The following is a 55707-nucleotide window of genomic DNA, read 5'->3' on the forward strand; positions in this document are numbered from 1 at the left end:
TATATCGTCGAAGACCCGGCCTACAACCTCTACATGGACCTGCAGCAGTCCATCAACCTGGGGCTGCTGCGCGAGTTCAAGGCCATGGGGGTGGAGTTCGCATTCCCCACCCGCACGGTGCACATTGCCAGCGCACCGCCGCAGGCCCCTGCTGCTGCGGTGTCCTGATTGCGCAGGCGGGTACTGCGTAGGCAAAAAAAAGCCGGCAGCCTTTGCAGGCCGCCGGCTTGAACAGGGTAGTTGCCTCTAGCGCTTTTTCAATTTCTCAAAGAACGCTTACTTGGCGACCACGCGCACCATTTCCAGGCACTTGTTCGAGTAGCCCCATTCGTTGTCGTACCAGCTCACGACCTTGACGAAGGTGCCGTCCAGCGCGATGCCGGCGTCCGCGTCAAAGATCGAAGTACGGGTGTCGCCACGGAAGTCGGTGGCCACCACCTTGTCTTCGGTGTAGCCCAGCACGCCCTTCAGCGCGCCTTCGGACTGGGCCTTCATCTCGGCCTTGATTTCTTCGTAGGTGGCGGCCTTTTCCAGCTCCACTGTCAGGTCCACCACCGACACGTCGGAGGTGGGCACGCGGAAGGACATGCCGGTCAGCTTCTTGTTGAGGGCTGGGATCACCACGCCCACGGCCTTGGCAGCGCCAGTGCTCGAAGGAATGATGTTTTCCAGAATGCCACGGCCACCGCGCCAGTCCTTGTTCGAAGGGCCGTCCACGGTCTTTTGCGTGGCGGTGGCAGCGTGCACGGTGGTCATCAGGCCGCGCTTGATGCCCCACTTGTCGTTCAGCACCTTGGCCACGGGGGCCAGGCAGTTGGTGGTGCACGATGCATTGGAGATGATGGCCTGGCCCGCGTAGGTGTCGTGGTTCACGCCGAACACGAACATGGGGGTGTCGTCCTTGGAGGGGGCCGACAGCACGACCTTCTTGGCGCCTGCGTCGATGTGCTTTTGTGCCGTGACCTTGTCCAGGAACAGGCCGGTGGATTCGATCACGATGTCGGCGCCGACTTCGTTCCACTTCAGGTTGGCAGGGTCGCGCTCTTGCGTCAGGCGGATTTTCTTGCCGTTGACGATCAGGGTGTTGCCTTCCACAGCCACGGTGCCGTCGAAGCGGCCGTGCACCGAGTCGTACTGCAGCATGTAGGCCAGGTAGTCGGGCTCCAGCAGGTCGTTGATGCCCACGACTTCGATGTCGCTGAAGTTCTGGATGGCCGAGCGCAGCACGTTGCGGCCGATGCGGCCGAAGCCGTTGATACCAATCTTGATCGTCATAGGGAGCCTCTTCAAAGTTGCAAAGTCGAAATCGGGAATCTGCCGCTGCGCGCCCGCTGGCAGCGGGGCACAGCGGGCAGAAGAAGTTTTAGCGGGCCTTTTTGGCGGGCTTCAGGCGCGCAGCACCGGTGGCCACCAGCACGGCATCGGCCACGTTCTCTTCGGTGAAGCCGAAGTGCTTGAACAGCACGGGCGCGGGGGCCGATTCGCCGTAGGTGTCGATACCCACCACGGCGGCGCAGCCGTACTTCCACCAGCCGTCGGTCACGCCCATTTCCACGGCCACGCGCGGCACGCCGGCGGGCAGCACGCTGCTCTTGTACTTGGCGTCTTCGCGGTCAAAGGTGGTGGTGCTGGGCATGGAGACCACGCGCACCGGCACCTTCTTGTCGGCCAGCAGGCGCTGGGCCTTCAGGGCCAGCTGAACTTCGGAGCCGGTGGCGATGATCACGGCCACAGGTTTCTTCTTGAGGCCCACATCGGCAGGCTCGCTCAGCACGTAGGCGCCGCGCGAGATGTCGCCCAGGTCGCGCTTGGGCGCGTACGGAAGGTTCTGGCGCGACAGGGCCAGCACGGTGGGCTTGTTGCGGTTGGACAGGGCCACGCTCCAGGCCACGGCGGTTTCGGCCGTGTCGGCAGGGCGCCACACATCCAGGTTGGGGATCAGGCGCAGGCTGGCCACGTGCTCGATGGACTGGTGCGTGGGGCCGTCTTCGCCCAGGCCGATGGAGTCGTGCGTGAACACGTGGATCACGCGCTGCTTCATCAGCGCGGCCATGCGGATGGCGTTGCGGCTGTAGTCGCTGAAGGTCAGGAAGGTGCCGCCGTAGGGGATGAAGCCGCCGTGCAGTGCCACGCCGTTCATGATGGCGGCCATGCCGAACTCGCGCACACCGTAGTTGATGTGGCGGCCACCGATCTTCTGGCCTTCGGCCACTTCGGTCTTGACCACATTGCCCTGCATGTCGAAGCGCAGGTTGGGCGTGCTCTTGGTGTTGGTGAGGTTGGAGCCCGTCAGGTCGGCGCTGCCGCCCAGGAGTTCGGGCAGTGCGGCGGTGAATGCTTCCAGCGCGAGCTGGCTGGCCTTGCGGCTGGCCACGGTTTCGCCCTTGGTGTGGGCGGCCACCACGGTGTCCACGGCCACCTGGGCAAAGTTGGCGGGCAGGTCGCCCTTCATGCGGCGGGTGAATTCTGCGGCCAGTTCTGGGAAGGCCTTGCTGTAGGCGGCAAAGCGGTCGTTCCAGGCGGCTTCGGCTTGTTGGCCGCTGGCCTTGGCGTCCCAGCCGGCGTACACGTCTTCGGGGATGGCGAAGGGCTCTGCGGTCCAGCCCAGGGCTTCGCGGGTGAGCTTGATTTCTTCAGCGCCCAGGGGCTCGCCGTGGGCCTTGGAGGTGTTGGCGCGGTTGGGGCTGCCCTTGCCGATGTGCGTCTTGCAGATGACCAGCGTGGGGCGCTCGGTCTGCTTCTTGGCTTCGGCAATCGCGTCCGCCACCTTGTCGGCATCGTGGCCGTCGATGGGGCCGATCACGTTCCAGCCGGCGGACACAAAACGCAGGGCGGTGTTGTCGGCAAACCAGGGCGTCACCTGGCCGTCGATGGAGATGCCGTTGTCGTCGTACAGGGCGATCAGCTTGTTCAGCTTCCAGGCGCCTGCCAGCGAAATCGCTTCCTGGCTGATGCCTTCCATCAGGCAGCCGTCACCCAGGAACACGTAGGTGTTGTGGTCCACCACGGCATGGCCTTCGCGGTTGAACTCGGCGGCCAGCAGCTTCTCGGCCAGCGCAAAGCCCACGGCGTTGGTGATGCCCTGGCCCAGCGGGCCGGTGGTGGTTTCCACGCCGGGGGTGATGCCCACTTCGGGATGGCCGGCGGTCTTGCTGTGCAGCTGGCGGAAGTTCTTCAGCTCGCTCATGGGCAGGTCGTAGCCCGTGAGGTGCAGCAGCGAATAGATCAGCATCGAGCCGTGGCCGTTGCTCAGCACGAAACGGTCGCGGTCAAACCACTGGGGGTTGGTGGGGTTGTGCTTGAGGTGGCGAGCCCACAGGCCCACGGCCATGTCGGCCATGCCCATGGGCGCGCCGGGGTGGCCGGAGTTGGCTTGTTGAACGGCGTCCATGGCCAATGCGCGGATCGCATTTGCCATCTGTTGGGATTGCTGGGTGTTGGCCATGGGGGAGTGGTTCAGGGTGGGAGGTTCAGGGGAAACCCGGCATTTTACCGGCGCGGCTTTCACCCGACTGAATCGGCCAGCCGTGCGCTGGGCGCAGGGCGGCAATGCACTACAGTGCGGGCCATGCAAGGACTGCACCTCACTGCCGATCTCCAGGGCTGCCGCTGCGCCAGTGCCTGGCTGCTGGACGCCACCGCCCTGGGCCGGGCCTGTACCGATGCGGTGCGCGCCGCCGGGCTGCAGGCCGTGGGGCAGTTGTTTCATGAATTTCCGGCCACAGCGCATGGCCCTGGTGGGGTGACAGCTACTGTTTTGCTAGCAGAGTCCCACCTGTGTGTGCACACCTGGCCTGAGCAGCGCGCGGTGACGCTGGATGTGTATGTGTGCAACTTCGGCGCCGACCATTCGGCCAAGGCGCACGCGCTGATGGACACGCTGCTGGCCTTGTTCCAGCCCACTGCCGTGGATCGCCACGCGCTGCAGCGGGGTGTGGTGAGCGGGGTGGCGGCATGAGTCCTGTTCACCACCAGGTGCCCGCCCTGTTGCTGGCCGCCGGCCGGGGCGAACGCATGCGCCCGCTGACCGACACCACCCCCAAACCCCTGCTGCAGGTGCAGGGTCAGCCGCTGCTGCAGTGGCACCTGCAGGCCTTGCTGGATGCGGGTGTCGAGAGGGCGGTGATCAACACCGCATGGCTGGGCGAACAGATCAGCGGGTATTTTTCCAGCGTTTTTACCTCCAAGCCCAGGAAGAATATGCCTGAGCAGCTATCAATTTCATACTCCCACGAAGGAATGGACTTTGGCGGCGCGCTGGAAACCGCTGGCGGTATCGCCCGTGCATTGCCGCAGCTCGGCCCGGTGTTCTGGCTGGCCGCAGGCGATGTGTTTGCGCCCGATTTCATGTTCGACAGCGCGGCGGTAGCGGCCTTCGAGGCCAGTGACTACCTGGCCCACTTGTGGCTGGTGCCCAACCCCGCCCACAACCCGCGTGGCGACTTCGGCCTGTCGGCCGACGGCCTCGCGCTGAACCTGCCCGCCGACGACCCCGCACCGCGCTACACCTACAGCACCATCGCCCTGCTGCGCGCCGAGCTGTTTGCGCTGCCCTGGTGCGACATTCCGCCGGGCAATCCCAGCGGCATCAAAGCCCCGCTGGCGCCACTGCTTCGCCGGGCGATGGACAATGGCCGCGTCAGTGCGCAGCTCTACACCGGCCGCTGGACCGATGTGGGCACGCCCGAGCGGCTGGCCGAACTCAACACTCTTTCTCTCGACGCGCCATGAACACCACCGTGCCTGCCTCCGTCTATGCCCAGCGCCGCGCGCACCTTGCTGCCCAGCTGGGCCCCGGGGGCATTGCCATCATTCCCACGGCGCTGGAGCGCCCACGCAACCGGGACAGCGACTTCCTGTTCCGCCACGACAGCTACTTTTATTACCTGACCGGCTTCACCGAGCCCGGCGCCTGCCTGGTGCTGGCGCACGACGGCCGCAGCACGCTGTTCTGCCAGCCCAAGGACCTGGAGCGCGAAATCTGGGACGGCTACCGCCTGGGCCCGGCTGCTGCGCCCGCAGCCTTGGGCGTGGACGCCGCGCATTCGATGGCGGAGCTGGACAGCAAGCTGCCGCGCCTGCTGGAAAACACGGCCTGCGTCTGGTACCCGTTTGCTACGCACAGCGGTCTGGCTGCACGCGTGGAGGGCTGGCTCAACGTGGTGCGCGGGCGGGTGCGCTACGGCGCCATCTGCCCTGCCGAGCAGAACGACCTGTGCACCTTGCTCGACGAGATGCGTCTGTTCAAGGACGCGCATGAGCAGGACATCATGCGCCGCGCCAGCGCCATCAGCGCGCAGGCCCATATCCGCGCCATGCAGCGCTCGGCCCGCATGCTGCGCGCCGGTGAGGATGTGCGCGAATACCACCTGGATGCCGAGCTGCTGCACGCGTTCCGCGACGCGGGCTCGCAGTACCCGGCCTACAGTTCCATCGTGGCCGCTGGGGCCAACGCCTGCGTGCTGCACTACCGCGCCGACGCGGCTCCCGTGCGCGACGGCGAGTTGGTGCTGATCGACGCAGGCTGCGAGCTTGACAGCTACGCCAGCGACATCACCCGCACTTTCCCGGCCAAAGGCAAATTCACGGGGCCTCAGCGCGCGCTGTACGACCTGGTGCTGGCCAGCCAGGATGCAGCCGTGGCGGCCACCAAGGCCGGCGCTCGCTTCAACGACCCGCATGACGCCACAGTGGCCGTGCTGGCCCAGGGCATGCTGGACCTGGGCCTGCTCGACAAGAACAAGGTGGGCACCGCACAGGACGTGATCGACCAACGTGCCTACTTCCAGTTCTACATGCACCGCACCAGCCACTGGCTGGGCATGGACGTGCACGACTGCGGCAGCTACGTGGAGCCCGGCGAGGTGGGCCAGACCAGCGAACGCAAAGACCCGCTGTCGGGCGAAACCATCACCAACCGCCCCAGCCGCATCCTGCGGCCCGGCATGGTGCTGACCATCGAGCCCGGCATCTACGTGCGCCCCGCCGAAGGGGTGCCCGAGCAGTTCCACAACATCGGCATCCGCATCGAAGACGATGCCATCGTCACCGAGACGGGTTGTGAGCTGATCACGCGCGGCGTGCCGGTGAAGGCCGACGAGATCGAAGCGCTGATGCGCGCCTGAGCGTGGGCAAAGCCATGGCCTTGGACACCGCTGCCAGAGCCGATGCGGCACATGCTCCGGCTCAGCCCGGCAAGTGGCGGCTGGGCGGCGCGCTATGGCTGCTGGGCATGCCTGGCGTGGTGGCGGTGGTCTGGACGCTGCTGCCCACCCTGAAGGCCAACGAAGCCCTGCTGCCGCTGGCGCCAGAGGCCGTGCTGTTGCTCAGCGGGTTGCAAACGGCGGCGCTCCTGGCGCTGGCCGTGGCGCTGGGGGTGTGGCTGGCGCCCCGCGTGGGTTTGCAGGCGCCTGCAGTGTCTGCTTGGCTGGGCGGGCAACCTGCCTGGCATGGGCTGAGAGCCCAATTGCTGCCCGGCATCGTGGGCGGTGTGGCAGGCGCTGCGTGGCTGTGGGTGCTGTCCCGGCTGGCGCCCACGGCGCTCCAGCCCTCCGATCCTGCCAGTGCCATGCCGTTGGTGGTCAAGCTGCTCTACGGCGGCATTACCGAAGAGCTGATGGTGCGCTGGGGTGTGATGACCCTGCTGCTGTGGCTGGGCTGGCGCCTGTTGCAGCGCGGGCAGGGGCGGCCGGGCAAGGGATTGGTGGCTGCGGCGGTGCTGCTCAGTGCCGTGTTGTTTGCCGTGGGGCATCTGCCTGCCGCGCAGGCGCTGGCCGGCGTGTTGACCGTGCCGGTGGTGGCGTTCGTCTTGGTGGGCAACACGGTTTTTGGCCTGGTCGCGGGCTGGCTGTTTGCGCGCTACGGCCTGGAGGCCGCGATCATTGCGCATGTGCTGGCGCATTGGTTGTCGTCCCCGCTGCTCTGACGCGCTGAGCCCTGTTGCTGCGGAACGGGTAACTCGCATGTAACCGCTTCGTGTGAGAATTGAAACTCGATTACATCCCCAACGACCGAGAGAAAAGAGACATGTCCATGCCTACCCGCCGCGCCACCAAGATTGTTGCCACCCTGGGTCCTGCGTCGAGCGACCCGGCGCTGCTGGAGGCGATGATCCGAGCGGGGGTGAACGTGGTGCGGCTGAACTTCAGCCACGGCAAGGCGCAGGACCACATCGACCGTGCGGCCACCGTGCGCGCGGCCGCCCAGCGCGCAGGCCGCGAGGTGGCCATCATGGCCGACCTGCAGGGCCCCAAGATCCGCGTGGGCAAGTTTGCCGAGGGCAAGGTGCAGCTGGAGCCGGGCGCCAAGTTCGTGCTCGATGCCTCGCGCACCGAGTTGGGCGACATCAATGGCGTGGGGCTGGACTACAAGGAACTGCCGCGCGATGTGAAGTCGGGCGACCTGTTGCTGCTCAATGACGGCCTGATCGTGCTCACCGTGGATGCGGTGCGCGGCGAAGAAGTGCACACCACCGTCAAAGTAGGTGGCGAGCTGTCCAACAACAAGGGCATCAACAAGAAGGGGGGCGGCCTGACGGCACCAGCCCTTACGGCCAAGGACATGGAAGACATCCGCACCGCGATGAGCTTCCAGGCCGACTACGTGGCCGTGAGCTTCCCCAAAAACGCGACCGACATGGAAATGGCCCGCCAGCTGTGCAACGTGGCAGCCTCCGAATTCCGCCACAAGCCCGGCCTGATCGCCAAGATCGAACGGGCTGAGGCCATTCCGCACCTGGAGGCCATCCTGCGTGTCTCCGACGGCATCATGGTGGCGCGTGGGGATCTGGCGGTGGAAGTGGGCAACGCGGCCGTGCCTGCACTGCAAAAGAAGATGATCCGCATGGCGCGGGACCTGGACAAGGTCGTCATCACCGCCACGCAGATGATGGAGAGCATGATCACCAACCCCGTGCCTACGCGCGCCGAGGTGAGTGACGTGGCCAACGCCGTGCTGGACGGCACCGACGCCGTGATGCTGAGCGCCGAAACGGCCGCTGGCCGCTACCCGCTCGAAACCGTGGAAGAGATGGCCACCATCTGCGCGGCAGCCGAGGCGGCGGAAGACCACCAGCTGGATGCTGACTTCACCGGCCAGACCTTTGGCCGCATCGACCAGTCCATCGCCATGGGCGCGCTGTTCACTGCCCACCACCTGGGCGCCAAGGCCATCGTCGCCATGACCGACAGTGGCGCTACGGCCCTGTGGATGAGCCGGCACAGCATCCGCATCCCTATCTACGCGCTCACCCCCAAGGTGGCCACGCAACGCAAGATGGCCATGTACCGCAACGTGCGTCCCTTGCTCATGGACACCAGTGCCGACCGTGACACTGCGCTGGACCAGGCCGAGCGCCACCTCAAGAGCCGCAACATCGTGCAAAAGGGTGATGTGTACGCCATCACCTGTGGCGAGCCTATGGGCGCACCCGGCGGCACGAACATGCTGAAGATCTGCGTGGCCAGCTGACTGGCAGAGGGGGCGCTCCCTCACCGCTCCTGCGCTACGCCCTCAAGGCGATAGCGCCGGACGGCGGTCAGTGTGCGTTGCCCTGTGGCGACTTGTGCAGCAGGGCTGCCTGCCAGCGGGGTGCCCGCGCGGCCAGGGCATGAATGGCCGCTGCGGCCAGCCCCCCGGTGAGCAGGCCCGCCAGCACATCGGACGGAAAGTGCACGCCCAGGCAGACGCGGCTCCACACCATCGCAGCCGTGACCGCAGCGGCCAGCCAGGTCAGCCCGCGGACCGGCCGCAGTGCGAGGCTGGCCGCCAGTGCGGCGGCGCCTGCCACATGCATGCTGGGAAAGCCTGCGCGCGCCGCGTGCTCGATCCACTGCACTCCAATGCCCAGTTGCGCAGGTCGCGGCGCCGGTACGGCCAGCCGCAGCAATTGCACCCCTAGCCAGGCCAGGGCCATCGACGCGAGCGCCAGGGCCAGGGCGCGCCGCTGCGCCGCGTTGCCCAGCACCAAGCTGCCGAGCAGCAGGCCGCCCATGGCGGTGGGCAGTTGCTGCGACACCCACCGTGCCACCGCTACCACGGCAGGCAAGGTGGCGGCGTCGGCATTGAGGGCCTGAAACAGGACCAGATCGATTTCAAGCATGGGAGCCGTCCGCTGGCGTGGTGGTGTTGGCGAAATGCGGAAAGCGGGGCCGCAATGCGGTGGCTGCCAGGTCGCAGAGCCAGCCGGTGGTCCAGCACAGCCAGCCTGTCCATAGCGTATGGCTCATGAAATGGGCGCCACGCACCTGCTGGGCGGCACCCAATACAAACCCGGCCAGCAATGCGCTCGCCAGCCACCAGCGCGCGGCCGTCGGCGCCTTGTGGCGCAGCGCGAAGTAGCCGCCCAGAAAGGCGAATCCCGCCGATGCATGGCCCGCCGGAAAGCAGCGGCCGCTGCCGCCATCGAGCACGCCCAGCGCCCAGTGCGACACATGGCGCGCCACGCCGCCAAACTGCGCCAAGTCCCAGGGGCAACTGGTGGCGCTGAGGTTCTTGGTGATGCTGACCACGGCCAGCGAGAGCAGGGCGCTCACGGCCATTTGCAGGCGCTCGCTGGCGTCCAGCTTGCGCAAAAAGCCGCGCGGCCACCACACGCTCAACGCCAGCAGCAGCACCAGAAGCCATCCCAGGCGGCGGGCGCCTTCATGCAGCACCTGCACAAAAAACCACTGGTCCCGCATCGGAAACCCGTTGGAGGACCCGAACACCTGCGCAAAGGCCAGGTCTTGGCCCGCCGCATCCCAGGCCACGACACAGGCCAGTGCCCCCAGGGTCCAGAAAAGCAGTGTGTGGCGGTGCAAGGGGACCTGGGGCGCGGTGGACGGCGGGACGGACGAAGGCTGCATGCGCCGGAAGATAGGCTGCCGTACTTAACGCCGTCTTAAAGTTGGCATCGCCACTGTCACTCCCCTGACTGATGGGCTGCGACAATGCCCGCATGCGAATACTCGTGGTCGAAGACGATGCGGGCATAGCCAGTGGCCTGCGCAGCAACCTGCAGCAGCGCGGCTATGCGGTGGATGTCAGTGATGGCGTCGCCAGCGCCTGGAGCGCCCTGCGCGCCGAGCGTTTTGACGCGGTGCTGCTGGACCTGGGGCTGGTGGACGGGGACGGCAGCGAACTGCTCAGGCGCCTGCGCCTGAGCCCTCCCGCCACCGGCGCCGCATCAGCCACCTTGCCGGACCCCGCCACGCCCGTCCTCATCGTCACCGCGCGCGACCAGGTGCACCAGCGCATTGCGGGGCTGGACCAGGGGGCTGACGACTATCTGACCAAGCCGTTTGATGTGGATGAGCTGGACGCGCGCCTGCGCGCCCTGTTGCGGCGCGCGGCGGGGCGGGCGTCGCCCACCATCCGCCTGGGCGACATCGAGCTGGACCCTGCGACGCGCACGGTGCGCCAGCAAGGCAAGCCGGTGGAAATGTCTCCGCGCGAGTTTTCGGTGCTGCTGGTGCTGCTGGAGGCGCGCGGCCGGGTCCTGTCGCGCCAGCAGATCGAGGAGCGCCTATACAGCTGGGATGCTGCCGTGGAGAGCAATGCCGTCGAGGTGCACATCCACCACCTGCGCCGCAAGCTGGGCAGCGCCTCGATCCAGACCATGCGCGGAGTGGGCTATTTCATGCCGCAGGAAAAGCCTGCATGAACGCGCCCCCTGTTTCTCGTCCCGCATCGGGGCGCCGCCCCTCGCTCACCCGGCAGCTGTTGCTGTGGTCCCTGGGGGCGCTGGCCATTGTCTGGGGCAGCTTCGTCTTCATTGGCTACCAGACCGGTGTCCATGAGGCCGACGAGCTGACCGACGGGCACCTGGCCAGCGTGGCCGCGCTGCTGCTGAATCTGCGGGCCACTGAGGCCATGGAGGGCCCGCAGCGGACCGAACGCACCCCCACGCCCTGGCTCAAGTCACACGACTACCAGCAGACCATCAGCGTGGTGCAGTGGGATGCGCAGGGGCGCGTGCTGTCCATCACGGGCTCGGTGCCCGAGCCGCCTTTCAGCGATGCCGAGGGGTTTGCCGACCTCACGCTGGGCCCCGACAAGGTGGCTTGGCGCAGCTTTTCGCAATGGGATGCGGGGCGCACCCGCAAGATCATGGTGATGCTGGAACTGCGCGAGCGGGACGAGCTGGCGGATGACATCGCGGGGCAGCTCATCGAGCCCGGTCTGTGGTTGCTGCCTGTGGTGTCATTGGCTCTGGGGCTCGCGCTGTGGCGCGGCTTGCGGCCCTTGTACGCGCTGTCCGCCGATGTGGCGGCATTGGACCCGGCCAGTGCCCAGCGCCTGGCATCGCGCCATGCCTGGAGCGAGTTCGAGTCGGTGGTCGCGTCCATCAACACCTTGCTGGACCGCCAGCAGGTCGCCATGGTGCGCGAGCGCCGGCTGGCCAACGAGGTGGCGCACGAGCTGCGCACACCGCTGTCCTCTATCGCCCTGCAGGCCAGCGCCCTGGCGGGGGAGCTGACGGAAGAGGCCCGGGCCCAGGCGCTGGCGCGCATCGGCCAGGATGCCCTGCGCGCAGGGCATGTGCTCAACCAGCTGCTGGCCCTGGCCCGCGCCAGCCGGGCAGAGCTGCATGAAGCCAAGGCGCCCGTGGACCTGAGCGCCCTGGCGCGGTCGGTGTGCGCCGACTATGCCCAGGCAGCGTGGAAGCGGGGCGACGACCTGGGCCTGTCGGCGCCGACCGCGCTGACCGTGCCCGGCCATGCGGTGCTGCTGGACATTGCGGTGCGCAATCTGGTGGAAAACGCGCTCAAGCACACGTCCGAGGGCACCCAGATCGCCGTCCAGCTGGGCATGGCGGACGCTGGTGGCGTGTGGCTGCAGGTGTGCGACGACGGGGCGCGCCCGCAGGCCGGCAGCGCACCGGGCCGTGCGGCGGCGGTGCCGGTGGATAGCCTGCATCTGGGGCATGAGATCCTGCGCCGCGTGGCGGACATTCACGGGGGGCACTTTGGCGCAGCCCCTGCGCCCGCGCCCTTTACCACCTGCTACCGGTTGGATTTGCCATCGCCCTCCGTACCGGCCCCCGGTTAAAATTACGAGTTACCAAGCGGTTACCACCGTATTGCCGGGCGCTACAGCGCCTCGCCCCCTCCTTCATCAACCCACCACGGACCCCACGACCATGCCCCTCGTTTCGATGCGCGAACTGCTCGACCATGCCGCTGCCAACAGCTATGGCATCCCTGCCTTCAACGTCAACAACCTGGAGCAGGTGCAGGCCGTGATGGCGGCTGCGGACGAAGTGGGCGCTCCCGTCATCCTGCAGGCCAGCGCTGGCGCGCGCAAGTACGCGGGCGAGCCCTTCATCAAGCACCTGATCCAGGCTGCGGTCGAGGCTTTCCCCCACATTCCCCTCGTCATGCACCAGGACCACGGCACTTCGCCCAAGGTCTGCCAGGGCGCCATCGACCTGGGCTTTGGCTCGGTGATGATGGACGGCTCGCTGATGGAAGACGGCAAGACCCCTTCGTCCTTCGACTACAACGTCGAAGTGACGCGCAAGGTGGTGGACATGGCGCACAAGGTGGGCGTGACGGTCGAAGGCGAACTGGGCTGCCTGGGCAACCTCGAAACCGGGGATGCGGGCGAAGAAGACGGCATTGGTGCCGTCGGCAAGCTCGACCACAGCCAGATGCTGACCGACCCCGAAGAAGCCGCCACCTTCGTGAAGGCCACCCAGCTGGATGCCCTGGCCATTGCGATTGGCACCAGCCACGGCGCCTACAAGTTCAGCCGCAAGCCCACGGGCGACATCCTGGCCATCAGCCGCGTGAAGGAAATCCACAAGCGCATTCCCAACACCCACCTGGTGATGCACGGCTCGTCGTCAGTGCCTGCCGAACTGCTGGCCATCATCAACCAGTACGGCGGCAAGATGAAGGAAACCTACGGCGTGCCCGTCGAGGAAATCCAGGAAGCCATCAAGCACGGCGTGCGCAAGATCAACATCGACACCGACATTCGCCTGGCCATGACGGGCGCGGTGCGCAAGTTCCTGTTTGAGAACCCCGACAAGTTCGACGCCCGCGAGTGGCTCAAGCCCGCCCGCGAAGCGGCCAAGCAGGTCTGCAAGCAGCGCTACCTGGAGTTCGGCTGCGAAGGCCAGGGCAGCAAGATCAAGGGCCTGAGCCTGCAGGCTGTGGCGGCCCAGTACGCCTCGGGTGCGCTGGCGCAAGTGGTGAACTGATCGTTGGCACCAGGCCCTCAGGGGCCGCTGCCCAGCCTGGCTGCGTTGTGCTGCCAGGCTTTTTTTTGCCTGTGTGCGGGTGGAGACTGGGGAGTTCTCTCTACAGCAGACAAAGGCGACAGCACAAAGATTTTCTTCATGTAAGCTCGCGGTCAGCTTGCCCACCGGCAGCGCCGCAAGAAGTGTCCGATACCAGGGCGCTTTCAACACATTTTTCACCAGCGACACCGAGCTGGTTGTTGCATGGCAGGAGCCGTCGAAGGACGTACTCGGGTGCCGTGGGATGATTGAAGGCGAATTCGTATGAACCTTTCTCTATGACTCTGACCATTTCAAAGTTCCGGCGGCTGCTGCCTCTCTTGCCCGTGTTGGCTGTGACGGTGTTCACGGCGGCCTGCGCGCCCCTCACTGTTCCTCCCCAATCCGAATACCCCGTGGGCCGCGCCCGCCTGGTGTTGCCACCGGGGGCGTGGCAGGATCTGGGCACCTCCGAGGAGGCCATTGCAGGCTCGGGAGGCCGTATCGCGCTCCAGACCCGCGATGTGGGCTTGCGGAATGCGCAGGGAGACTGGCTGGCCGTATTGCGCGTGCAGACCAACCGCGCCGGAGACCTGAGTGGTTCTCCGCAAGGCATCGGTTATTGCCCCACCCAGCAGGACGTCACCGTGGAGGACGGCGCTGCAAGCAGTCCTGTACGCGCAGACTGTCTGCGGCTCAAGCGATGGGGAAGCAGTTCCCAGTGGCTGGACAAGAACCGGCCAGACCTTGTCGAGTGGCTCCGCACCAGCAAGATCACTCTGACCCAACCTTACACCTATCTGAGCTATCGCTATGTCACGGAGGCGGGTGCGTGGGTGAAGGTCGATGCCCTGGTGGACCAGCGACTGTTGCGTCCGACCACGCGCAACAACGAGGAATTCCTGGTGGCTGGACGACCCGCACTGCAGTGGGGGCGTGACCTGGCCCAGGCCGTGCGCCTGAGCACCGGTATGGTGGACGGTCATCTGGCCATCCCACCCTTCCCCTTCCCAACACCCACCTCCAGGCCTTAGCGCTCAAGACCTCCCTGTCTGGCGGCCTGGCATAACGATTACGAAACTTGAGGAGACCTCTGATGCAGACAAGCCCCGTCCCGCAGCCGCAGCGTATCGGCGTGCCCAGGGAGACCTTTCCCGGCGAAAAGCGCGTGGCCACCGTGCCCGATGTGGTGGAGAAGCTGATCAAGCTGGGCTTTGCCGTCACGGTCGAGTCCGGGGCTGGGGATGCCGCCAATTTCAGTGACGATGCCTACCGCGCTGCAGGCGCCGAGATCGTCAGCGACGCTGCGGCACTGTGGGCGGCCTCCGACATCGTCTTCAAGGTGCGCCCGCCCAGCAGCGATGAAGTGGCGCGGATGCGCGAGGGCACCACCCTCATCGACTTCATATGGCCTGCCCAGAACCCCGATCTGATGCAGCAGCTGGCCGCCAAGAAGGCCACGGTGCTGGCCATCGACTGCCTGCCCCGCACTTTGAGCCGCGCTCAGAAGATGGACGCGCTCACCTCCACCGCCGGGGTCAGCGGCTACCGTGCCGTGATCGAAGCGGCCAATGCCTTCGGCCGCTTCTTCAACGGCCAGATCACGGCCGCAGGCAAAGTGCCGCCCGCCAAGGTGTTCATTGCGGGCGCTGGCGTGGCAGGCCTTGCCGCCATTGGCACCGCTGCCAACCTCGGCGCCATCGTGCGCGCCAACGACACGCGCGCCGAGGTGGCCGACCAGGTCAAGTCGCTGGGCGGCGAGTTCGTCAAGGTGGACTACGAAGAAGAAGGATCGGGCGGCGGCGGCTATGCCAAGGTCATGAGCGAAGGCTTCCAGGCCGCGCAGCGCAAGATGTACGCCGAGCAGGCCAAGGACGCGGACATCATCATCACCACCGCGCTGATCCCCGGCAAACCCGCGCCCAAGCTCATCACCGCCGAGATGGTGCAGAGCATGAAGCCCGGCAGCGTGATCGTGGACATGGCCGCCGAGCAAGGCGGCAACTGCGAGCTCACCGTGCCCGGCGAGGCCGTGGTGCGCCATGGCGTGACCATCGTGGGCTACACCGATCTGGCCTCGCGCCTGGCCAAGCAGTCTTCCACGCTGTACGCCACCAACCTGCTGCGTCTGACCGAAGAGCTGTGCAAGGCCAAGGACGGCGTGGCCGTGGTCAACATGGAAGACGATGCGATCCGTGGCCTCACCGTGGTCAAGGATGGTGCTATCACCTGGCCCGCCCCGCCGCTCAAGCAGGCACCGGCGCCCGCGCCCAAGGCTGCGGCGCCGGTGGTTGAAAAGAAGTCGGGCCATGGCCACGGCACGGGCGCGCCCATGTCCGCCAAGACGCTGACCATCGTTTTTGCCGTGATGGCCGTGCTCTTCTGGGCCGTCGGCGCCTACGCGCCCGTGGCCTTCCTGGGGCACTTCACGGTGTTCGTGCTGGCCTGCTTCATTGGCTACATGGTGGTGTGGAACGTCACGCCCGCGCTGCACACGCCGCTGATGAGCGTGACCAACGCCATCTCCAGCATCATCGCCATCGGTGCGCTGGTGCAGATTGCGCCGCCCGATGCGGGCGTGAACGGTCGGCCTGACGGGCTCATCCTGTGGCTCGCGTTTGCGGCCCTGGTGCTCACGGCCATCAACATGTTCGGCGGCTTTGCGGTCACGCGCCGCATGCTGGCAATGTTCCGCAAGTAATCCGATAACGACAAGAACAACAAGGAGCACCCAACATGTCCCAAAGTCTCGCTACCGTCGCCTACCTGGGCGCGGCCATTTTGTTCATCCTGAGCCTGGGTGGGCTGTCCAATCCTGAAACCTCGCGCCGGGGCAACCTGTTCGGCATGGTCGGCATGGCGCTGGCCGTGCTGGCCACGGTGTTTGGCCCGCGCGTGAGCGCTTCGGGCATCGCCTGGATCGTCGGCGCACTGGTGATTGGCGGCGGCATTGGCCTGTATGCCGCCCGGGTCGTCAAGATGACGCAGATGCCCGAACTGGTCGCGCTCATGCACAGCCTGGTGGGCCTGGCGGCCTGCCTGGTGGGGTTTGCAAGCTACGTCGATACCTCCATCCAGCTGCAGGGCGCGGAAAAGATCATCCACGAGGTGGAGATCTACGTCGGCATCCTGATCGGCGCCGTCACCTTCAGCGGCTCGCTCATCGCATTCGGCAAGCTCAACGGCAAGATCGGCGGCAAGCCCCTGCTGCTGCCGGCGCGCCATTGGCTCAACCTGGCCGCGCTGCTGGTGGTGATCTGGTTTGGCCGCGAGTTCCTGCGCGCCGAGACCGTCGAGCAAGGCATGGTGCCTCTGATGGTGATGACGGTGATTGCGCTGCTGTTCGGCATCCACATGGTCATGGCCATTGGCGGGGCCGACATGCCGGTGGTGGTGTCGATGCTCAACAGCTACTCGGGCTGGGCGGCGGCGGCCACGGGCTTCATGCTGTCCAACGACCTGCTGATTGTGACCGGTGCGCTGGTGGGCTCCTCGGGCGCCATCCTGTCCTACATCATGTGCAACGCGATGAACCGCAACTTCATCAGCGTGATTGCCGGGGGCTTTGGCTCTGGCGCCGGTGCGCCCGCCAAGAAGGGCCAGACTGGTGAAAGCGCCGAGCCGCAGGGCGAAGTGGTGCCCGTGGCCGCCGCCGAGACGGCCGAGCTGCTGCGCGATGCCAAGAGCGTGATCATCGTGCCCGGCTACGGCATGGCGGTGGCCCAGGCGCAGCACACGGTCAACGATATTGTGAAGACCTTGCGCGACAAAGGCGTGCAGGTGCGCTTTGCCATCCACCCGGTGGCGGGCCGCATGCCGGGCCACATGAACGTGCTGCTGGCCGAAGCCAAGGTGCCCTACGACATCGTGATGGAGATGGACGAGATCAACGAGGACTTCCCGGACACCGACGTGGCCATCGTCATCGGCGCCAACGACATCGTGAACCCCGCCGCGCAAGACGATCCCACCAGCCCCATCGCCGGCATGCCGGTGCTGGAGGTGTGGAAGGCCAAGACCTCCATCGTGATGAAGCGCTCGATGGCCTCGGGCTACGCGGGGGTGGACAACCCCTTGTTCTACAAGGACAACAACCGCATGCTGTTCGGTGATGCCAAGAAAATGCTGGACGAGGTACTGGCCGCGCTCAAGAGCTGACGGGCATAATTCCTCCACAATAAAAGCACGACCGTGCTGAAAAAATCGGCGTGCTTGCAGGACCCCCATAAAACCTACCAGGAGACAACCCCAATGACCGACCGCCCGTGGCTGGCCGCCTATCCACAAGGTGTTCCCGCAGACATCGACACCACGCAGTACAGCTCCCTTGTGGCGCTGATGGACGAGGCGTTCAAGAAGTACGCCAACCGCGTGGCCTACAGCTTCATGGGCAAGGACGTGACCTACGCCCAGACCGATTCGCTCTCCAGCGCGTTTGCGGCCTACCTGCAGGGCCTGGGGCTGGTCAAGGGCGACCGCGTGGCCATCATGATGCCCAACGTGCCCCAGTACCCGGTGACCGTGGCGGCCGTGCTGCGCGCGGGCTTCGTGGTCGTCAACGTGAACCCGCTGTACACGCCGCGCGAGCTGGAGCACCAGCTCAAGGACTCGGGCGCCAAGGCCATCGTCATCATCGAGAACTTTGCCACCACGCTGGAGCAGTGCATTGCGCACACGCCCGTCAAGCACGTGGTGCTGTGCGCCATGGGTGACCAGCTCGGTCTGCTCAAAGGGACCCTGGTCAACTACGTGGTGCGCAACGTCAAGAAGATGGTGCCTGCCTACAACCTGCCGGGTGCGGTGCGCTTCAATGACGCCGTGGCCCAGGGCACGCGCGGCACCCTCAAGAAGCCCGACATCAAGCCCGACGACATCGCGCTGCTGCAGTACACCGGCGGCACCACGGGTGTGAGCAAGGGCGCGGTGCTGCTGCACCGTAACGTGATTGCCAACGTGCTGCAGTCCGAGGCCTGGAACGAGCCTGTGATGAAGAAGGTGCCGGCGGGTGAGCAGCCCACCAGCATCTGTGCGCTGCCGCTGTATCACATCTTCGCGTTCACCGTGAACATGATGCTGAGCATGCGCACGGGCGGCAAGACCATCCTGATCCCCAACCCGCGCGACCTGCCTGCGGTGCTGAAGGAGCTGTCCAAGCACACCTTCCACAGCTTCCCGGCCGTCAACACGCTGTTCAACGGCCTGGCCAACCACCCGGACTTCAACACCGTCAACTGGAAGAACCTCAAGGTTTCGGTGGGTGGTGGCATGGCGGTGCAGGGTGCCGTGGCCAAGCTCTGGCTCGAAAAGACAGGCTGCCCCATCTGCGAAGGCTATGGCCTGTCGGAGACCAGCCCTTCGGCCAGCTGCAACCCCACCACCAGCACCGAATACACCGGCACCATCGGCGTTCCGCTGCCCAGCACCTCCATGAAGCTGCTGGACGACGAGGGCCGCGAGGTCACCACGCTGGGCGAGCCGGGCGAAATCGCCATCAAGGGCCCGCAGGTGATGGCCGGCTACTGGCAGCGCCCCGATGAAACCGCCAAGGTCATGACCGAGGACGGCTACTTCAAGTCGGGCGACATCGGCGTGATGGATGCGCGCGGCTTCTTCAAGATCGTGGACCGCAAGAAGGACATGGTGCTGGTCAGCGGCTTCAACGTGTACCCCAACGAGGTCGAAGAAGTGGTGGCCAACTGCCCGGGCGTGCTCGAATGCGCCGTGGTGGGGGTGCCTGATGAGAAGACCGGCGAGGCCGTGAAGCTCGTGATCGTGAAGAAGGACCCGGCGCTCACCGAAGCGCAGGTCAAGGAGTTCTGCCGCCACGAGCTCACGGGTTACAAGCAGCCCAAGGTGATCGAGTTCCGCACCGAGCTGCCCAAGACCCCCGTGGGCAAGATCCTGCGCCGCGAACTGCGCGACAAGAAGTGACGCGGCCTGCTGGCACGTCACAATCCCCAGGCGGCTTCGGCCGCCTTTTTTGCGGCCGCGCGGCCCCGGGTGGCGCGGGTGTTTTGTGGCCGCATGATATGACCCCAAGGACTTTTGCATGAGCACTGCCATCCTGAGTGCGCTGCCCGAAGAACAAAGCTCGCTGGTGCAACACCTGGCGCACCCGCAGCGGCTGATGCACGCTGGCCGCGCGTTCTGGCGCGGAGAGCTGCACGACCGCCCGGTGGTGCTGGCGCTGTCGGGCATCGGCAAGGTGGCCGCTGCCACCACGGCCACGGCCTTGATCGAACGCTTTGGCGTGGCGCGCATCGTCTTCACGGGCGTCGCGGGCGGGGTCGGCGATGGGGTGCACCGGGGGGATGTGGTGGTGGCGCAAGACTATGTGCAGCACGATATGAATGCCTCGCCGCTGTTCCCTCGGTGGGAGCTGCCGGGCTACGCGCGCACCCGGCTGGCGTGTGATCCGGTGCTGACAGCTATGCTTTTGGAAGCTGCCAGCCTATGCGTCACTAGCGCAAGCAGCCTCTGGGGCTTGAAAAACATTCATGGGGGTGCCCACCGGGCACACCAGGGCCTGGTGGCCAGCGGTGACCGTTTTGTCTCCACCGCCCAAGAGTCCGAGCGCCTGCGCTCCGCCCTGCGCGCGGCCGGGCACGACGTGCTGGCGGTGGAAATGGAGGGCGCTGCCGTCGCCCAGGTGTGCCATGACTACGGCCTGCCCTTTGCCGCCGTGCGCACCATCTCTGACCGCGCCGACGATGCCGCCCATGGTGACTTTGCCCAGTTCGTGCAGACCGTGGCCAGCCGGTACGCCGAGCACATGGTGCTGTCGTTTCTGCAGAGGCTATGAAATTGATAGCGGCTAGGGCATATTGCACCAGCGCCTGCGGCAGATTTCCCTCTAAAGAGGACTCCGCCGCATCCCATTAGCCGTTCGCCACGCTGCGCTGCAACCGGCGCTATGTATCTACCAGCGCCACTGCGGAACCGGCTTTGCCGGGCCGTTGGAGGCGTCCCCCCAGGGGGAAGGCGCGCAGCGCCACAGGGGGAAGCCTATTTCAACCAGCCGCGCTTGCGGAAGTACCACATGGGCCCGAGCGCGCTGGCCAGCATCAGCCCCAGCGCATACGGGTAGCCCAGCGACCAGTCCAGTTCGGGCATGAACTTGAAGTTCATGCCGTACACGCTGGCGATCAGTGTGGGCGGCAGCAAGGCGACGCTGGCCACCGAGAAGATCTTGATGATCTTGTTCTGGTTGATGTTGATGAAACCGACCGTGGCGTCCATCAGGAAGTTGATCTTGTCGAACAGGAACGCCGTGTGGTTGTCCAGCGACTCGATGTCGCGCAGGATCTGGCGGGCTTCCTCGAACTGCTCGGAGTTGAGCATCTTGGAGCGCATCATGAAGCTCACGGCGCGGCGCGTGTCCATCACGTTGCGGCGGATGCGGCCGTTCAAGTCTTCCTGGCGGGCGATGGCGGCCAGTACCTCGCCAGCGCGGGTGTCGGTCACGTCGCCGGCCAGCACCTGCTTGCTCACTGCCTCCAGCTCGTCGTAGATATTCTCCAGCGTGTCGGCCGAGTATTCGGCGTCGGCGTCGAACAGCTTGAGCAGCACTTCCTTGGCGTCTTCAATCAGCCCGGGCGCGCGGCGCGCGCGCATGCGCAGCAGGCGGAACACGGGCACGTCTTCGTCGTGGATGGAGAACAGCACACCCCGGCTCTTGAGGTTGGTGTTGTGCTGGTTCAGGATGAAGGCCACGCGCACCGAACGGGGGTCTTCGTCGTCATCGATCAAGAAGTCGCTGCGGATGTGCAGCTCGCCGTTGTCTTCCTCGTAGAAGCGGGCGGATTCCTCGATGTCCTCGTCCATCGCATCCTCGGGGATGGACAGGCCGTAGTGCTGCTTGATCCAGCGCTTTTCTTCCAGCGTGGGGGCTTCCAGGTCCACCCAGATCGGCTGGAACTTGGTCAGCTCTTCCAGGGACTCGATTTCTTCCTGGAACAGCCGGCCATTGGCGAGCGTAAAGATGTTGAGCATGGGCTCACTCCCTTGTTTTTTGGCGTCTGCGGTGTGGGGGTAGGGGTGCTTTCAACCCCACAGCAGTCAAATGCGCCGGGAGCTGAAAGCTACCAACTCGGGTAGGTTTCCAAGGAGCTGTCTCCGTAAAAATTAGGCAAGCGGCGGATTATGGCACCGGGCGACGGTCTCGCCGGTCCGGCGGGGGGCATGGAAGGGGCTCGGACCCTGCCAACAGGCTCTCAGCACTCGGCCTCGGCACTGCGCACCATGGCCAGCGCACGGCACAGGTCGGCCCAGGCGGCGGCCTTGTTGTCTTGCGAGCGCAGCAAAAAGGCAGGGTCGTAGGTCACCACCGCCGGGCAACCGGCCAGCGCATGCGGTCCCGCGCGCAGGCGGCCCAGGGGCTCGGTGCGGCCCAGCGCCGCGCGTGCTGCCACATGGCCCAGCACCAGCACCATGGCGGGCTGCAGCTGGGCCACGGCGTCGGCCAGGGTGGCCGGGATGTCGGCGCTGGCTTCCGTGCCGGGCGCAGACCGTTCCAGTGCCGCCAGGAACACGCGCGGGTGCCGGTGCAGTTGCATGGCCCGCAGCATGTTGTCGAGCAGGCGGCCCGCATCGCCTCCCAGGGGATCGGTGGGCGTCATGCTTTCGGCCACGATGAGCCAGCCCCGGCCCAGCCCGGAGGGCGTTTGTGCCGGGTCAGCGGCGGGGTAGAGCGCCTGTGCCGGGTGCAGGCGCAGGGCGGGCGTGGCCGTGCCTGTGGTGGCCGGTGCAGGAGCGGGCGGTGCGCTGCGGCTGGTGGTGTGGGCTGGGGGCGCTGGGGGGCGCTCGGCAGGCGCAGGAGACGGCGCGGGAGAGGGCGCGTGGGGTTGCGCACGCGGAGGCGCGACGGTAGGTGCCGCCACGGCCGCAGGGGCTGAAGGTGCTCTTGCCGCGGGCTGCGCCGTGGCCTCCTGGGCGGGGGAGGGGCCCCACACGGTGACGCCCATTTCTTGCAGCATGGCGCGCTGTCGCGCATCGAGGTGGAGGCTCATACAGAAAGAAAACAGGCCATCGCTGGTTCAGCAGGGTCGGGTGCGGCGTGGGGTCAGAGCGCCAGGCTCATGACCACAGCGTCTTCGCGTTGGCCGTGCGCGGCGGGGTAGTAGCGCTTGCGGTCTCCCACGCGGCGGAATCCGTGGGTCTGGTAGATCTGCTGGGCGCGCAGGTTACTCGCCCGCACCTCCAGCCACAGCCATTGTGCACCGCGCCCGCGTGACCACAGGGCCAGGGCGTCCAGCAGCACGCGGGCCCAGCCCTGGCGCTGGTATTCGGGGGTGACGGTGATGTTGAGCAGGTGCACTTCATCCACCCCCATCATGGCCACAAAGTAGCCCAGCAGGTGGTCGTCCGCCATCAGCAGCTGCGCCTCGTAGCCAGATGCCAGCGCGTCGGTGAAGTTGCCACGGGTCCAGGGGTGCGAATAGGCGCGCTGTTCCACCGCCAGCACGGCATCCAGCCGGGCCAAGGTCAGCGTCTCGAAGCGCGCCTCGGGGCGGGCGGGGCTGGCGCCGGGTGGCAATGCAGAAGAAGTAGGCAGTGCGCTCATGGGGGATTCATTCACCACATCTCAGGGAGTGGCAGCCGCCTGGGCGGCGCGCAGCGCGGCACGTTCGGCGGTGGTTTGCGCCACTTTATCGCGGATGTAGCGCGGCAGGGCATCGCCCGCTGCCACGGCTTGGCCCGCAGCGATCAGGGCGGGTGCCAGGCGCAGCAGGGCCGTGGCGGTGGGCAAGGCCGTGACGTGTGAGGCGGCTGGCGCCAACCGGTCGCCATAGGGCGCGCGGGCATTGCCTGCCACCGTCCAGCCTGTTGGGGGCTGCACAGACTCGGGTGCGCCCAGGCCGAAGTCCTCGTCGGCCTGCCAGCGGGCTTCTCCCGGCAACCATTCGCAGCGTGCGTGGTAGACCTCGTCCATGCGTGCGTCCAGCACCGCCACCACCTGGGTGCAGCCGTTTTGCAGGCGGGCCTCCTCGGCCACGGCCAGCAGGGTGTCCACCGGCAGCACGGGCACTCCTTGCCCGCCCTTGGCACCAAAGGCCAGGCCCTGGGCCACGGCGCAGGCGGTGCGCAGCCCGGTGAAAGAGCCGGGGCCGCGCCCGAACACCACCGCGTCCACGGTGTCGAACGTCAGGCCCGCCTGCGCCATCAGCGCGCGCACCGCTGGGATCAGCGCCGCCGAGGCCTGCGCGCCCCCGGGCCCCTGGTGCTGCCAGACTCCCTCGCCATTCTGCACAGCGATGGAGAGGGTGTCGGTACTGGTGTCAAAGGCAAGTAGATTCATGGGCAGGGTTAGGAGGTATGGGGTGGCGCGGCGGTGACAAATGCGCTCAGGACGCCGCTTTGGCAGCGGCTGCGGGGGCCTGGCTTTTGCGCAGCACCCCCACGAGGATACCGGCGGTGACCAGCAGCAGGCCGGCCACCAGGTTCCAGTGCATCGGCTCATCCAGAAAAACAACTGCGCCTACGGCCGACAGGCCGGGCACCAAGGCCGTGATCATGGTGGAGCGCACGGGGCCATAGTGCTGGATCATGCGCGTGAAGCCAATGCCCGAGACCACCACGGAGCCCCCGCCCTGGAACAGCATCTGGAACGCGATCTCGCTCCACGGCGCCTGGGCCAGATGGCTGGTGACTGCACCCAGCCAGACCAGCAGCGCATAGCTGGGCAGGTACACCATGCAGGCAAACGCGGTGATGGCGATGGTGGCCTGTACCGCATCGACCGCGTGGCGCCGCGCCAGCACGCTGTAGGTGGCCCAGGACGATGCGGCCAGCATGAACAGCAGGTCGCCCTTCCACACGTCCCCGCCCGAAAACGCCGCCAGCAGGCTGCGTCCACCCACCAGCAGGTCGCCCGCCACGATCAGCGCCAGGCCTGCAGCGCGCAGCGGCGTGATGTGGTCGCGCAGCAACCAGGCGGCCAGCAGCGCCGTCCACAGCGGCAGGCTGCCCGGCATGAGCACCGCCGCATGGGTGGCCGGTGCATGGAAGAACCCTGAATAGGCCAGCAGCGCGTACAGCAGCCCGCCAAAGCTGCCCAGCAGCGCCGTGGTGCGCAAGGGCAGGGGCGAGATGCCCGCCAGGCTGGACGCCGGCGCCGAGGCCCCCAGCGCCGCCTGGCGCCGTCGCACCATCCACCAGCCCCAGGGCAGCAACACCAGGCTGGCGCCCACGATGCGCAGCAGCGCAATATCGAACGGGGTGAGCGTGCGCTGGGCTGAGGCGCGGGCGATGATGATGAAGCCCGTCCAGATGGTGACGGTGACCACGGCCGCCAGCAGGCCGATGGTGCGGGGAGAAAAACGCATCGGGCGATTATCGGCGCCCACCGCAGGCCGTGCTGGCGCTGGGTGCAAAGCGGCGCTTGGTGCAGGTGCGCGGGCGATAGACTCCCCGCCATGTTGTCTGTTTCTGCTCTTTGGCGCCGCCGTGTGCTGCGTGGTGTGGTGGGTTGGGGTGCTGCGTGGCTGGTGGCTGCGGGTGGGGTGGGCTCGGCGGGGGCGCAGACGGCGGCACCCGCCGCGGGCACTCTGCCGCTCGAGGTGAAGGCCGCCCTGGCACGCACCAAATTGCCGCGCGAGTCCCTGTCGGTGATGGTGGTGGACGCGCAAGCTACCGGCAAGGCCAGCCCGCGCCTTGCGCACCGTGCCCAGGTGCCGGTGAACCCCGCGTCGGTGATGAAGCTGGTGACCACCTATGCAGCGCTGGAACAGCTGGGCCCCGCCTATGTCTGGAACACGCCGGTGTATGTGCAAGGTACGGTGCAGGACGGCAGCCTGCGCGGCAATGTGTACATCCAGGGCCAGGGCGATCCCAAGCTGGTCATGGAGCGGCTGTGGCTGCTGATGCGGCGACTGCAGGGCCAGGGCATCCAGGTCATCGTGGGCGACATTGTGCTGGACCGCACGGCGTTCGATGTGCCCGACCAGGACCCGGCGCGGTTTGATGGCGAGCCGCTGCGGCCCTATAACGCATCCCCCGAGGCCCTGCTGCTGAATTACAAGTCGTCGGTGATGACCTTTGTGCCCGATGCGGCCGCTGGCTTGGCGCGCATCCAGTACGACCCGCCACTGGCCGGAGTGCAGCGCCAGCCCACCGTGGCGCTGGCGGCGCCGGGCGCGGATTGTGGGGACTGGCGTACTGCCCTGCGTGCGGAGTTGTCGGACCCCTCGAAGGTGTCGTTCCAGGGCGTGTACCCCGCTGCCTGTGGCGAACGCGTGTGGCCGGTGGCGGCGGCCGATCCGCGCGGCTTTGCGGCCCGGGCGGTGGAGGGCATGTGGCGCGATCTGGGCGGCAAGCTCACGGGCAGCGTGCGCGACGGCAAGGTGCCCCCGGGCCTCAAGCCCGCGTTTGTGGTCACATCCCCCGCACTGTCCGAGGTGGTGCGCGACGTGAACAAGTACAGCAACAACGTGATGGCGCAGCAGGTCTTTCTGACCCTGGCGCTGCAAAAAAACGGCGTGGCCACGTTCGACGGCGCCCGCGAGGTGCTGCGCCAGTGGTGGCAGGCCCGCATGGGCGATGCCGACCTGCCGCAGGTGGACAACGGCGCCGGGCTCAGCCGCGATGCGCGCCTGACTGCGCAGGCCCTGGCCCGCATGCTGCAGGTGGCCTGGGTATCGCCCGTGATGCCGGAACTGGTGGCGTCGCTGCCGATCACGGGGGTGGATGGCACCCTGCGCCGCAGCCAGAGCCGGGCGGGCACTGCCCACCTCAAGACGGGCAGCCTGCGCGACGTGATGGCTGTGGCAGGCTATGTGCATGCCGCCAGCGGGCGCCGCTATGTGCTGGTGGCGGTGGTCAACCACCCCAACGCAGGGGCTGCGCGGCCCGTGCTCGACAGCCTCATCGACTGGACGGCACGTGAGCAGTGAATAATCGCTGCTGCCCTGCGTTTTCCCCACCATGCAACTTCATGAACTGATCGGCTATCTGGCCGCCTGCCTGACCACCTGCAGCTTTGTGCCGCAGGCCCTGCACACCTTTCGCACGCGGGATGTGAGCGGTATCTCGCTGGGCATGTACAGCGTTTTCACGGTGGGGGTGGCACTGTGGCTGGCCTACGGCCTGGCGCTGGCGGCCTGGCCCATCGTGGTGGCCAATGCCATCACCCTGGCCCTGGCCGGAACCATCCTGGGCATGAAGCTGGTGTACAGCGCACGCCGTCCTGACTGACCGGGCGGGGCTACCCTGGCGCGCTGTCGCCTAGGTGTCTGGCGAGGCATGGCCTCCCGCGTTATCCCCTATGGATGCTGCAGCGCAGGTGCGCGCACGATGCGTCGTTCTTCACTGACCGAGGTATCCATCCATGACCTATTTCCGCCTTACCTGTGTGGCCGCTGCGGCGGTCCTGCTTGTCGCCTGCGGTGGCTCTGACGACCCGGCGCGCGGCGCACTGATCGACCCCCCTGCCACGCTCACCACGCTCACCGTGGCGCAGATCGACGCGGCCACGGCCAGCAGCGGCCTGCAGGCGATCAGCGGCAAGGCCAAGTGCGATGTGAAGGTGGTGTCGCTGAACTATGCGACCGTGGGTGCCAAGAGCGGCGAAAACACCAACGCCTCGGGCGTGATGCTCGTGCCAGCCGGCAGCTGCACCACCGCAGCCCCGCTGGTGGCCTATGCCAAGGGCACCGATGTGCAAAAGCCCCGCACCCTGGCCAACCCGCAAGACAGCGAAACCTTCCTGCTGGCGGCCATGTACGCCGCGCAGGGCTATGCCGTGGTGGCCACCGACTACCTGGGCTTTGCCAAGTCGGGCTACAGCTACCACCCCTACCTGCATGCGGATTCAGAAGCCACATCGGTCATCGACTCGGTGCGCGCGGCACGCAATGCGGCAGGCACGGTGGGGGCCACGCTGTCGGGCAAGGTGATGTTCACCGGTTACTCGCAAGGCGGCCACTCGTCCATGGCAGCGCAGCGCGCGGCCGAGCGGGACTACGGCAACGAATTCAACGTGGTCGCGGGCGCGCACTTGGCCGGCCCCTACAACCTGTCGGGTTCGCTGCGCATTCCGGACGCGATCGCGGGCGTGCAGTTCTTTGTGCCCTACCTCGTCACCGCCTGGCAGAAGGTCTATGGCAACGTCTACACCGACGTGAAGGACGTGTTCAAGGCGCCGTACTCGGGCTACATCGAGAACCTGCTGCCCAACCCCACGCTCAACTACACCACCCTGGTGACCACGAGCACGCTGCCCTCGGGCACACCCAACCAGGCGCGTGACGCGCTGTTCCAGTCGGCGTTCATCACCGGCTCGCAGACCAGCACCACCCACCCGCTGTACCTGGCCGCCAAAAAGAACGACTTGCTGGGCTGGACCCCCAAGGCGCGCGTGATGCTGTGCGGCGGCGCGGGCGACCCCACGGTGCCCCCGGCGGTCCACATGGCCGTCATGAAAGCCGACTTTGACAGCCGGGGCGTGACAAACGTCAGCACAGTCGACGTGGACGCCGCCATCCAGGCCACCTACGGCCCCGGCGGCAAGGCTCCCACCGACCCCACCTCGGCAGCTTTTGCCACCTACTACGGCAGCTACCACGGCACCTACGAGCCACCTTTCTGCCACGCGCAGGCCAAGGCGGTGTTCGATACCGTCAAGTGACGGCCGTGATGCCTGCGTGAGGCCCCCAAAGGGTTCGCGGGCTTTTAGAACCCCACCCCTAAGCCCCACCGGTGTTTACCCGGTGGGGCTTTTTTGCGTTGGCGAATATGATTTGCTAGGAATAGCACGGTCGTTCTATTTTTACGATAACAGGAGTGATACCGATGGTTTTTCAGCGCAAGGCTTTGTGGGTTTCTCTGGCGGCAGCGTCGCTGCTGGTGGCATGCGGGGGCGGCGGTGCCGACACCTCGCCGGTGGCGCCCATCAAGACCGTCAAGGTCATGGGTGACAGCATCGCCGACAGCGGCACGTTCGGCTTCAAGTTCACGGTGCAAGGCAGCGCCCCCACAGGCCCGGCGTCCACGCCCATCTGGCCCGAACTGGTGGCCAGCAACTACGGCAGCACGCTCTGCCCCCGCTATGTGTCCACCGGCAGCGCTTTCAACAACGCGGCGGGCTGCACCAACTACGCCATTGGTGGCGGTCGCATCAACAATTTCACGGCGCCTGCATCGCCTGTTTCCATCGTCAAGCAACTGACCGACGCAGGGGCTGACGGCTTCAGCGCGGGGGACCTGTTGCTGATCGACGGCGGCGGCAACGACGCTGCAGACCTCATCGGTGCCTACCTGTCGGCCTCCAAGGATGGCGGCAAGGCCTTCGGCGCGCTGCTCTCCACCCTGCTGCCTGCGGCCACGGTGAACGCCGGCCTTGCGGGCGGTGCCACGGGCCAGGCCCAGGTGGGAGGTGCCTACATGGTGGCGCTGGCCGACAAGTTCCACGACGCGATCGAGGCCAATGCCTTGAGCAAGGGCGCGCAGCGTGTGGCGGTGCTGAACATGCCCGCCATCGACAAGACGCCGCGCCTGCAGCAGGTGCTCGGCGGCATCACGGCGTCCGCGGGCGCTGCCGCAAGCGCGCAGGTGCAGGGCCTGCTCAAGGCCTGGCTCGAAGCCTTCAACGCCCAGCTGGCCAAACGTTTTGCGGGCAACAGCAAGGTGGTGGTGGTGGACTTCTACACCTCGTTCAACGACCAGGTGGCCAACCCTGCGCAGTTCGGGCTGACCAACGCCAAGAACACCGCATGCCCCATCACCGGCCTGGGTGCTGACGGCCTGCCCAGCTATACCTTCCCCACCTGCACGGCCGCTGCCTTGTCGGCGCAGACACCGCCTGCAGGCGCCACGGGGGGCGCGGACTGGTGGAAGACCTACGCGTTCTCCGACAGCTTCCACCCCACGCCATATGGCCACCAACTGGTCAGCCAGCTGGTATCGCGTTCGCTGGCCCGCGCAGGCTGGCTGTAATCGGCAGTTGAAGGGTTCAAACACCATGCAAAACAAAACCATCACCCCTTCCCTGGCTGGCGCTGTGGCAGCACTGGCGCTCACCCTGTCCGGCGGCGCGCAGGCCCAGACCGCTGGCAGCTGGCTGGTGCGCGCGGGCGCCACGCAAATCGCACCCCAGGTCACCAGTGGTGACCTGTCCGCGCCCAGCTTCACGGGCACCAAGGTGGACGTGCATGCCGACACGCAGCTGGCTGGCGGTATCACCTACATGCTCACCGACCACTGGGCGGTGGACGTGCCCCTGGCCCTGCCTTTCAAGCACAACATCATGGGCGCCGGAGCCATCGCCGGCGTGGGCAAGATCGGCGAGGTCAAGGTGCTACCCATGACCGTGTTCGCGCAGTACCGCTTTCTGGAGGCCAATGCGCGGGTGCGCCCCTACGTGGGCCTGGGCGTGACCTACGCCAAGTTCTTCAAGGAGCGCGGCACCGCAGCGCTGACAGGGCTCACCGGCGGCAGCCCTTCGCGTCCCACCACGCTGAGCGCTGAATCCCGGTTTGGCCTCACGCCGCAGGTGGGTGTGAGCATTGCGCTCAACGACCAGTGGTCGCTGGACGTGGCGTACTACAAGACCTTTGTGAAGACCCGCAACACCCTGTCCACGGGCCAGACCATCGACGTCAAGCTCAACCCCAATGTGGTGGCGCTGGGCGTGGTGTATCGGTTCTGATCTTCATCCGGGGCAGATCGATGGCCCGCAAAAAAGCCGCCCACTGGGCGGCTTTTTGCTGGGCGGAGCGCGCCGGCTTACCAGCGTGCGCGCAGGCGGTCGTAGGCGTAGGTGCCAAACTGGCGCTGCGCCGATGGCGTGAGGTACACGCTGTCGGCAAACACGAACGAGGTGGCGTTCGCGCCCGACAGCAGCGTGGACGACGTGCACAGGGCCGAATTGACCTGGCCAGTGCCGATGCCGATACCGTTGTTCGCGTCCACCGACGTGCACACGGCCGCCGTGGAGTTGTTGAAGCCATAGTTGCCCGGCACGCTGGTGTACAGGTTCACATAGTAGGCCGAGTCCACGTACAGCACGTTGGCGCCCAGGTCCACGATGCCGACCAGCAGGCCTTCGTTGAAGCGGCTGCTGGCGTTGCTCAGCAGGGCTTCACGGCCGATGGTCTTGGCCCAGGGGGTCTTGCTCAGGTCGTAGGTGCCGGTCACCACCACGTACTTGGCGCCTGCCGTCACCAGGCGGCGCACCTGGGCCGCGAGGTCCTCACCGGCCTTGCGGGCGGCGGCCACCATGGCGTCCTGGGTCAGGGTGCCTGCGTTCACAGCGGCCATGCCGGCGATCACGTCGCTGACACCGCCGCTCACCATCACCACATCAGTGGCTGCAAAGCTACCGCTGGCCAGGAAGGCGTCGATCTGTTCGGTGACGGTGCGGGTGCTGGCGTTGCCGGCCGCATCGGGCTTGGCGCTGACGCGGGCATTGCCGGTGGCGTAGCTCAGGCCGCCTGCAGAGACCGGGGTGAGCGACTTGCCGTAGTTGGCCACCACCTGCAGGGTCCAGTTGTTGACGCTTCCGTCATTGACGGTGTAGCGCGAGCCGTTTTGCCCCACATCGTTCATGGCGTCGCCGAACGCAATGAAGCGCTGGGGCGTGATGGCCGATTCGGTGGTGCTGGAACCGCAGGCCGCGAGCAACGCGGCCGACGCACATGCGGCGACCATGAGGGTGCGGCGCATCCAATTTGCTGCCATGTATTTCTCCAGAAAAGTGGGGGGTAGTTTAACGACGCAAAGTCAACGGATGTAAAGCGGCGCCATCGCGCAGGCTCAGGCGGCGGATGCGCGCTGCAGGCGGTCGCACACGCCTTCCCAATCGGGGCTGGCGGGCGGGGTCTCGATCCAGATCAGCTTCACGCCTTCGTTGTCAAAACTGCGCAGCACTGCGAAGAGCTGCTGCGCCGTAGCGGCTGCGTCATCGGGCATGCGCCGCATGACCAGCTTGGACGACTGGGTGCGCAAGGCGGTGCGGGCGTAGACCGCGATGTGAGCGGCATCGGCGCCCAGCACATCCAGGCTGGTCTGCAGCGCCTTGGCATCCATCAGTCGCACCTTCGCACTGGGCGCGTAGTGGGCCTCGAGCGTGCCCGAGGCGCGGGGCGTGGCCGTGGGCAGGTCTTCCTTGGACAGGGGGGCGATGCCGCAGGCCGCTGCAATCTGCGCCCGAGTGATGGCGCCGGGCCGCAGCAGCACTGGCACACCGCGCGTGCAGTCCACGATGGTGCTTTCAATGCCCACGTCGCAGGGCCCGCCGTCCAGCACCAGCAGGTCGTCGCCCAGCTCGTCCTGCACGTGCTGAGCGGTGGTCGGGCTCACGCGGCCAAAACGGTTGGCGCTGGGGGCCGCCACGCCCCAGACGGGCGGGCCACCGGCTTCGTCGCCATCGCTGGGGGCCGCGCAGGCCAGCAGCAGGGCGTGGGCTACGGGGTGTGCAGGGCAGCGCAGCCCCACGCTGTCCTGCCCGCCGGTGGCGGCGGTGGCCACACCGGGGAGGCGCGGCAGGATGAGCGTGAGCGGGCCGGGCCAGAAGGCATCGACCAGCTTTTGTGCAAAGTCGGGCACTTGGCTGGCGAAGTGCGAAATGCCCTCGGCATTGGCCACATGCACGATCAGCGGATGGTCGCTGGGCCGCCCCTTGGCGGCAAAGATCTGCGCCACGGCGGCATCACTGCTGGCATCGGCCGCGAGGCCATACACCGTTTCGGTGGGCAGGCCGAGCAGGGCGCCGCTGCGCACCGCGCGTGCCGCAGCGGCGATGGCCTGGGGGTCGTTGCCGTCAAGGATCATGGAGACAGCCCGGCTCAGAAGGGCTCGATGCCCAGCAGCGCTGCGGCCTGCAGGGCCGTGGCGCGCGCCGCCTCAGGGGAGGCGGCGGTGATGTTCAGGTGCCCCATCTTGCGGCCGCGCTTGGCGTCGCGCTTGCCGTACAGGTGCAGGTGGGTGCCGGGCAGGGCCAGTACCTGGGCCCAGGGCGGGGTCTGCGCCGCCTCGCCGTGGGCAAACCACAAGTCGCCCAGCAGGTTCAGCATGACGGCGGCGCTGTGCTGGCGCGGCTGCGTCAGCGGCAGGCGGGCCATGGTGCGCACCTGCAGCTCGAACTGCGACACGTCGCAGGCGTTCTGGCTGTAGTGGCCGCTGTTGTGCGGGCGGGGGGCAATCTCGTTGACCACGAGGCTGCCGTCCTGCAGCACAAAGAACTCCACGCACAGCACACCTACATATTGCAGCCCTTCTGCTACAGATTTCGCAGCGGCTACCGCTTGATGCACTAGCGCTTGCGGTAGATTTCCTTCATAAACCTCGGTCACGGCCAGGATGCCGTCGCGGTGCAGGTTGCGCTGTACGGGCAGGTGCACCATGGCCCCATCGGCACTGCGCGCGACGATCACGGAGCATTCCAGCTGCAGCGGCAGCATCTTCTCCAGCACGCAAGGCACCTTGCCGACAGACTCCCACGCGGCGGCCAGCTCGGCGGGCGTCTTCACGCGCACCTGGCCCTTGCCGTCGTAGCCCATGCGGGCGGTCTTGAGGATGCCGGGCAACAGGCTAGGGGCCACAGCCGCCAGTTGTTCCGCCGTTTCGATCACCGCATACGGCGCGCAGGGCACGCCGCAGGCCACAAAGTGCGCCTTCTCGCGCGCACGGTCTTGTGCCACCGACACGGCGCTGGCCGCGGGCGACACGGGGCGTTGCGTGGCCAGGGTGGCCAGTGCAGCGGCGGGGACGTTCTCGAACTCGGTGGTCACCGCATCCGACAGGCGGGCCAGCTCGGCCAGGCCTTGCGGGTCTTCGTAGCCCGTCTGGATGTGGTGGTGGCTCACCAGCCCGGCGGGGCTGGTCGGGTCGGCATCGAGCACGGCGGTGAAGTAGCCCATGGCCTGGGCCTGGTGCACGAACATGCGGCCCAGCTGGCCGCCACCCAGCACGCCCAGGGTCGCACCAGGGAGCAAAGGCTTCAGGTCACTGGCGGTCATGCGGCGGGCGGCAAGGTCATGTTGCGGGCCACTTCCGTCTGCTCGGCGCGGAAGGCTTCCAGGCGCTGGCGCAGGTCGGGGCTCTCATTGGCCAGCAGGGCCACGGCAAACAGGGCCGCGTTGGCCGCACCAGCGGTGCCGATGGCAAACGTCGCCACCGGGATACCCTTGGGCATTTGCACAATGCTGTGCAGCGAGTCCACACCCTGCAGGTGGCGGCTGGCCACGGGCACGCCCAGCACGGGCACAGGGGTCTTGGCGGCAATCATGCCGGGCAGGTGGGCGGCGCCGCCAGCCCCCGCGATGATGGCCTTCAGCCCCCGGCTGGCGGCGGCCTCGGCGTAGGCAAACATGTCATCGGGCATGCGGTGTGCCGACACCACGCGGGCCTCGTGCGCGATGCCGAACTGTTCAAGGATTTGCACTGCATGCTGCATGGTGTCCCAGTCGCTGCTGGAACCCATGACCACGCCGATCTGGATGGGTTTCATGGTGTGGAAGGTGCTGGCGGGCAGGCTTTGTCTGCCCAGCCGCTGTAGGTGGAACCCGCGATTTTACTTTTTGCGCCCCCCTGGCAGGTGTGGGGCTGTGTCGATGGGCCAAAATAGCGCGGAAACCGCTCCACTCTAAGCCCCACACATCATGATTGACGTCACCGTAGAGAACTTTGAAGCCGAGGTGGTTGCCGCCTCGATGAATGTGCCCGTGCTGGTGGACTTTTGGGCGCCCTGGTGTGGCCCCTGCAAGTCCCTGGGGCCGGTGCTGGAGAAACTGGAGACGGAATACGCGGGCCGCTTCAAGCTCGCCAAGATCGACTCTGACCAGGAACAGCAGCTGGCGGGCATGTTCGGCATCCGCAGCATTCCCACCTGCGTGCTGCTGATGAACGGCCAGCCTGTGGATGGCTTCATGGGCGCCTTGCCCGAAGGCCAGGTGCGTGCCTTCCTCGACAAGCATGTACCCACCGCCGAAGAAATGGTGGCCGAGGCCGAGGAAGAAGAGGCGCAGGAAGCCCTGGCAGAAGGTGACACCGGCACTGCGCTGGAGAAACTGCAGCATGCCGTCGTGACCGACCCTGCCAACGATGACGCGCGCTTTGACTACGTCAAGCTGCTGCTGCAGCTGGGGCGCGAGGACGATGCCAAGGTGGCGTTTGCGCCCGTGATCGCCAAGGCCGCCATGTCGCGCAAGCTGGGCGCCCTCAAGGCCTGGATGGACGCTCTGGATTTTGTAGCGTCTGGCGCATATGACGCCTCCGCTGAAGCCGGATTCGAAGCAAAAATCGCAGCTAACAAGCGGGATTTCGACACCCGCTATGCCCGCGCCCGCTGGCTCATCACCCAGCAGCGCTGGACCGACGCCATGGACGAGTTGCTCGAAATCCTCATGCGCGACAAGGCCTGGAGCGAAGAGATCGCCCGCAAGACCTATGTCGCCATCCTCGAACTGATCGAGGCCCCCAAGCCCAAGGTCGCCGAGGGTCAGATCCCGCCCGAAGACCCGGTGGTGGCCACGTACCGCCGACGGTTGTCGAGTGTGGTGCTGAGCTGAGGGCTGCCAAGGGTTGACGTGGTGAACTGCGGGACGCAGGCGCTCTCCATTCGACTACCGCCCAGGCGCAATGGGCCCCGTTTCGGCCACCTGCGCTGCGGGCTCTACTGCGGCGTCATGGTTGGGATACTGAGTTTGGCTGGCTGCGTGACGCGCCCCCCTGAACCAGATGCCGTGGTCACGGGTGTGGCGTTGTCGAGAGAGCGCGTGATGCTGCCGCCGGAGGCTGTTTTTGAGGCCACTTTGCTGGATGTGACCCAGCCAGATCAGCCACCCATCGTTTTGGGGCGCCAGCGTCGCCAACCGGCGGGTCAGCCCCCTTACGCGCTGTGGATTCCTTACCCCTCTGCGCGGTTTGCGCCCAAGGGGCGCTATGAGGTGCGAACCAAAGTCACCTTGGAGGGGCGGTTGCTGCTGGCCAGCGACAAACGCTATCCCGTGCCGCAGGACGCAGCCTACCGCCATGTTGACGTTCAAATGCAGCGGTTGCTGCCGCTGGCCGCCACCGTAGAAGCGTCCGTGCCGCTGCTGCTGACCCATTGGCGGCTCGTCGAAATGGCGGGGGAGGCTCTGTCCCTCCCTGCCGATGGTGCGGCGGCGCCCCACCTCGTCTTCCAGGCGGAAGAGGCGCGGGTGACAGGCTCGGGCGGCTGCAACCGCTTTCTCGCGGACTACGACTGGCAACCGCAGAGCGGACGCCTGCGCATGGCGCAGCTCGTTTCCAACATCAGCTTGTGCCTGCAAAGCAGCGGATTGGAGGCCCAGTATTTTGAGTCGCTGCTGACGGTACGGGGCTTTCGCCAGGTCGGCACGCAGCTCTTGCTGCAGGGGGCCGAAGGCGAGCCCTTGCTGCGTTTCGAAGCCATTGAGACGCCGCTGAGCTAGGCATCCGGCGGGCTTTTGGCGGGAGGGCTCTCCAGTCCGCAGGGTTTTTATGCGGATGTCAGCCGCTCCAGCGCCTCGCGGTACTTGGCGGCTGTCTTCTCGATCACTGCCTGGGGCAGGCGGGGCGAGGGCGCTGTCTTGTCCCAGGGCTTGCCGTTGACCTGGGCCTGCTCCAGCCAGTCACGCACAAACTGCTTGTCGTAGCTGGGGGGGTTCTCACCCTTGGCCAGGGCTTCGGCATAGCCTTCCACCGGCCAGTAGCGGGAGCTGTCGGGCGTGAGCACCTCATCCATCAGCACCAGCGTGCCGTCAGGGGCCAGGCCGAATTCAAATTTGGTGTCGGCAATGATCATGCCCTTGGCCAGGGCGATCTCGGCAGCCGCTTTGTAGATGGCAATACTCAGGTCGCGGATACGCGTGGCCAAGTCCAGGCCAATCATCTCCACCGTGCGTTCGAACGTGATGTTCTCATCGTGCTCGCCCATGGCGGCCTTGGCGGCGGGCGTGTAGATGGGCTCGGGCAACTTGGCGGCGTTGGTCAGGCCTTCGGGCAGGGGCACGCCGCAGACCGAGCGAGAGTCCTGGTATTCCTTCCAGCCGCTGCCGGCCAGGTAGCCGCGCACCACGGCTTCGACCGGGATGGGCTGCAGGCGCTTCACCAGCATCGAGCGGCCACGGATCTGGGAGGCTTCTTCGGGGCTCACCACGCTCTCGGGGGCGTCGCCAGTGAGGTGGTTGGGGCAGATGTGGCCGAGCTTATCGAACCAGAACAGGGCCATCTGGGTGAGCAACTCGCCCTTGCCAGGAATGGGTTCGCCCATGATCACGTCGAAGGCCGACAGGCGGTCGCTGGCCACCATCAGGATGCGGTCGTCGCCCACGGCGTAGTTGTCGCGCACTTTGCCGCGTGCCAGCAGGGGCAGCGAAGTCAGGGCCGAAGTGTGCAGGGCGGTGGAGCTGGGCTGGGTCATGGTGTCGGTGTGGGCGGTGGGTTTCCGCTGCGGGCAATCCGAAGAACGTGGGGGGAGGTGCATGCGGCAGGCAGGGCCTATGCGCAGCCGATAGATTTTACGCGCCGGTCTGGGGCGCGGCGGTTTTCGTAGGCCCTCTAGCAGCTGGCCACGCGCCCCACGCAGGCTTGCGGCACACTGGGCGGCCCTGAACCTGACCAGGCCTTAATGGCCGCTTGCTGTGTCTTCCTCTACCCCTGAGCTTTCTCCCCGCCGTGAACTGTGGTTGCTGCTGACGCTGGCCGGCATCCAGTTCACACACATCCTGGACTTCATGATCATGATGCCGCTGGGCCCGCAGCTCACGCAGCTGTTTGCGATCACGGACGCGCAGTTTGGCTTGCTGGTGTCGGCCTACACGCTGTCGGCGGGGGCATCGGGCCTGCTGGCTTCGACCTACATCGACCGCTTTGGGCGCAAGCGGCTGCTGCTGGTGCTCTATGGCCTGTTCGGACTGGCGACGCTGGCCTGCGGCCTTGCGCCTACCTATGGCACGCTGATGGTGGCGCGCATTCTTGCGGGCACTTTTGGCGGCGTGCTGTCGGCTCTGTCGCAGACCATCGTGGCGGACGTGGTGCCCTTTGAGCGGCGCGGGCGTGCCATGGGCATCGTGATGACGTCGTTTTCCGTCTCCACGGTGGCGGGCGTGCCCTTGGGGCTGATTCTGGCGCAGTACGGGGGGTGGCACCTGCCGTTCATCGGCATTGCCGCCATGGTGGGGGTGCTGGCTGTGCAGGCGGCCCGCACGTTGCCGACCATGGCGGGGCATGTTCAGGCCGCCAGCGGGCGGTCAGTGCTGGGCGGTATCCGGCACGTGCTGGCGGATGGCAACCACCGGTGGGCGTTCCTGTTCTCGGCGTTGCTGATGTTTACGGGTTTTACCGTCATCCCTTACATCACCATCTACATGCAGACCAATGCCGGTGTGCGTGCCGATCAGGTGCCGCTGGTGTACCTGTGCGGCGGGGTGGTGACCTTGTTCACGGCGCGCCTGTTCGGACGCATGACCGACCGGCATGGCAAGGTGCCCACCTTCCGGTGGCTGGCGATCGCGGGGCTGCCGTGCATTCTCGGCATCACGCTGGTACAGGGCTTGCCGCTGTGGGGGGTGTTGGTGGTGTCCACCCTGATGTTCACCTTTGTCAGTGGCCGCATGATTCCTGGCATGGCCATCATCGCCTCAGCGGCACATGCGCCCTTGCGGGGAACCTTCATGACGCTGAACGCCTCGGTGCAATCGGCGGCGATGGGCGTGGCGTCTTTTGTGGGTGGGGTCCTCATCAGCCGTGATGCGCAGGGGCTGGTGCAGAACTACTGGGTGGCCGCGCTGGTGGGCATCAGCGCCAGCCTGCTGTCGATGCTGGTGGTGGGGCGTCTCACGCTGCATGGCGCGACGCCGTCGGCTCGGTGAAGAAGAAGGGGCTCGTGCTGACGTTGGCCAGCCCCTTCAATCCGCCCATTGTGCGCGCTTTTCGGGCGCTTGGCACCTTGCCGGGCATAACCCAGCGGCCTGCGGCGGTATGGGATTGCATTTCGGGGAGGGCGGGGGCATAGTGAACCCACGACGTCAACAAAAGATGCATCCAAGTTCGCCGAGCCGCTCCTCTGATCCAGGACGGCGTTTTTCCACCGAGAGCCACAGGAGACTTATTTATGAACTTGACGATCAGCGGTCACCACCTCGAAGTTACTCCCGCCTTGCGCAACTACGTCACCACCAAGCTGGACCGGATCACCCGCCATTTTGACCAAGTTGTCGATGTCAAGGTACTGCTGACGGTAGAGAAGCAAAAGGAAAAGGAAAAGAGACAGCGAGCGGAATGCAACATTCACGTCAAGGGCAGCGACCTGTTTGCCGAAAGCTCCCACGCCGACCTGTACGCCGCCGTGGACGAACTGGTCGACAAGATGGACCGTCAGGTTGTGCGCCACAAGGACCGTTTGCAAGACCATCACCACGAAGCCGCCAAGCGCGAACTGCACGCTTGATGCGCCAGCCCTGAGCCTGGCACAGCAGCCGCCCCTACCCGGGCGGTTTTTTTGTTGCCTGACGCGCCGTGCTCAGGGTTTTCGCCAATATGTGCATAATTGTTACCCTTGACCATGAACCGACTCGCCTCCATCCTGCCCTCCGCTCAAGTGCTTGTGAGCGTGGACGCCACCAGCAAGAAGCGTGCTTTTGAAGAAGCGGGTCTGCTGTTCGAGAGCCAGCACGGCCTCTCCCGGGCGCTGATCACCGACAGTCTGTTTGCCCGTGAACGCCTGGGCTCCACTGGGCTCGGCCATGGCGTGGCCATTCCCCACGGACGCATCAAGGGCCTCAAGGCGCCGATGGCGGCTGTGTTCCAGCTGCTCAACCCCATCGGATTCGATGCGCCGGACGAGCTGCCGGTGGGCCTGCTGATCTTTCTGCTGGTGCCCGAGGCGGCCACCCAGAAGCACCTGGAAATCCTGTCCGAAATCGCCGAGCTGCTCAGTGACTCGGCCTTGCGCGAGAAGCTCAAGGCCTGCACCGACGCCACGGAACTGCACGGCATGATTGCAGGCTGGCAGTCCACGCAGGCTGCCTGAGCCCTGGCACACACATTCCCCACGCCGCCTTTGCACTGACTGAACCGCCGTGAAGCCCAATGTTGTCAGTGCCGACGTCCTTTTCGAAGAATTTCGTGGCCTGCTGAAGTGGGAGTGGGTGGCCGGCCTGGGGGCCTCCGAGCGCCGCTTCGATGAAGTGGCCGTGCGTTCCGCGCGTTCCGGCGCCGACCTGGTCGGCTACCTCAACTACATCCACCCCTACCGGGTCCAGATCCTGGGCGAGCGCGAGATTGCGTACTTGAGCAACGCATCCCCCGACGATTGCAAGCGCCGCATTGCCCGCATCGTGACGCTGGAACCACCGGTGCTTGTGCTGGCCGACAACCAGACCGCACCCGATGCGCTGGTATCGATGTGCGAGCGCGCGCAGATACCGATGTTCTCCACGCACGAGTCGTCGGCGTTTGTCATCGACGTGCTGCGCGCTTACCTGTCCAAGCACTTTGCCGACCGCACCACCATGCACGGCGTGTTCATGGACATTCTGGGTCTGGGCGTGATGATCACCGGCGAGTCGGGCCTGGGCAAGAGCGAGCTGGGCCTGGAGCTTATCTCGCGCGGTAACGGCCTGGTTGCTGACGATGCGGTGGACCTGTTCCGCATCAACCAGACCACCATTGAGGGCAAGTGCCCCGAGTTGCTGCAGAACCTGCTGGAAGTGCGCGGCATCGGTCTGCTCGATATCCGTGCCATTTTTGGCGAGACGGCCGTGCGCCGCAAGATGCGCCTCAAGCTCATCGTGCATCTGGTGCGCAAGGAGACGCTGGAGCGCGACTACGAGCGTCTCCCCTACGAGCCGCTCACGCAGGACGTGCTCGGCGTGCCAGTGCTCAAGGTGGTGATCCAGGTGGTCGCCGGCCGCAACATCGCCGTGCTGGTCGAGGCCGCCGTGCGCAACACCATCTTGCAACTGCGCGGTATCGACACCTACCAAGAGTTTGTCGAACGCCATCGCCGCGCCATGGAGCGCGATACGGGTGGCTAGTCCGCTCTGTATTTGATAGCTGTTTGCGCTTGAAGGACGGGCGCAAAGCGCTTCCGGTGGTTACCCTTTTTTGGCGCAGTCTGCGCACTGACCATACAGCGCCATGGTGTGGTCCTGCACCAGCCAGCCCTTGGCCTTGGCCACGGCATGCTGCCGCTTCTCGATCTCGGGGTCGTAAAACTCTTCCACCTTGCCACACGAAGTGCAGATGAAGTGGTCATGGTGCTGCCCTTCATTGAGCTCGTACACCGCCTTGCCGCTCTCGAAGTTGCTGCGGATCAGGATGCCGGCCTGCTCGAACTGCGTGAGCACCCGGTACACGGTGGCTAGGCCGATGTCCGACCGCTCTTCCAGCAGCACACGGAACACGTCTTCGGCCGTCATGTGGCGCTGCGCACCCTTCTGGAAAATCTCCAGAATCTTCAGGCGGGGCAGTGTGGCCTTGAGTCCCGTGCTTTTGAGTTCGTCGATATTGGTCATGGCTGGCTCTTTCGGGGGCAGGCAACCGGCCCAGGGGCTGGAGGGGCTGCCGCTACAATGGGACGATCATATCCTTTGGCCTTTTACCCATGCCCGTCCAAGCCCGTTACAGCGCCCGTCTGGGCCTGGTTGTGTTGATCGGTGCCAGCATGGCCGCCCTGACCGGTTGCGGCAGTCTGGATGGCGCCAGCAGCCGCATCGCCAACATCGTCAAACCCTACCGGGTGGACGTGGTGCAGGGCAATTTCGTGTCCCGCGAACAGGTCGAAGCCCTGCAGCCCGGCATGAGCCGCCAGCAGGTGCGCGAGATTCTCGGGACGCCGCTGGTCACCAGCCTGTTCCATGCAGACCGCTGGGAGTACGTGTTCACGCTCAAACGCCCCGGCGAAGAGGTCCAGACCCGCAAGCTGACCGTGTTCTTCAAGGGTGATGCCCTGGAGCGCTCCGAAGGCGATGAAATGCCGACCGAGACCGAATTCGTCGCCACCCTGGGGGCGCGCGACAACGCCAAGGGCAAGGTGCCGGTGCTGGAAGCCACGCCGGAGCAACTGGCCAAATACCCGGTCAAGGAGCGCCCCGCGCCCGCCGCGACCACGACCCCGGCATTGCCCGCCACCACCAGTTACCCGCCGCTCGAAGCGCCTGCGCGCTGACCCTTGCGGCTCTGGCAGTGAGCCCGGTGCGCTGGCTGCCCTTTCATTGAACAGGACTTCTTCATGACCGCGACTTCCTCGCCTGCGGCTCCCGCGGCATCTCCCCTTCGTGTAGCAGTTGCAGGGGCTTCAGGCCGCATGGGCCGCATGTTGATCGAAGCCATCCGCGCCAGCGACGACTGCGTGCTGGCTGGTGCGCTGGACGTGGCCGCCAGCCCCGCGGTCGGCTCTGACGCCACCGCCTTTCTGGGCTATGCCAGCGGCGTGGCCATCACGGCCGATGTGGCGGCAGGCCTCAAGAACGCCGAGGTGCTCATCGACTTCACCCGCCCCGAAGGCACGCTGGCCCACCTGGCCGTGTGCAGCCAGCTGGGCGTGAAGGCCGTCATCGGCACCACCGGCTTCACCGATGCGCAAAAGGCCGAACTCGACGCCTACGCACAGCGCACCGCCATCATGTTCTCGCCCAACATGAGCGTGGGCGTGAACGTCACGCTTAAGCTGCTGCAAATGGCCGCCAAGGCCATGGCCACGGGGTACGACATCGAAATCATCGAAGCCCACCACCGCCACAAGGTCGATGCACCCTCGGGCACTGCGCTCAAGATGGGCGAGGTGATTGCCGAAGCCCTGGGCCGCGACCTCAAGGACTGCGCCGTGTACGCCCGCGAAGGCGTGACGGGCGAGCGCGACCCTTCCAGCATCGGCTTTGCGGCCATCCGGGGCGGCGACATCGTGGGTGACCACACCGTGCTGTTTGCCGGCATCGGCGAGCGCATCGAGATCACGCACAAGTCCTCCAGCCGCGCCACGTATGCGCAGGGCGCCTTGCGCGCCGTGCGTTTCCTGGCGGCCCACAAGACTGGCATGTTCGACATGTTCGACGTGCTGGGCTTGCACTGATCTGCCGACTCCCATGGACGCGCTCCACTGGTGGCGCCAGGGCGATGCTGTCACGCAAAGTGCGGCACTGGTCTTGCTGGCCATGTCGGTGGCGAGCTGGGTGGTCATTGTGTGGAAACTGCGGCTCATGCGGCGTGCCAGTGCCGACGTGGCCCGCTGCACGGCCGCGTTCTGGCAGGCGCCGTCGCTGGCCCTTGCGCAGCAGCGTTTGCAGTCTTTCGACCGGGATGCGCTAGTGCTTCCTTTGGTGGCTGCTGCAAATTTAATAGCAAATCACGACAGCGTTACCCCGCCCACGCTGGCCACGGCCGGCAGCCTGTCACAGCGGCTCACCCGCGTGCTGCGCGATGCCCTGCACGATGTGCTGGGGCGCCTGCAGTTTGGCCAGGTGCTGCTGGCCACGGTGGGCTCCACGGCGCCCTTTGTGGGGTTGCTGGGCACGGTGTGGGGCATCTACCACGCGCTCACCGCCATGGCGGGCGCGGGGCAGATCACCATTGACCGCGTCTCCGGCCCTGTGGGCGAGGCCCTGGTCATGACGGCGGCCGGGCTGGCCGTGGCGATCCCGGCCGTGCTGGCCTACAACGTGTTTGGCCGCCTGCTCGGGCGCATTGAGGCGGATCTGGAAGGGTTTGCGCGCGATCTGCGGGAGCTGGTCATCGACACCTCTGTCCCCGCCGATCCTCGGCCCTGAGCTTCACAAAGCTTGACCGCGCCATGGCCTTCGGAAGACTCGAACGCACCGCCGGGCCTCAGCCCATGAGCGACATCAACATGACGCCGCTGGTGGACGTGATGCTGGTGCTGGTGGTGATCTTCATCCTCACGGCGCCGCTCCTGGCCAGCTCCATCCGGCTGGACCTGCCGCGCACCGAAGGCGCCACGCCCGGCACAGCGCCGCAATTCGTCACCTTGGTGGTCGATGCCTCGGGCCAGGCCTTTCTGGATGACCAACCCCTGTCTCAGGCTGCCCTGGCCGAGCGCCTGCGCCGCATTGGCGCCGAGCGCCCCGACACCGAGGTGCAACTGCGCGCCGACGCTGCCGTGCCCTATGGCCGCGTGGTCGAAGTCATGGGCGCGGCCCACCTGGCCGGGCTGCAGCGCATCGGATTTGTGGCCGAACCTGCGGCGAACCCGGTGTCGCCTGCACCCCTCGCTCCGTCCCGCTGACGCGCCCGGACGGCTGGGCCGCCAGCGCCAGCCCCTGACCGCCTAAAATCCCTGCAGCGCGGCCCTGCGGCTGCACTCTTCTCTCACCCCCGAGCCCCCATGCAAGACAAATACTCTCCCCAAGACGTCGAACGCGCGGCGCACGACCACTGGACCGCCACCGACGCCTACCGCGTGACGGAAGACACGAGCAAGAAGAAGTTTTACGCCTGCTCCATGCTGCCCTACCCCAGCGGCAAGCTGCACATGGGCCACGTGCGCAACTACACCATCAACGACATGCTCACGCGCTATCTGCGCATGAACGGCTACAACGTGTTGATGCCCATGGGCTGGGACGCTTTCGGCCTGCCCGCCGAAAACGCGGCGCTCAAGAACGGTGTGCCCCCGGCCAAGTGGACGTACGAAAACATCGCGTACATGAAAAAGCAGATGCAGGCCATGGGCCTGGCCATCGACTGGAGCCGCGAAGTCGCCACCTGCGACCCCGAGTACTACAAGTGGAACCAATGGCTGTTTTTGAAGATGCTGGAAAAGGGCATCGCCTACCGCAAGACCCAGGTCGTGAACTGGGACCCGGTGGACCAGACCGTGCTGGCCAACGAGCAGGTGATTGACGGCAAGGGCTGGCGCACCGGTGCCGTGGTCGAAAAGCGCGAGATCCCCGGTTACTACCTCAAGATCACCGACTACGCCGAAGAGCTGCTGGGCTTTGTGACCGGCGACCAGCTGCCCGGCTGGCCCGAGCGTGTGAAGCTGATGCAGGAAAACTGGATCGGCAAGAGCGAAGGCGTGCGCTTTGCATTCACGCACGACATCGCCGGCGACGACGGCGCACTGATCGGCGACGGCAAGATGTACGTGTTCACCACGCGCGCGGACACCATCATGGGCGTGACCTTCTGCGCCGTGGCGCCAGAGCACCCTCTGGCCACGCACGCCGCCAAGAGCAACCCGGCCCTCGCTGCATTCATCGAAGAATGCAAGACCGGCGGCACCACCGAGGCCGAGCTGGCCACGCAAGAGAAGAAGGGCGTGCCCACGGGCCTGTTCGTCACCCACCCGCTCACCGACGAAAAGGTGCAGGTCTGGGTCGGCAACTATGTGCTGATGGGCTACGGCGACGGCGCCGTGATGGGCGTGCCAGCCCACGACGAGCGCGACTTTGCGTTTGCCCTCAAGTACGGCATCGAGATCAAGCAGGTGGTGCTGGTGGACGGCGAGACGTTCAACTATCACCAGTGGCAGGACTGGTACGGCGACAAGCAGCGCGGCGTGACCATCAACTCCGACAGCTTCAGTGGCCTCTCGTACAAGGAAGCCGTGAACGCCGTGGCCCATGCGCTGGAGCAAAAGGGCCTGGGCGAGAAGAAGACCACCTGGCGCCTGCGCGACTGGGGTGTGAGCCGCCAGCGCTACTGGGGCACACCGATCCCGATCATCCACTGCGACGAGCACGGCGCCGTGCCGGTGCCGGAAAAAGACCTGCCCGTGGTGCTGCCGCAAGACTGCATTCCCGACGGCTCGGGCAACCCGCTGCACAAGCACGAAGGCTTCCACGCGGGCGTGACCTGCCCCGTGTGTGGCAAGGCTGCCCGCCGCGAGACTGACACCATGGACACGTTCGTGGACAGCTCGTGGTACTTCATGCGGTACTGCGACCCCAAGAATGCGGACGCCATGGTGGCCGGTGGTGCCGACTACTGGATGCCGATGGACCAGTACATCGGTGGTATCGAACACGCCATCCTGCACCTGCTGTACGCCCGCTTCTGGACCAAGGTCATGCGCGACCTGGGCCTGGTCAAGGTCGATGAGCCCTTTACCAAGCTGCTCACGCAGGGCATGGTGCTCAACCACATCTACAGCCGCCGCACTGCCAAGGGCGGCAAGGACTACTTCTGGCCGCACGACGTGGAGCATGTGCTCGATGAAGGCGGCAAGATCATCGGTGCCAAGCTCAAGAACGAAGCCACCAGCGGCGACGGCATGTTGCCCGTGGGCACGCCCATCGACTACGAGGGCGTGGGCACCATGTCCAAGTCCAAGAACAACGGCGTGGACCCGCAGGACCTGATCGAGAAGTACGGCGCCGACACGGCCCGCCTGTACACCATGTTCACCGCCCCGCCCGAAGCCACGCTGGAATGGAACGACGCGGCGGTGGAGGGCAGCTACCGCTTCCTGCGCCGCGTGTGGAACTTCGGTCTCAAGCTCTCGGCCATCGACCGCGACGCCGCCCTGGCCAGCGTGGCTGGTGCCAGCAGCCTGCAGGACGTGCAATTTGGCAAAGAGGCCAAAGCCCTGCGCCTGGAAATCCACAACGTGCTGAAGCAGGTGGATTACGACTACCAGCGCATGCAGTACAACACCGTGGTCTCCGGCGCGATGAAGATGATCAACGCGCTCGAAGATTTCAAGGCCATGGACTCGGCCGGTGCCCAGGTGGCGCTGATCGAAGGCTTTGGCATCCTGCTGCGCTGCCTCTACCCCGCCACGCCCCACATCGCCCACAGCCTGTGGACGGGCCTGGGCTACGCCGGTGCGCTGGGCGACCTGCTCGATGCGCCCTGGCCGCAGGTGGATGCTGGCGCCCTGGTGCAGGACGAGATCGAGCTCATGCTGCAGGTCAACGGCAAGCTGCGTGGCTCCATCCACGTGCCCGCCCAGGCCGACAAGGCCGAGATCGAGCGCATTGCGCTGGCCAGCGAGGCCTTTGTGGCCCAGGCCGCCGGTGCGGCGCCGAAGCGCGTGATCGTGGTGCCGGGCCGTCTGGTGAACGTGGTGGTCTGACCCCATGAACAAACGCACCCTGCTCAGCCTGGCCCCGGTGGCCCTGTTGTCGGCCTGCGGATTCCGGCTGCGTGGCGTGCCGGAGTTCGGGTTTGGTTCGCTCTATATCGTGGCCCCAGCCAGTTCGCCGCTGGCGCGGGAGCTGCAGCGCACGCTCGACGGATCGGGCAGCCAGCTCAAGGTGCTGCGCGACCCGGCCAGCATGCCGACGGCAGAGGCCATCTTCGACCTGCTGCAGGAGCAGCAGGAGCGCGTGGTGGTGGGCCTCAACGCGTCGGGCCAGGTGCGCGAGCTGCAGCTGCGCCTGCGCATCAAGTTCCGCCTGCGCACGCCCACGGGCGTGGAGCTGATCCCGGACACCGAGCTGCTGCAGCAGCGCGACATCAGCTACAACGAAACGATTGCGCTGGCCAAGGAGGCCGAAGAGGCGCTGCTCTACCGCGACATGCGGACCGATCTGGTGCAGCAGCTCATGCGCCGTCTGGCCGCAGCCAAGCGCTAGGAGCGGCTCTGAGCGTCTGCGCGCTCAGGCGCTCAGCGTCGGTCCCTGGCCGTGCGAGGGCACGCGCATCAGCGTGCTCTTGCCAAACAGCGACTCCACCAGGTCCACCGCCAGCACGGCAGTGCGGTTGCGCACATCCAGCGCGGGGTTGAGCTCCACAATGTCCAGCGAGGCCAGGCGCCCGCTGTCGGCAATCATCTCCATGCACAGCTGCGCCTCGCGGTAGGTGGGGCCGCCGGGCACCGTGGTGCCCACGCCGGGCGCAATGTCGGGGTCCAGAAAATCCACATCAAAGCTCACATGCAGGTGGGTGTGGGCGTCCAGCCCGGCCAGCGCCTGCTGCATGGTCTGGCGCATGCCCACCTCGTCGATGTAGCGCATGTCGAACACCTCCAGGCCCTGCTCGTGCACAAAGCGCTTTTCGCCTGCGTCCACACTGCGGATGCCGATCTGCCGGATCTGCGACGGGTGCAGCGCCGGGCCGCCACCCGGCATGCGGGCCAGCCCGGTCAGTGCTTCAGGGCCAAACCCGCACAGGCAGGCCACGGGCATGCCATGCACATTGCCGCTGGGCGTCAGGGCACTGGTATTGAAGTCGGCGTGGGCATCCAGCCATAGCACCCGCAGCTTCTTGCCCACCTCCGCGCAATGGCGGGCCACGGCGCTGATGCTGCCCAGGCCCAGGCAGTGGTCACCCCCCAGCAGAATGGGCAGGTGGCCCAGCTGCAGCTCGGCATACACCGCGTCGAACACGCGCTGGTTCCACTCCACCACCTCGGGCAGGTGGCGGTAGCCGTCCATCGGCGGCTGCCACGGGTTGGCCGGACCGCTCAGGTTGCCCCTGTCAAACACCTGCAGCCCGTGGGACTCCAGCGCTGCCTGCAGGCCTGCCACACGCAAGGCCTCGGGCCCCATGGAGGCGCCACGCGCACCCGCGCCGATGTCGGTAGGGGCGCCGATCAGGCTGGTGGGCTGGGCGCTGCGCAGGGCGGTGGGAGGCATGGCAATCTGACTTTCTGGGGTATGGCAGTGAGCGGGAAGGGCGCGGGCGCCCAGGGGAATTCTCCGGGCTTTGGGCGCCAATGAACAGCGCCGCAGCTGATCGGTTCGTGGCCTCCCTTGTGCACTGTGAGGGCATCCGCTGGCAATTTGCACAATGCCGGGTCTGCCCAGGCGATAAACTTTGCCGCATGCAAGTCGCCCTGGCCCAACTCTCTCAGCATCTTCAACGGGGCCTGTCGCCGCTTTATGTCCTGCATGGCGATGAGCCCTTGCTCCAGCAAGAGGCGGCCGACGCCATCCGCGCCATGGCCCGCACCCAGGGCTACACCGAACGCAGCAGCTACACCGTGGCCGGTGCCCACTTTGACTGGAGCGCCGTACTAGCCGCCGGTGGCTCGCTCAGCCTGTTTGCCGACAAGCAGATCGTCGAGATCCGCATCCCCTCGGGCAAGCCCGGCAAGGATGGCAGCGTGGCGCTGCAGCAGATCGCCGAATCGGCCCGGGGCAACGACAGCACGCTCACCATCGTCATGCTGCCGCGCCTGGACAAAGCCACCAAGACTGGGGCCTGGTTTGCCGCGCTGGAGGGCAACGGCGTCTCCATCCAGATCGACCCCATTGAACGCGGCCAGCTGCCGCAGTGGATTGCCCAGCGCCTGGCCGCGCAGGGCCAGCGCGTGGTGGCGGGCGAGGAGGGTCAGCGCACGCTGCAGTTCTTTGCCGACCGCGTGGAAGGCAACCTGCTGGCCGCGCACCAGGAGATTCAAAAGCTCGCCCTGCTGTACCCGGCGGGAGAGCTGACGCAGGCCCAGGTCGAAGCCGCTGTGCTCAACGTGGCGCGCTACGACGTGTTCAAGCTGTCCGAATCGGTGCTGGCCGGGCAGACGGCCCGCGTGCAGCGCATGCTGGATGGCCTGCAAGCCGAGGGCGAGGCCGAAGTGCTGGTGCACTGGGCTCTGGCTGAAGACATCCGCGCCCTCAAACGCGTGAAAGATGCCATGAACGCCGGCCGCCCCCTGCCCATGGCCCTGCGGGAGAACCGCATCTGGGGCCCCAAGGAGCGGCTGTTTGAACGCATCCTGCCCAAGGCCAGCGACGCCGCCCTGGCGCGCCTGCTGCAGTCGGCCCACACGGTGGACGGCATTGTCAAAGGCCTCAAGCAGCCCGACTGGCCGCAGGACGGCTGGCAGGCCCTGCAGCGTCTGGCGCTGCAACTGTGCCGCCTGACCAGCGCGGCCCGGTGATGGCGGCCGCCGCTGCCCCGCTGCCTTTGCGCCTGCCCCACGACGACGCCACCAACGGCTGGTCCGCCATCCTGCCCCCGCGCACACCACGCGCTGCGCTGCAGGGTGATGTGGCAGCCGACTGGCTGGTGCTGGGCGCGGGCTTTGCAGGCCTGGCCGCCGCACGCCGCCTGGCCGAGCTGCGCCCGCACGCCCACATCGTGGTGGTGGACGCAGGCACCGTGGGCAACAACGCCTTGGGCCGCAACTCGGGCTTTGCCATCGATGTGCCCCACAACATTGGCAGCTCGCTCGAAGAACTGCGCTAGGCCGCGCACTACCAGGCCTTGCTCGCAGCGGGCATGAACGACCTGGAGAGGCTGGTGGCGCAGTACCGCATCGACTGCCAGTGGCGCCGCGCAGGCAAGTACCACTGCGCCGTATCGCCCGCCGCCGAGCGCACGCTGCAGCACCATGTGGATGAGCTGCGCGCCCTGGGGGCGCCGCACGAATTGCTGGACCGCAATGCCCTGGCCGCACGCCTGGGCACCCGCTACTTTGCCGCCGGGCTCTACACGCCGGGCACCGTGCTGCTCAACCCCGCCGCGCTGTGCCGGGGTCTGGCCGATGCGCTGCCCGCCAATGTCACCCTGCACGAGCAAACGCCGGTGCAGCGGCTGGATTTGTCGGGCGGTAAGGTGGTGGCGCACACCCCGGACGGCAGCGTCCGAGCGCCGCAGCTTCTGCTGGCGGCCAATGGCTTTGCGCAGCAGCTGGGCCTGTCTGGCAGTGCCTGGGGCGCAGAGACGTTTCCGCTGGTCACCTTTGGCTCGCTCACGGCGCCGCTCACGCCCAAGCAGCGCAGCCGCCTGGGCGCGCCCGAGGGCTGGGGCGTGACGCCTGCGAGTGCTGTGACCGGGGCCACGCTGCGCTACACGGACGACCACCGCATTCTGATGCGCCAGGGGTTTGAATATGCGCCGCATTTCCGCGTCAGCCCTGCGGTGCGCGAGCGGGTGCGGCGTGAGCATGCGGCCGTGTTTGCCGCGCGTTTTCCGCAGCTGGGCGATGTGGCGCTGGAGCATTTCTGGGAAGGCTCGATTGCCATCACCCGCAATGGCGCGCCGCGCTGGGGGCGGCTGGCGCCGCAGGTGCATGGGGTGGCGGGGTGCAATGGGGCGGGGGTGGTGAAGTTCACGGCGCTGGGGGCGTTGGCGGCGGATTTGGCACTGGGGCAGGACCATCCGTTGCTGGCGCATGCGTTGGCGTTGGGCTGGCCGACGCGCATGCCGCCGCAGCCGTTCATGGGGCTGGGGGTGCGGGCTGATATTGCGCGGGAGAAGTGGTTGGGGCGGGCGGAGGTTTGAGTGTTTCTGGCGTCTAGCGCTTTGTGGACATGCGCTAGTAGCTATGAAATTTGGAGTTAGTGCCTTGGCCTAGTGCAGGAGCCGGGTTATCGTCCCGGCGGGCGACTCACTTTCTTTTGCTTCGCCAAAAGAAAGTAAGCAAAGAAAAGGCGACCCCCAGTCTGCGACCCCCACGCGCTGCGTGGGGGCAAACCTGCAGCGGTGCGGCTGCGGGGTGCGCCGTGGAACTCGCTTTGCGCTGCGCGCGCCGCTCGGACAGCCACGGCGAGCCAGTTCACGAAGCATGGGCGCTTCGACGCCCATGCCACCCCACAGCCGCCCCGCCGCAGGCGCAGCCAGCAGGGGGCCGAACATCCAAACAGCCAACAGCCCTTCGGGCCATCGCTGCGCTCGGCCCTTGGGCGTGTCAGCGGGCGGTCAATGTGCCTTGTGCTTTTTCAGCCCACATCGTCAAGTTCGCCACTAGGTCCTTCTGGCTGAACGAGCAGCTTTCTTCCGAAAACAGCGCGCTCGATTCCAGTCGGTCCAGCAGGTTCAGCAGCACTTCGCTGTAGCGTGGGGGCAGGGCGGCGAGCAGGGTGGTTTGCTGGCGGGTCAGGGTGCTGAGGGTGGCGGCGGTGTGGTCGCCGCGTTCAAAGGCTTGCAGGGCCTGGGTGAAGGTGGTGAGCTGGGTGTGGGCGGTGTCGGTCATGGCGTAGCCGGGCGGATCAATGGTGGGTGACAGGCCCGAGGGTAAAGCAGCCATGGGCCCGCGCCCACCGGGCCGATACCAAGTGCGGCAAAATCGCAGGATGAACGCCCTCAACGTCGCTGAATACACGCACTCTCTCGGTCTCCAGGCAAAAACGGCCTCTGCGCTGATGGCCAAAGCGCCAGCAGCTATCAAAAACAAAGCGCTCAAGGCGCTGTCCCGGTTGCTGCGCGAGAACGTGGCTGCCCTGCAGGTCGACAACGCCAAAGACCTGGAGCGCGCCGTGGCCAATGGGCTGGCGGGCCCGATGGTGGACCGGCTCAAGCTCACCCCCAAGGTGCTGGAGACTTGCGCCGAGGGTTGTGAACAGCTGGCCGCCATGCCCGACATCATTGGCGAGATCCTCGGCATGAAGCAGCAGCCCAGCGGCATTCGCGTGGGCCAGATGCGGGTGCCGATTGGCGTGTTCGGCATGATTTACGAGAGCCGTCCCAACGTGACCATCGAGGCCGCGTCGTTGTCGATCAAGAGCGGCAACGCCTGCATCTTGCGTGGCGGCTCCGAGGCGATTGATTCGAACAAGGCACTGGCCAAGATCGTGCAGCAGGCGCTGGCTGAGGCCGGCCTGCCGCAAGACGCGGTGCAACTGGTGCAGACCACCGATCGCGAGGCCGTGGGCCAGCTCATCACGATGCCGCAGTTTGTGGACGTGATCATCCCGCGCGGCGGCAAGGGCCTGATCGAGCGCATCAGCCGCGATGCCAAGGTGCCCGTGATCAAGCACCTGGACGGCAACTGCCACACCTACGTGGACGACCCCTGCGACATCGCCATGGCCGTGAAGGTGGCCGACAACGCCAAGACCAACAAGTACAGCCCCTGCAACGCGAGCGAAGGCCTGCTGGTGGCGCGCGGCGTGGCGGCAGAGTTCTTGCCTCAGATCGGTGCGGTGTATGCCGCCAAGGGCGTGGAGATGCGGGGTTGCCCTGAGTCGCTGGCGATTTTGAAGTCGGTGCCAGGAGCCCACCTGGTGCCCGCCACCGAGCAGGACTGGAGCGAGGAATACCTGGCCCCCATCATCAGCGTGAAGATTGTGGCGGGGGTGGATGAAGCCATTGCGCACATCAACCGCTACAGCAGCCACCACACCGACGCCATCCTGACGCGCGATCACATGCATGCCCAGCAGTTCCTGCGCGAGGTGGATTCGGCCAGCGTGATGGTGAACGCGAGCACGCGGTTTGCCGACGGCTTCGAGTACGGCCTGGGGGCCGAAATCGGCATCAGCACCGACAAGTTCCACGCGCGCGGCCCGGTGGGCATTGAAGGCCTCACTTCGCTCAAGTACGTGGTGTTGGGTGAGGGCGAGGTGCGGGCCTGATGCGCTCCTGAAACCATAGCTGCTGGCGCATGTTCGACTAGCGCTTGCGGCCAATTTCACATGAAAATCATCATCCTCGGCGCCGGCCGCGTGGGCCAGAGCGTGGCAGACAGTCTGGTGTCCGAGCGCAACGACATCACGGTGATCGACACCGACGCCGCACGGCTGCGCGACCTGGAATCGCGGTTTGACCTGCGCGGGGTGGTGGGCAACGGCATCGAGCCCGCCGTGCTGGCCGAGGCGGGGGCCGAGGACACCGACCTGCTGATCGCCTGCGCCGCGCAGGACGAGACCAACCTGGTGTGCTGCAAGATCGCGCAGCTGCTGTTCAACATCCCCAAGCGCATCGCGCGGGTGCGGTCTACAGGCTTCGAGGCCCATGAACGGCTGGTGGGCCCCGAGGGGTTTGCAGTGGACCGCATCATCTGCCCCGAAGAATCGCTGACCCGCTATATCGGCAAGCTCATCGAGTACCCCGAGGCCATGCAGGTGCGCGAATTTGCCGGGGGCCGCGCCTGCCTGGTGTCGGTGCGGGCGCGTGTGGGGGCGCCGATGGTGGGCCACTCCATCGGCGCGCTGCGCGAGAGTGCGCCGGAGCTGGCGATGCGCATGGTGGCGATCTACCGGCGCTTCCCCGACGAGCCCGACCGCTTCATTGCCTGCGACGGCAAGACCCGCATCGAGCCAGGGGACGAGGTGTTCGTGCTGGCCGCGCACGAGCACATTGCCAACGTGCTGGCCGCCCTGCACCGCCCAGCCTCCCAACAGCCCCAGCCCGTGCGCCGCATCATGATTGCGGGCGGCGGCCGTGTGGGCCTGCGGCTGGCGCGGCAGCTCAGCCAGGCGGGCGGGCGCTTTCACATCAAGATCATTGAGGACCATGCGGACCGCTGCGTGGAGCTGGCGTCGGCCCTGCCGCCCGAGGTGCTGGTGCTGCAGGGTGATACCACCGACGAAGACCTGCTGGGTGACGAAGGCATCGAGGAGGTGGACCTGTTCCTCGCGCTCACCGACGACGATGAGGACAACATCATGTCGTGCCTGCTGGCCAAGCGCATGGGCGCGAGCCGGGTGCTGGCCCTCATCAACCGGCGCAGCTATGCCGACCTGATGCACGGCACGCAGATCGACATTGCCCTGTCGCCCGCGCAGGCCATGCTGGGTGAGCTGCTGGCCTATGTGCGCCAGGGCGACGTGCAGGCTGTGCACAGCCTGCGCCGGGGCGTGGCCGAGGCGCTGGAGATCGTGGCGCGTGGCGACCGCAAAAGCTCGCGCGTGGTCGGCCGCAAGGTCAGCGACCTGCAGCTGCCGCGCGATGTGCACATCGGCCTGATCGTGCGCGGTCTGCCCGACGCGTCGGAAACGGCGGGGGCAGCGGCTGCCGATCTGCGCGAGCCCGAGGTCATCATTCCGCGCAGCGCCACGGTGATCGAGAGCAACGACCATGTGGTGTTTTTCCTGCCCAACAAGCGGCTGGTGCGCGACGTGGAAAAGCTCTTCCGCGTGAGCGCAACTTTTTTCTGACCCGGCACCGAGCTGCGCGAGACCTCCATGACGGACATGTTTCCCGTTCTGCGCGTGCTGGGCATTCTGGTGATGATCTTCTCGCTGTCCATGGGCCTGCCGCTGGCAGTCTCGCTGTGGACGCGCGACGGCGTCTGGTTTGTGTACCCGCTGTCCATGGGCGCCACGATGCTGGCGGGCGCGTGGCTGTGGTGGCGGTTGCGGCTGTTCCGGCAGGAGCTGCAACCGCGCCACGGCGTGATGCTGGTCTCGCTGGTGTGGGCGCTGTTGCCCCTGTCGGCCGCGCTGCCGCTGATGCTGGCCGGGCACCACACCGGGCACCCGCTGTCGTTCACGCATGCCTATTTCGAGGCCGTGTCGGGGCTCACCACCACGGGCTCCACCGTGCTGGCGGGCCTGGATGCGCTGCCAGTGTCGGTGAATGTGTGGCGCACCTTTTTGCAGTGGATGGGCGGCATGGGCATCCTGATCCTGGCCGTGGCTGTGTTGCCGCTGCTGGGCGTGGGCGGCAGCCAGTTGTTCAAGGCCGAGGCGGCGGGGCCGCTGAAGGACACCAAGCTCACGCCGCGCATGACCGGCACGGCCAAGGGGCTGTGGGGGGTGTATGCGCTGTTTTCCACGCTGTGCGGCCTGGCCTACTGGGCGGGGGGCATGGCGCCGCTCGATGCGTTGATGCACATGTTCACCACCGTGAGCCTGGGCGGGCTGTCATCGCACGACCTGAGCTTTGGCTACTTCCAGTCGCCGCTGCTGGAGGCGATCTGCATCTTCTTCATGTTGGTGGCCAGCTGCAATTTTGCGCTGTACTTCGTCGCCATTCGCAAGGGCCAGTGGGGCGGCTTCTGGCGCGACCCAGAGCTGCGCGCCACGCTGGTGACGCTGATTGGCGGCGGTCTGCTGGTGGCGCTGCTGCTGTGGACCAAGGGCGTGTATGGGCCGCTGGACGCGCTGCGCCATGGCATGTTCAACCTGGTGTCGCTGGCCACCACCACCGGCTACGCCACGGTGGACTACCTGGCCTGGCCCGTGTTTGCGCCGGTGTTCATGCTGCTGCTGTCGGGCGTGGCCACCAGTGCGGGCTCGACGGGCGGGGGCATCAAGATGGTCCGGATGCTCATCCTCGTCAAGCAGGCGCGCCGCGAGATGAACCGCCTGGTGCACCCACGCGCGGTGCAGCCGGTGCAACTGGGCGGCGCCGCAGTGGACAACCGGGTGATCTTCTCGGTGCTGGCCTTCATGCTGGTCTATGGCGGCACGGTCTTTGGGCTGAGCATGGTCATGCTGCTGACGGACCTGGACCCGGTGACCGCGTTCTCGGTGGTGTTGGCCAGCGTCAACTGCGCGGGCCCGGGCCTGGGCAGCGTGGGGCCTGCGTCCAACTACGCGGTGCTGACCGATTTCCAGATCTGGGTGTGCACGCTGGCCATGCTGCTGGGGCGGCTGGAGATACTGAGCTTCATGGCCTTGCTGACCCCGGCGTTCTGGCGCCGGTAGGGCGCAGGACCGTGGCATCGCCCAGGGGTGACTTGCGAAAACCCGGCCTGACCCCACATCCTACAATTCACTGCAATCGCTTCCCGAGGGCTTTCCATGGTTCCGCATCTCATCACGGCCCTCACCGGGCCGATCAACGAACTCGAACAGCGCATTCTCGACTCGATGCCCGCCATCGAACGCTGGTTCCGGCTGGAGTGGATGGAGCACACGCCGCCGTTCTATACGTCGGTAGACATCCGCAATGCAGGCTTCAAGCTGGCGCCGGTCGATACCAACCTGTTTCCCGGCGGCTGGAACAACCTGACCAAGGAGATGCTGCCGCTGGCTGTGCAGGCTGCGATG

At 66.4% G+C, this 55707-nt stretch carries 53 protein-coding genes and 1 pseudogene (2 of these 54 cut by a window edge); 37 read left to right on the plus strand and 17 right to left on the minus strand.

The features are described from left to right. Window positions 1–168 carry the final stretch of a mechanosensitive ion channel family protein gene (locus tag ACODSM_RS02335; RefSeq protein WP_488804203.1) on the plus strand. Its footprint begins 936 nt before the window's first position, so the window shows 168 of its 1104 coding nt (coding positions 937–1104); its start codon lies off the left edge, out of view; it ends in the stop codon at window positions 166–168. A gap of 108 nt (window positions 169–276) precedes the next feature. Here the strand turns inward: ACODSM_RS02335 and gap are convergent, their stop codons facing one another. Further along, entirely contained in the window at window positions 277–1275 is a 999-nt protein-coding gene (gap, locus tag ACODSM_RS02340) for a type I glyceraldehyde-3-phosphate dehydrogenase (protein ID WP_015016165.1), read from the minus strand. Between the two features lie 88 nt (window positions 1276–1363). Then, complete coding sequence (gene tkt, locus ACODSM_RS02345) at window positions 1364–3445, minus strand: transketolase (protein WP_488804204.1); 2082 nt, start codon at window positions 3443–3445, stop codon at window positions 1364–1366. Between the two features lie 123 nt (window positions 3446–3568). On the opposite strand from tkt, the gene speD reads away from it, so the two are divergent. The 5 genes from speD to pyk all read left to right on the plus strand — a co-directional run bounded on the left by speD (window position 3569) and on the right by pyk (window position 8469). Beyond that, entirely contained in the window at window positions 3569–3958 is a 390-nt protein-coding gene (gene speD, locus ACODSM_RS02350; RefSeq protein WP_488804205.1) for an adenosylmethionine decarboxylase, read from the plus strand. Continuing rightward, entirely contained in the window at window positions 3955–4731 is a 777-nt protein-coding gene (locus ACODSM_RS02355; RefSeq protein ID WP_488804206.1) for a nucleotidyltransferase family protein, read from the plus strand. The genes speD and ACODSM_RS02355 overlap by 4 nt, the downstream gene beginning before the upstream one ends. After that, complete coding sequence (locus ACODSM_RS02360) at window positions 4728–6125, plus strand: aminopeptidase P N-terminal domain-containing protein (protein ID WP_488804207.1); 1398 nt, start codon at window positions 4728–4730, stop codon at window positions 6123–6125. The genes ACODSM_RS02355 and ACODSM_RS02360 overlap by 4 nt, the downstream gene beginning before the upstream one ends. 14 nt (window positions 6126–6139) lie before the next feature. Then, window positions 6140–6925, plus strand: coding sequence for a CPBP family glutamic-type intramembrane protease (locus ACODSM_RS02365; protein ID WP_488804208.1), 786 nt, complete (start codon window positions 6140–6142; stop codon window positions 6923–6925). Between the two features lie 107 nt (window positions 6926–7032). Then, entirely contained in the window at window positions 7033–8469 is a 1437-nt protein-coding gene (gene pyk, locus ACODSM_RS02370; protein WP_343735587.1) for a pyruvate kinase, read from the plus strand. 67 nt (window positions 8470–8536) lie between these two features. Here the strand turns inward: pyk and ACODSM_RS02375 are convergent, their stop codons facing one another. Both ACODSM_RS02375 and ACODSM_RS02380 read right to left on the minus strand, forming a co-directional pair. Beyond that, window positions 8537–9100 carry a phosphatase PAP2 family protein gene (locus ACODSM_RS02375; protein ID WP_209816918.1) on the minus strand — a complete coding sequence of 188 codons (564 nt, stop codon included), beginning with the start codon at window positions 9098–9100 and terminating at the stop codon, window positions 8537–8539. Next, window positions 9093–9845 carry a phosphatase PAP2 family protein gene (locus ACODSM_RS02380; protein WP_488804209.1) on the minus strand — a complete coding sequence of 251 codons (753 nt, stop codon included), beginning with the start codon at window positions 9843–9845 and terminating at the stop codon, window positions 9093–9095. Before ACODSM_RS02380 ends, ACODSM_RS02375 begins: the two co-directional genes overlap by 8 nt. A 92-nt stretch (window positions 9846–9937) precedes the next feature. Here ACODSM_RS02380 and ACODSM_RS02385 point away from each other — a divergent pair, with 92 nt between their 5' ends. The 8 genes from ACODSM_RS02385 to ACODSM_RS02420 all read left to right on the plus strand — a co-directional run bounded on the left by ACODSM_RS02385 (window position 9938) and on the right by ACODSM_RS02420 (window position 20006). Beyond that, window positions 9938–10642 (plus strand): response regulator transcription factor, encoded by a 705-nt coding sequence (locus ACODSM_RS02385; RefSeq protein WP_110960958.1) that lies wholly within the window; start codon window positions 9938–9940, stop codon window positions 10640–10642. Further along, entirely contained in the window at window positions 10639–12030 is a 1392-nt protein-coding gene (locus tag ACODSM_RS02390; protein ID WP_488804210.1) for a histidine kinase dimerization/phospho-acceptor domain-containing protein, read from the plus strand. The genes ACODSM_RS02385 and ACODSM_RS02390 overlap by 4 nt, the downstream gene beginning before the upstream one ends. A gap of 91 nt (window positions 12031–12121) precedes the next feature. After that, the gene (fba, locus tag ACODSM_RS02395) at window positions 12122–13186 is read left to right on the plus strand and encodes a class II fructose-bisphosphate aldolase (protein ID WP_015016154.1); all 1065 of its coding nucleotides are present in this window, start codon (window positions 12122–12124) and stop codon (window positions 13184–13186) included. Between the two features lie 317 nt (window positions 13187–13503). Next, a complete protein-coding gene (locus ACODSM_RS02400) occupies window positions 13504–14238 on the plus strand; it encodes a hypothetical protein (RefSeq protein WP_291441916.1) in 735 nt (244 codons plus the stop codon). Window positions 14239–14300: 62 nt separating this feature from the next. Further along, window positions 14301–15905: a Re/Si-specific NAD(P)(+) transhydrogenase subunit alpha gene (locus ACODSM_RS02405; RefSeq protein WP_295937069.1), complete on the plus strand. Its 1605-nt coding sequence runs from the start codon at window positions 14301–14303 to the stop codon at window positions 15903–15905. A 35-nt stretch (window positions 15906–15940) separates the two neighbouring features. Continuing rightward, window positions 15941–17362, plus strand: a complete 1422-nt coding sequence (pntB, locus tag ACODSM_RS02410; protein WP_343735462.1) for a Re/Si-specific NAD(P)(+) transhydrogenase subunit beta — start codon at window positions 15941–15943, stop codon at window positions 17360–17362. A gap of 93 nt (window positions 17363–17455) precedes the next feature. Further along, window positions 17456–19135 carry a long-chain-fatty-acid--CoA ligase gene (locus ACODSM_RS02415; protein ID WP_056068036.1) on the plus strand — a complete coding sequence of 560 codons (1680 nt, stop codon included), beginning with the start codon at window positions 17456–17458 and terminating at the stop codon, window positions 19133–19135. Window positions 19136–19253: 118 nt separating this feature from the next. After that, window positions 19254–20006 (plus strand): 5'-methylthioadenosine/adenosylhomocysteine nucleosidase, encoded by a 753-nt coding sequence (locus ACODSM_RS02420; protein WP_488804211.1) that lies wholly within the window; start codon window positions 19254–19256, stop codon window positions 20004–20006. 203 nt (window positions 20007–20209) lie between these two features. Here the strand turns inward: ACODSM_RS02420 and corA are convergent, their stop codons facing one another. The 5 genes from corA to ACODSM_RS02445 all read right to left on the minus strand — a co-directional run bounded on the left by corA (window position 20210) and on the right by ACODSM_RS02445 (window position 24528). After that, window positions 20210–21196 (minus strand): magnesium/cobalt transporter CorA, encoded by a 987-nt coding sequence (corA, locus tag ACODSM_RS02425; protein WP_015016148.1) that lies wholly within the window; start codon window positions 21194–21196, stop codon window positions 20210–20212. A gap of 221 nt (window positions 21197–21417) precedes the next feature. Further along, on the minus strand, window positions 21418–22212 hold the full coding sequence (locus ACODSM_RS02430; protein ID WP_488804212.1) for a uracil-DNA glycosylase family protein: 795 nt from the start codon (window positions 22210–22212) through the stop codon (window positions 21418–21420). A gap of 53 nt (window positions 22213–22265) precedes the next feature. Continuing rightward, on the minus strand, window positions 22266–22766 hold the full coding sequence (gene rimI / locus ACODSM_RS02435; RefSeq protein ID WP_209816928.1) for a ribosomal protein S18-alanine N-acetyltransferase: 501 nt from the start codon (window positions 22764–22766) through the stop codon (window positions 22266–22268). A 21-nt stretch (window positions 22767–22787) separates the two neighbouring features. Next, window positions 22788–23501 carry a tRNA (adenosine(37)-N6)-threonylcarbamoyltransferase complex dimerization subunit type 1 TsaB gene (tsaB, locus tag ACODSM_RS02440; RefSeq protein WP_488804213.1) on the minus strand — a complete coding sequence of 238 codons (714 nt, stop codon included), beginning with the start codon at window positions 23499–23501 and terminating at the stop codon, window positions 22788–22790. Between the two features lie 46 nt (window positions 23502–23547). Beyond that, window positions 23548–24528, minus strand: coding sequence for a DMT family transporter (locus ACODSM_RS02445; protein ID WP_295937086.1), 981 nt, complete (start codon window positions 24526–24528; stop codon window positions 23548–23550). Between the two features lie 90 nt (window positions 24529–24618). On the opposite strand from ACODSM_RS02445, the gene dacB reads away from it, so the two are divergent. From dacB to ACODSM_RS02470, 5 genes are all read left to right on the plus strand, one after another. Further along, window positions 24619–26094, plus strand: coding sequence for a D-alanyl-D-alanine carboxypeptidase/D-alanyl-D-alanine endopeptidase (gene dacB, locus ACODSM_RS02450; RefSeq protein ID WP_488804214.1), 1476 nt, complete (start codon window positions 24619–24621; stop codon window positions 26092–26094). 31 nt (window positions 26095–26125) lie between these two features. Next, a complete protein-coding gene (locus ACODSM_RS02455; protein WP_056743054.1) occupies window positions 26126–26395 on the plus strand; it encodes a SemiSWEET transporter in 270 nt (89 codons plus the stop codon). Between the two features lie 133 nt (window positions 26396–26528). Beyond that, window positions 26529–27827 carry a lipase family protein gene (locus ACODSM_RS02460; protein ID WP_488804215.1) on the plus strand — a complete coding sequence of 433 codons (1299 nt, stop codon included), beginning with the start codon at window positions 26529–26531 and terminating at the stop codon, window positions 27825–27827. Between the two features lie 164 nt (window positions 27828–27991). Beyond that, complete coding sequence (locus tag ACODSM_RS02465; protein ID WP_110960887.1) at window positions 27992–29134, plus strand: SGNH/GDSL hydrolase family protein; 1143 nt, start codon at window positions 27992–27994, stop codon at window positions 29132–29134. A gap of 25 nt (window positions 29135–29159) precedes the next feature. Continuing rightward, entirely contained in the window at window positions 29160–29846 is a 687-nt protein-coding gene (locus tag ACODSM_RS02470) for an OmpW/AlkL family protein (RefSeq protein WP_060986164.1), read from the plus strand. A gap of 77 nt (window positions 29847–29923) precedes the next feature. Here the strand turns inward: ACODSM_RS02470 and ACODSM_RS02475 are convergent, their stop codons facing one another. The 4 genes from ACODSM_RS02475 to purE all read right to left on the minus strand — a co-directional run bounded on the left by ACODSM_RS02475 (window position 29924) and on the right by purE (window position 33647). Then, on the minus strand, window positions 29924–30877 hold the full coding sequence (locus ACODSM_RS02475; RefSeq protein ID WP_488804216.1) for an SGNH/GDSL hydrolase family protein: 954 nt from the start codon (window positions 30875–30877) through the stop codon (window positions 29924–29926). 75 nt (window positions 30878–30952) lie between these two features. Continuing rightward, window positions 30953–31969 carry an L-threonylcarbamoyladenylate synthase gene (locus tag ACODSM_RS02480; protein WP_488804217.1) on the minus strand — a complete coding sequence of 339 codons (1017 nt, stop codon included), beginning with the start codon at window positions 31967–31969 and terminating at the stop codon, window positions 30953–30955. 14 nt (window positions 31970–31983) lie between these two features. Continuing rightward, window positions 31984–33156 carry a 5-(carboxyamino)imidazole ribonucleotide synthase gene (locus ACODSM_RS02485; RefSeq protein WP_488804218.1) on the minus strand — a complete coding sequence of 391 codons (1173 nt, stop codon included), beginning with the start codon at window positions 33154–33156 and terminating at the stop codon, window positions 31984–31986. Further along, window positions 33153–33647 carry a 5-(carboxyamino)imidazole ribonucleotide mutase gene (gene purE, locus ACODSM_RS02490; protein WP_056643723.1) on the minus strand — a complete coding sequence of 165 codons (495 nt, stop codon included), beginning with the start codon at window positions 33645–33647 and terminating at the stop codon, window positions 33153–33155. Before purE ends, ACODSM_RS02485 begins: the two co-directional genes overlap by 4 nt. A 151-nt stretch (window positions 33648–33798) precedes the next feature. Here purE and trxA point away from each other — a divergent pair, with 151 nt between their 5' ends. Continuing rightward, window positions 33799–34707, plus strand: coding sequence for a thioredoxin (gene trxA, locus ACODSM_RS02495; RefSeq protein ID WP_015016134.1), 909 nt, complete (start codon window positions 33799–33801; stop codon window positions 34705–34707). Between the two features lie 147 nt (window positions 34708–34854). Beyond that, window positions 34855–35592, plus strand: a complete 738-nt coding sequence (locus ACODSM_RS02500; protein ID WP_488804219.1) for a YbaY family lipoprotein — start codon at window positions 34855–34857, stop codon at window positions 35590–35592. A 47-nt stretch (window positions 35593–35639) separates the two neighbouring features. On the opposite strand, the gene ACODSM_RS02505 is transcribed toward ACODSM_RS02500, so the two are convergent. After that, window positions 35640–36563 carry a phosphoribosylaminoimidazolesuccinocarboxamide synthase gene (locus ACODSM_RS02505; RefSeq protein WP_488804220.1) on the minus strand — a complete coding sequence of 308 codons (924 nt, stop codon included), beginning with the start codon at window positions 36561–36563 and terminating at the stop codon, window positions 35640–35642. A gap of 220 nt (window positions 36564–36783) precedes the next feature. Between ACODSM_RS02505 and ACODSM_RS02510 the strand changes: the two genes are divergently transcribed. The 4 genes from ACODSM_RS02510 to hprK all read left to right on the plus strand — a co-directional run bounded on the left by ACODSM_RS02510 (window position 36784) and on the right by hprK (window position 40179). Further along, window positions 36784–38013 (plus strand): MFS transporter, encoded by a 1230-nt coding sequence (locus tag ACODSM_RS02510; RefSeq protein WP_488804221.1) that lies wholly within the window; start codon window positions 36784–36786, stop codon window positions 38011–38013. A gap of 242 nt (window positions 38014–38255) precedes the next feature. After that, window positions 38256–38591 carry a ribosome hibernation-promoting factor, HPF/YfiA family gene (gene hpf, locus ACODSM_RS02515; RefSeq protein WP_015016131.1) on the plus strand — a complete coding sequence of 112 codons (336 nt, stop codon included), beginning with the start codon at window positions 38256–38258 and terminating at the stop codon, window positions 38589–38591. A 114-nt stretch (window positions 38592–38705) separates the two neighbouring features. After that, window positions 38706–39173, plus strand: coding sequence for a PTS sugar transporter subunit IIA (locus tag ACODSM_RS02520; protein WP_015016130.1), 468 nt, complete (start codon window positions 38706–38708; stop codon window positions 39171–39173). A gap of 49 nt (window positions 39174–39222) precedes the next feature. Continuing rightward, window positions 39223–40179, plus strand: coding sequence for an HPr(Ser) kinase/phosphatase (gene hprK, locus ACODSM_RS02525; protein ID WP_015016129.1), 957 nt, complete (start codon window positions 39223–39225; stop codon window positions 40177–40179). A 60-nt stretch (window positions 40180–40239) separates the two neighbouring features. On the opposite strand, the gene fur is transcribed toward hprK, so the two are convergent. After that, complete coding sequence (fur, locus tag ACODSM_RS02530; protein ID WP_015016128.1) at window positions 40240–40659, minus strand: ferric iron uptake transcriptional regulator; 420 nt, start codon at window positions 40657–40659, stop codon at window positions 40240–40242. 89 nt (window positions 40660–40748) lie between these two features. On the opposite strand from fur, the gene ACODSM_RS02535 reads away from it, so the two are divergent. From ACODSM_RS02535 to ACODSM_RS02560, 6 genes are all read left to right on the plus strand, one after another. Next, complete coding sequence (locus ACODSM_RS02535) at window positions 40749–41312, plus strand: outer membrane protein assembly factor BamE (RefSeq protein WP_015016127.1); 564 nt, start codon at window positions 40749–40751, stop codon at window positions 41310–41312. Window positions 41313–41375: 63 nt separating this feature from the next. Continuing rightward, window positions 41376–42215: a 4-hydroxy-tetrahydrodipicolinate reductase gene (gene dapB / locus ACODSM_RS02540; RefSeq protein ID WP_110960895.1), complete on the plus strand. Its 840-nt coding sequence runs from the start codon at window positions 41376–41378 to the stop codon at window positions 42213–42215. A gap of 13 nt (window positions 42216–42228) precedes the next feature. After that, on the plus strand, window positions 42229–42909 hold the full coding sequence (locus tag ACODSM_RS02545) for a MotA/TolQ/ExbB proton channel family protein (RefSeq protein ID WP_488804222.1): 681 nt from the start codon (window positions 42229–42231) through the stop codon (window positions 42907–42909). 23 nt (window positions 42910–42932) lie between these two features. Further along, window positions 42933–43385: an ExbD/TolR family protein gene (locus ACODSM_RS02550; protein ID WP_309828311.1), complete on the plus strand. Its 453-nt coding sequence runs from the start codon at window positions 42933–42935 to the stop codon at window positions 43383–43385. 99 nt (window positions 43386–43484) lie between these two features. Further along, complete coding sequence (gene leuS, locus ACODSM_RS02555; protein WP_488804223.1) at window positions 43485–46178, plus strand: leucine--tRNA ligase; 2694 nt, start codon at window positions 43485–43487, stop codon at window positions 46176–46178. 4 nt (window positions 46179–46182) lie between these two features. Next, a complete protein-coding gene (locus ACODSM_RS02560) occupies window positions 46183–46680 on the plus strand; it encodes an LPS-assembly lipoprotein LptE (protein WP_015016122.1) in 498 nt (165 codons plus the stop codon). A gap of 24 nt (window positions 46681–46704) precedes the next feature. Here ACODSM_RS02560 and rocF read toward each other — a convergent pair whose 3' ends face one another. Then, complete coding sequence (gene rocF, locus ACODSM_RS02565; RefSeq protein ID WP_015016121.1) at window positions 46705–47682, minus strand: arginase; 978 nt, start codon at window positions 47680–47682, stop codon at window positions 46705–46707. Window positions 47683–47870: 188 nt separating this feature from the next. On the opposite strand from rocF, the gene holA reads away from it, so the two are divergent. After that, window positions 47871–48926: a DNA polymerase III subunit delta gene (holA, locus tag ACODSM_RS02570; RefSeq protein ID WP_488804224.1), complete on the plus strand. Its 1056-nt coding sequence runs from the start codon at window positions 47871–47873 to the stop codon at window positions 48924–48926. Further along, window positions 48926–50272, plus strand: a pseudogene (locus ACODSM_RS02575) (NAD(P)/FAD-dependent oxidoreductase). Before holA ends, ACODSM_RS02575 begins: the two are co-directional and overlap by 1 nt. A 406-nt stretch (window positions 50273–50678) precedes the next feature. On the opposite strand, the gene ACODSM_RS02580 reads toward ACODSM_RS02575, so the two are convergent. Further along, window positions 50679–51017, minus strand: a complete 339-nt coding sequence (locus tag ACODSM_RS02580) for a hypothetical protein (RefSeq protein WP_488804225.1) — start codon at window positions 51015–51017, stop codon at window positions 50679–50681. A gap of 46 nt (window positions 51018–51063) precedes the next feature. On the opposite strand from ACODSM_RS02580, the gene ACODSM_RS02585 reads away from it, so the two are divergent. The 4 genes from ACODSM_RS02585 to gshA form a co-directional block, all read left to right on the plus strand. Beyond that, a complete protein-coding gene (locus ACODSM_RS02585) occupies window positions 51064–52344 on the plus strand; it encodes a glutamate-5-semialdehyde dehydrogenase (RefSeq protein ID WP_488804226.1) in 1281 nt (426 codons plus the stop codon). 60 nt (window positions 52345–52404) lie between these two features. Continuing rightward, a complete protein-coding gene (gene trkA, locus ACODSM_RS02590; protein ID WP_488804227.1) occupies window positions 52405–53868 on the plus strand; it encodes a Trk system potassium transporter TrkA in 1464 nt (487 codons plus the stop codon). 27 nt (window positions 53869–53895) lie between these two features. Next, window positions 53896–55362 carry a TrkH family potassium uptake protein gene (locus ACODSM_RS02595; RefSeq protein WP_488804228.1) on the plus strand — a complete coding sequence of 489 codons (1467 nt, stop codon included), beginning with the start codon at window positions 53896–53898 and terminating at the stop codon, window positions 55360–55362. 96 nt (window positions 55363–55458) lie between these two features. Further along, window positions 55459–55707, plus strand: partial view of a glutamate--cysteine ligase gene (gene gshA / locus ACODSM_RS02600; RefSeq protein ID WP_015016114.1) — the 5' end (the start) only. The gene runs 1047 nt beyond the window's last position; the window shows 249 of its 1296 coding nt (coding positions 1–249); the start codon lies at window positions 55459–55461; its stop codon lies beyond the right edge, outside the window.

Source organism: Acidovorax sp. FG42 (assembly GCF_057809195.1).

Excerpts from the sequence above, each read along its gene's own strand:
- gap (WP_015016165.1), bottom strand. The coding sequence starts at position 1,275 with ATGACGATCAAGATTGGTATCAACGGCTTCGGCCGCATCGGCCGCAAC.
- tkt (WP_488804204.1), bottom strand. The coding sequence starts at position 3,445 with ATGGCCAACACCCAGCAATCCCAACAGATGGCAAATGCGATCCGCGCA.
- speD (WP_488804205.1), top strand. The coding sequence starts at position 3,569 with ATGCAAGGACTGCACCTCACTGCCGATCTCCAGGGCTGCCGCTGCGCC.
- ACODSM_RS02355 (WP_488804206.1), top strand. The coding sequence starts at position 3,955 with ATGAGTCCTGTTCACCACCAGGTGCCCGCCCTGTTGCTGGCCGCCGGC.
- ACODSM_RS02360 (WP_488804207.1), top strand. The coding sequence starts at position 4,728 with ATGAACACCACCGTGCCTGCCTCCGTCTATGCCCAGCGCCGCGCGCAC.
- ACODSM_RS02365 (WP_488804208.1), top strand. The coding sequence starts at position 6,140 with ATGGCCTTGGACACCGCTGCCAGAGCCGATGCGGCACATGCTCCGGCT.
- pyk (WP_343735587.1), top strand. The coding sequence starts at position 7,033 with ATGCCTACCCGCCGCGCCACCAAGATTGTTGCCACCCTGGGTCCTGCG.
- ACODSM_RS02375 (WP_209816918.1), bottom strand. The coding sequence starts at position 9,100 with ATGCTTGAAATCGATCTGGTCCTGTTTCAGGCCCTCAATGCCGACGCC.
- ACODSM_RS02380 (WP_488804209.1), bottom strand. The coding sequence starts at position 9,845 with ATGCAGCCTTCGTCCGTCCCGCCGTCCACCGCGCCCCAGGTCCCCTTG.
- ACODSM_RS02385 (WP_110960958.1), top strand. The coding sequence starts at position 9,938 with ATGCGAATACTCGTGGTCGAAGACGATGCGGGCATAGCCAGTGGCCTG.
- ACODSM_RS02390 (WP_488804210.1), top strand. The coding sequence starts at position 10,639 with ATGAACGCGCCCCCTGTTTCTCGTCCCGCATCGGGGCGCCGCCCCTCG.
- fba (WP_015016154.1), top strand. The coding sequence starts at position 12,122 with ATGCCCCTCGTTTCGATGCGCGAACTGCTCGACCATGCCGCTGCCAAC.
- ACODSM_RS02400 (WP_291441916.1), top strand. The coding sequence starts at position 13,504 with ATGACTCTGACCATTTCAAAGTTCCGGCGGCTGCTGCCTCTCTTGCCC.
- ACODSM_RS02405 (WP_295937069.1), top strand. The coding sequence starts at position 14,301 with ATGCAGACAAGCCCCGTCCCGCAGCCGCAGCGTATCGGCGTGCCCAGG.
- pntB (WP_343735462.1), top strand. The coding sequence starts at position 15,941 with ATGTCCCAAAGTCTCGCTACCGTCGCCTACCTGGGCGCGGCCATTTTG.
- ACODSM_RS02415 (WP_056068036.1), top strand. The coding sequence starts at position 17,456 with ATGACCGACCGCCCGTGGCTGGCCGCCTATCCACAAGGTGTTCCCGCA.
- ACODSM_RS02420 (WP_488804211.1), top strand. The coding sequence starts at position 19,254 with ATGAGCACTGCCATCCTGAGTGCGCTGCCCGAAGAACAAAGCTCGCTG.
- corA (WP_015016148.1), bottom strand. The coding sequence starts at position 21,196 with ATGCTCAACATCTTTACGCTCGCCAATGGCCGGCTGTTCCAGGAAGAA.
- ACODSM_RS02430 (WP_488804212.1), bottom strand. The coding sequence starts at position 22,212 with ATGAGCCTCCACCTCGATGCGCGACAGCGCGCCATGCTGCAAGAAATG.
- rimI (WP_209816928.1), bottom strand. The coding sequence starts at position 22,766 with ATGAGCGCACTGCCTACTTCTTCTGCATTGCCACCCGGCGCCAGCCCC.
- tsaB (WP_488804213.1), bottom strand. The coding sequence starts at position 23,501 with ATGAATCTACTTGCCTTTGACACCAGTACCGACACCCTCTCCATCGCT.
- ACODSM_RS02445 (WP_295937086.1), bottom strand. The coding sequence starts at position 24,528 with ATGCGTTTTTCTCCCCGCACCATCGGCCTGCTGGCGGCCGTGGTCACC.
- dacB (WP_488804214.1), top strand. The coding sequence starts at position 24,619 with ATGTTGTCTGTTTCTGCTCTTTGGCGCCGCCGTGTGCTGCGTGGTGTG.
- ACODSM_RS02455 (WP_056743054.1), top strand. The coding sequence starts at position 26,126 with ATGCAACTTCATGAACTGATCGGCTATCTGGCCGCCTGCCTGACCACC.
- ACODSM_RS02460 (WP_488804215.1), top strand. The coding sequence starts at position 26,529 with ATGACCTATTTCCGCCTTACCTGTGTGGCCGCTGCGGCGGTCCTGCTT.
- ACODSM_RS02465 (WP_110960887.1), top strand. The coding sequence starts at position 27,992 with ATGGTTTTTCAGCGCAAGGCTTTGTGGGTTTCTCTGGCGGCAGCGTCG.
- ACODSM_RS02470 (WP_060986164.1), top strand. The coding sequence starts at position 29,160 with ATGCAAAACAAAACCATCACCCCTTCCCTGGCTGGCGCTGTGGCAGCA.
- ACODSM_RS02475 (WP_488804216.1), bottom strand. The coding sequence starts at position 30,877 with ATGGCAGCAAATTGGATGCGCCGCACCCTCATGGTCGCCGCATGTGCG.
- ACODSM_RS02480 (WP_488804217.1), bottom strand. The coding sequence starts at position 31,969 with ATGATCCTTGACGGCAACGACCCCCAGGCCATCGCCGCTGCGGCACGC.
- ACODSM_RS02485 (WP_488804218.1), bottom strand. The coding sequence starts at position 33,156 with ATGACCGCCAGTGACCTGAAGCCTTTGCTCCCTGGTGCGACCCTGGGC.
- purE (WP_056643723.1), bottom strand. The coding sequence starts at position 33,647 with ATGAAACCCATCCAGATCGGCGTGGTCATGGGTTCCAGCAGCGACTGG.
- trxA (WP_015016134.1), top strand. The coding sequence starts at position 33,799 with ATGATTGACGTCACCGTAGAGAACTTTGAAGCCGAGGTGGTTGCCGCC.
- ACODSM_RS02505 (WP_488804220.1), bottom strand. The coding sequence starts at position 36,563 with ATGACCCAGCCCAGCTCCACCGCCCTGCACACTTCGGCCCTGACTTCG.
- hpf (WP_015016131.1), top strand. The coding sequence starts at position 38,256 with ATGAACTTGACGATCAGCGGTCACCACCTCGAAGTTACTCCCGCCTTG.
- ACODSM_RS02520 (WP_015016130.1), top strand. The coding sequence starts at position 38,706 with ATGAACCGACTCGCCTCCATCCTGCCCTCCGCTCAAGTGCTTGTGAGC.
- fur (WP_015016128.1), bottom strand. The coding sequence starts at position 40,659 with ATGACCAATATCGACGAACTCAAAAGCACGGGACTCAAGGCCACACTG.
- ACODSM_RS02535 (WP_015016127.1), top strand. The coding sequence starts at position 40,749 with ATGCCCGTCCAAGCCCGTTACAGCGCCCGTCTGGGCCTGGTTGTGTTG.
- dapB (WP_110960895.1), top strand. The coding sequence starts at position 41,376 with ATGACCGCGACTTCCTCGCCTGCGGCTCCCGCGGCATCTCCCCTTCGT.
- ACODSM_RS02545 (WP_488804222.1), top strand. The coding sequence starts at position 42,229 with ATGGACGCGCTCCACTGGTGGCGCCAGGGCGATGCTGTCACGCAAAGT.
- ACODSM_RS02550 (WP_309828311.1), top strand. The coding sequence starts at position 42,933 with ATGGCCTTCGGAAGACTCGAACGCACCGCCGGGCCTCAGCCCATGAGC.
- leuS (WP_488804223.1), top strand. The coding sequence starts at position 43,485 with ATGCAAGACAAATACTCTCCCCAAGACGTCGAACGCGCGGCGCACGAC.
- ACODSM_RS02560 (WP_015016122.1), top strand. The coding sequence starts at position 46,183 with ATGAACAAACGCACCCTGCTCAGCCTGGCCCCGGTGGCCCTGTTGTCG.
- rocF (WP_015016121.1), bottom strand. The coding sequence starts at position 47,682 with ATGCCTCCCACCGCCCTGCGCAGCGCCCAGCCCACCAGCCTGATCGGC.
- holA (WP_488804224.1), top strand. The coding sequence starts at position 47,871 with ATGCAAGTCGCCCTGGCCCAACTCTCTCAGCATCTTCAACGGGGCCTG.
- ACODSM_RS02580 (WP_488804225.1), bottom strand. The coding sequence starts at position 51,017 with ATGGCTGCTTTACCCTCGGGCCTGTCACCCACCATTGATCCGCCCGGC.
- ACODSM_RS02585 (WP_488804226.1), top strand. The coding sequence starts at position 51,064 with ATGAACGCCCTCAACGTCGCTGAATACACGCACTCTCTCGGTCTCCAG.
- trkA (WP_488804227.1), top strand. The coding sequence starts at position 52,405 with ATGAAAATCATCATCCTCGGCGCCGGCCGCGTGGGCCAGAGCGTGGCA.
- ACODSM_RS02595 (WP_488804228.1), top strand. The coding sequence starts at position 53,896 with ATGACGGACATGTTTCCCGTTCTGCGCGTGCTGGGCATTCTGGTGATG.